This is a genomic window from Planococcus sp. RAB007_Raresut (assembly GCF_057369535.1).
The window spans coordinates 168,800-225,822 of sequence record NZ_JBXYIF010000002.1 but is presented as its reverse complement, the minus strand read 5'-3'; the positions used below and the strand labels follow the sequence as shown (position 1 = coordinate 225,822).

Sequence of the window (57,023 nt, the reverse complement as noted above, 5' to 3'; positions counted from 1 at the left end):
GAACTGGCAGCTGGCTGGACCTTGAAAAAGAATATAATATGGTTTTTCGCGCTGTCCGGTTTGCCGGGGGGCGCTTCTTTTTGGTTTGTGCGACTAGGGGTTGGGGGTGGGTTGGGGGTGAGTACTTTTTCCGGTCTCTTCGGATTTACGCCCAACTTTGCTTGGAATACGCCCAACTTTGACTCAAATACGCTCAACTGGCTAAACTGCAGCTAGCGAGTCGATACTTATGGCCAATATCAGCCTCCTGCCGAGTGAAATCGAGCTTTTCGCAGCTTCATTTTCGAGCGATTTATATTTATTCCCAACTTTCATCGATTTATTCCCAACTTTGCCTGGTTTATTCCCAACTTCAATGGTTTTATTCCCAACTAGTCATTTCAAGGATTTGACACAGCCCATTTTGATCATCCAAGCAATAAAATCACCACATAAAATCCAGCCTTTCTCCTCGAACACTTATTAATTTCCCATCTTTTATTCCACGTAATATCCCAACACTTCCGCCTTGATATCGTCGACTTTGATGATGTGTTGGCTGCCCCTGAACCAGTCATCGCCCACTACATAGATTTCATCATCAGCTAATGTGAATTTGGCTAAGTCCATTTGAAAAATCTCTTCCATTCCCGTTGTTGTGCTTTCGGGGGAACTGTTAGCGTCGAACCATTCCAAATATTCTTCAGTCGAACTCGTTCCCACACGGTGCGCCCGTCCATAAAACGTGTCGAGCTTTTGAGCATTAATGAAAATTTGCCCGTCCACGACTTCCACTTCTTCCCCCGGCAAAGCGACGATTCTGCCCACCGTCCGGCTCTTGCCGCTGAAAAATTCCGCTTCATAGACGATTACGTCTCCTCGGGTGGCTTCTTTAGCGGCGTTAGCCGGGTAAGCCTGCGGATTAATCAGCAAAGGATATTCTGAATAGTCGTGATTGCCGCGGTCCATCGCATCATAGCGGAAATCGAAAACTTCCTGTGGCTCCGTAATTTCCGTGAAGCTTTCAATTTCCGCCACCGTATCCAGGTCCGTCAGCGCCGGCAACTCATCCGGCGAACCCGCGGGACCTGATGGATCCGCATTGTTCCCGCTCATATTCAGCACAAGAAAAGCAGTAGCGACCGTCAAAAGCAACAGCAGCACAGCGGCATATTTAAAATCAGCAAAACGGCTCGCCGGACGCTGCTCCGTTTTCATGTCACTCAGAATTTTCCGTTTCAGCGGTTCTTTGAAGCGAGGCGATTCGCCGACAAACTCATCCAGGTCACGTTTGAATTTATTCATCCTGCATCCCCTCCCATTCCTTCAAATCCACTTTTTCGCGCAATAGATCCTTTGCACGGCGCAGCCTCGTTTTGACGGTGTTTTCCGAACAGTTCAGCAGCTCGCTGATTTCCTTCGACGTGAATTCCTGGTAATAGAACAGCAGTATCACTTCCCTGTATTTGATGGGCAGCTCCAGGATTTTATTCGTGAGATTGCTTTGGTCGGTGTGCAGTTCCAAGGACGCCTCGGGAGATTTGCCCGAAGAAATCAAACCGCCGATTGAATTTGAGAATAACGAACGTTTATTTTTCCAGCTGCGCAGATGATTATGGCATTTATTGACGGTAATTTTCGATAAATAGGTTTTCAGGGAAGCGCGGTTTTCGAACTGGGCGGATTTGCGGTAATAGCTGATGAACACTTCCTGCATGATGTCTTCGGCCGTCGCCCAATCCTTCACGTAGAAATAGGCCAGTCGGATCAGGTATTCACCGTGGCTGTCCATGATTTTTTTCATCTCTTCATTGGTCAGTTTCGTGTATTCATGCACCGGCATACGCTCCCATCCCTCCCTGAACACCCAATAGACGCAAGTTTTCTGATAATAGTTTCGTTTTTTTAAGTATAGGTGAAAAAAAGGAATGTGGTTTGGAAATCTAGCGGTCTTGAAGCTTATGCTAGGTGGAAATTACAGTGGCGATAAAGAATTAATCCACTAAAATGATCAAAAGGCTTCACGGATGCGAAGCCTTCTTTTAATGGATTCGAGTTTTTCGCGGCAGCGAAAAACATCCGCTTTTTGCACTTTCTCTTTTCAGCGGCTTTCGCGGCTTTTTGGTCATGTTAACCCTCGTTTCGGTCGCCGTTCGAGAATTTTTTAGTGTAAGCAGTGGAGCTTTTTATATATACAACCGAAATTATTGAATAATCATGATTTAGGCTATCCATTTGATCTCGAATATGAAAGTTGCGGTTTACTAATTTCCATATTTTGGACTTACTGTCCGCAAATGCTGAAATACTGTCCGGAAGAGCTCAAATACTGTCCGGAAATCCAAAATACTGTCCGGAACGGCTGAAATACTGTCCGGAGCTATTAAACCATCCTGATTTCCCCTCACAGACGGGAATTCTGTCAGAATTTATTATTTCCTTTTTATTCCTTCTACTTTACTCCTCGTCTACTTTGTAAAAAGCCACACAAGTCGTATACTTTCTTCTTTATTATCAAAAAAGCCGGCACAGAAGAGTAAACCTTCTGAACCGGCTGATGAAGTTTATATGTTATGCGATCTTTTCTAACTCTCTCTTCTTCTTCACACTAACCAACGCTCCGACTGCAACAATCGCAAGCAATACTCCCCAGAAGATGAGTTTCCATTCTGCCGAGTGGACGAAATCGTATGGCAGGATGCCAAGATTTTTATGTCCCAGAGTCAGGACAGTCAATTTCACGCCGACCCAGCCGACAATGACGAACGCAGTTGTTTCCAGTTGCGGATAGTTCGCCAGCAATTTAACGAATTTATGTGCCGCGAAACGCATGATGACGAGACCGACCAAACCACCGGCAAGCATGACGCCGAACTGGCCGCCGTTGATGCCGCCGATTTCCATTTTGCCCAAGTGAGGCAATGTCATCGCCAAAGCGACTGCAGCAAGCATGGAGTCGATAGCGAAAGCGATGTCCGCCAGCTCAACTTTGAAAACGGTCATCCAGAAACCTGCACCTTTTGTTGCTTCAGGCTCCAGCGAATGTTCCTTGTGTTTTCGCTGGTCGTAAATGTGCTTGAAGGCGATGAACAACAGGTAAGCCGCTCCAAGTGCCTGAATCTGCCAAACATCGACCAGCAACGTGATCAGGAACAACGCTGCGAAACGGAACACGAACGCTCCCAGCAATCCGTAGAACAACGCTTTTTTCTGCTGCTCTTTCGGCAAGTGCTTAACCATGACCGCCATAACCACCGCATTGTCTGCGGCAAGTAACCCTTCAAGTGCTACAAGAACCAGCAGCACCCATACATATTCCAATATTATTGCTTCCATCTTCCAAACCCCCAGCTAATTTTTGCAACAAAAAAGACCCTGCCTAATTAAAGGCAAAGGTCTTGCTAAGCAAAATTAACTGCTGTCACAGCCGGTGGCTTTTAACCACGTAATGACGACTGTGAAATAGGTTTCCCTATAGCTACTCCCCTTTGACGAATGTCAAAAGTCTATTGAGTTGTAACGTCAGTATAGCACCTTTCAATAAAAAACAATACATTATTTTTGTCTGAGTTGTGGCAAATTTAAAATAAACAGATTTTTTATTGCCGTAAACCATTACGTTCTACTGTATGGTTTGACTCCCGATGTGATAGGATATTCTTAATTTAAATTGGAGGTGCGTGCATTGGGAAGGACTTAATGAAGATTGGTGAAATAGCAAAACTGAGTGGTGTGTCTGTAAGAACCATTGATTATTATACAACTGCGGGTTTATTGGCATTTGAACGCTCTGAAGCCAATTACCGGCTTTACCCGACCAATGTTCTGCACACGCTCGAACGGATTCAGGTATTGAAGAAACAGCGCATGTCGATCGCGGAGATCCGGGAAATTATTTGTGCAGGTGATACTCCGGAAACGGATGAACTGATTGATGAAGTGATCAATGAGTTCGATCAGCTGCAGCAAAAAATCGTCCGGCTGGAAAAACAGCTGAAGGATGCACCGTATTATGCGAAGACACAAACGGGCAAAGCACTGGAGAGAAAGATGGCTGCCATCACTGCTCTCTTGGTTTTGCTCCAATAAACCCCGGAGGTGAATCCCTTTTACAGGGACATAAGTGGAGATAATTACGATAGTGAATGTAGGATTATTGGTACTATTGCTCGGCCTGACAGCTTTTTTTGTCGGATCAGAGTTTGCGGTGGTCAAAATCAGGATGTCACGGCTCGACCAGCTGATTGCAGAAGGCAATAAAAAAGCGGTTACCGCTAAAAAAGTGGCCGGCAACCTCGACTATTACCTGTCAGCCTGCCAGCTCGGCATCACGGTGACGGCCCTCGGTCTTGGTGCACTTGGTAAACCGACCGTCGAACGTTTGATGTATCCGGTTTTCGAATTCTTCGATGCATCGGATGCGGTAGCGGCAACGGCTTCCTACGCGATTGCGTTCCTTCTTGTTACGTATCTTCACGTCGTTGTGGGTGAAATGGCCCCAAAAACACTGGCAATCGAATTTGCCGAAAAGATGTCATTATTGCTTGCCCCGCCTCTTTATTGGTTCGGTAAAGTAATGAAACCTTTCATCTGGACATTGAATGGCGCCGCGCGGCTGTTGCTCCGCACATTTGGTGTGCAGCCGGGCCACGAGCAGGCCTACTCGGAAGATGAATTGAGAATTGTCATGGCGCAAAGCTTTGAAGGCGGCGCGATCAATGAAACAGAGCTATCCTATATGGAAAATGTCTTTACGTTCGACGAGCGGGCCGCAAAAGAAATTATGGTTCCGCGGACGGAGCTTGTGACCCTCGATAAAGATATGCCTTTAAAAGAGATTGTTGAGATTCTCGATGAAAATAATTACACGCGCTACCCGGTTACAGAAGACGGCGACAAAGACCGCATCATCGGTTTTGTCAGCGCCAAAAAGATGCTGCCGCATATTGTTGCGGGACGTCCTTGGGAGCTCCAGAACTTCGTGCGGGAAATGCCGACCATTTTTGAAATGACTGGTCTACAGGATGCTTTGCTGAAAATGCAGCAATCCCGCGTCCATATCGCTTTGGTGGCCGATGAATACGGCGGTACTGCCGGTATGCTTACGATGGAAGATATTTTGGAAGAAATCGTTGGTGAAATCCGCGATGAGTTTGATGATGACGAAGTGCCGGATATCAGCCTCGTGAACGATAACGATTACCTGATCAATGGACGTGTGCTGCTGAAAGACCTCGAAGACCGTTTCGGCCTAAGCTTTGAAGAAAGCGAAGATATCGATACAATCGGCGGCTGGGTTCATTATAAACGCGCCGGCGAAGTCCTTACCGGCGATACTGTAACGCAAGGTAAGACTTCGTGGACAGTCATGGAAATGGATCATCAGCAGATCAAACAAGTCCTATTCCATCAGGAAGCTGCAGAACAATAAAAGCTTATTCATTATTACTCGGAGGTGAATCCCTCTTTAAGAGGGAACCATATTGGACGTACAGATAACCATTAATTTATTGCTCGTCGCGCTGATGATCATCGCGACCGCATTCTTTGTCGGAGCTGAATTTGCCATTTTGAAAGTGCGCATGTCCAGAATCGATCAATTGATTTCAGAAGGAAATAAAAAGGCATTGCGCGCCAAAGAAGTCGCTAATAACCTTGATTATTACCTGTCAGCCTGTCAGCTCGGCATCACCGTAACCGCATTGATCCTCGGGGCGTTGGGGGAGCCGACCGTTGAACGGCTGCTGCACCCTGTATTCGAATATTTTGCACTGTCTGAAGCAGTTGCCACTGCTCTTTCCTATGCAATTGCACTCGGAATTGTGACATTCCTTCATGTTGTCATCGGGGAATTGGCACCGAAAACATTGGCGATCCAATATGCGGAGCGCATGACGCTGCTGCTTGCACCACCGCTTTATTGGTTCGGTAAAATCATGAACCCGTTCATCTGGGTGATGAACGGATCGGCCCGCCTATTGTTGAAAATGTTCAAAGTGGAACCGGCTGGCCATGAGGAAGCCCATTCCGAAGAAGAGTTGAAGCTGATCATGGCGGAAAGTTTCCAAAGCGGTGAGATCAACCAGACAGAATTGACGTATCTTAAAAACATTTTCGCGTTCGATGACCGTATTGTGAAAAATATTATGATTCCGCGCGAACAAATCGTAGCTGTCGATAAAGGAATTTCCGGTGAAGATTTCTTCTCCATTATGGAAGAAGTCGAATTTACGCGCTATCCAGTCATGGAAGGCGGCAATATCGACCGTTTATACGGCTATGTCAACACGAAGGAATTGCTGACAAGCATGGCGGCCGGACGCCAGCCGGAACCCGAGTCCTTCGTACACAAAATGCCAAGTTTCACAGAAACCACGCCTATCCAGAAAGTGCTGACGAAAATGCAGCAAAGCCGTACGCATATGGCGATTGTGACCGGGGCCGACGGCAAAACAACTGCCGGTCTAGTGACGATGGAGGATATTCTCGAGGAAATCGTTGGAGAGATCAGCGACGAATCGATCGATCCGGAACTGGCTTAAGGATTTTGGAAGTTGGTACTTAAATAAAAGATAGAAAGCTTGCAGGGCGAACCACGAGTTTGGTTCGCCCTGCTTTTTTATGGTTTTTCGTTTTTCGCGGAGTGGAAAACATCCAAGCTAATAATTCTTTTTTCTGCTGCTTTCATATTCCTTTAGAAACTTTTCATCTTTTTTCTTATCTATGAAACTCCAGATTAAAAAGATTAAGATTGATATACCTATGACTAATAATGAAGAGTTGAATACAAAATCAAAATCCATCTCCTTGACGATTTGGTCAACCCCCGCCCTGTTTAAATGGCTTATCCAACTGCTTTGATAATCAAAAAAGATGAATGATAAAATCAACCCCAATACGAGACCGCCCAGTATAGAAAAGAACGCTTTCTTCATTTCATGAACACCTCCTGTCAGTAATGAGTAATGTATAAGCTATAAAAAAATGCATTGCAGGAAAGCCGCTGTTCCTGCAATGCATTTTTTATCCTTTTAGACATTTTTCCGGGTCTCTCTATTGCTTACTTTATTCGTGACAAACACCACAAGTACAATTAATAGAACTGAAAAAACGATTGCCCACGGATTTCCTTCTCCGAATAATGCAGTCAGAACCACTTCAAAGCCTGGAATACCCAGTGCCCCTAAAAGCATGGGAAGCACAAAAATTCCGCTGAACAAACCTGAAATAAAAACAAGGATAGAATCTTTTTTCTTCATCGATACACCTCCGATACAATAAGGGTATCATTAATTTACTTACTATTCAAAAAATGGAAGTAATGAGCACCTCAATCTCTTTCCGCTATCCTCTTCAACTCAATCGCCCGCTCCGCAATAAACCGGGTCATATATTTTTCCAGGAACAGCTTATCCGCGATTTTTCCTAGAATCCCCAGCGGTGACCGGTAAACAAACCGATCTTTCATTACCGTGCCGCTCCCTCTTCCAATAAATTCGTGCGTATGCGTAAACGAGTGAAAGGCTCCTTTCACCATGGCATCTGTGAACGTATGCGGCTTTTCCATTTCGATAATTTTGCCCGTCAGTTTCTGCTTTACTCCAAGATGGGTGGCTTGCCAGGTAACCGAATCCCCTTTTTCCATCAAGCCGGTCGTCACTCCCGCCACAGCCCGCTCTTTTGTCTTGCCAGTTGTTTCTGTATGCACATCAACGTTTCTGGCAAGATCGAAGCAAACTTCAACTGGTGCTTCTATGTAGATTTCGTGGTTTATGGTTGGCATATTGCATACGCTCCTTTCAGTGCTACACTTAGATGACAGTATTTAATATTCATTAAAGTCTAACGCAACGTATTTCTTTTTAAAACGTTGAATATTTAAAAGGAGATTAACAATGAATAAAAAAGATCGATATCGCAAAAAGCATAGTTGGATTAAAAGCTTATTTATAACTTTTTGTGTTTTTGCCGCAATTATAGGTTATGGGATCTATTGGACTTTCTTTGATATGAACAGACTTCCCGTAGGAGAATATCTTACTGAAGAAACTTCACCGGACGGCAAATACACATTAAGAGCCTATATAACAAATGGCGGAGCTACCACTTCATACACTGTTCGCGGTGAACTCGTATTTAATGAAAAAGATGGAAAAACCAAAAACATCTATTGGAACTACCGTGAAGACTCTGCCGATATTGTATGGTTAGACTACAATACGGTAGAAATCAATGGTCATTCTTTGGATGTGCCAAATGATAAGTTCGATTTCAGAAATCAATAACGAATTTAAAGGATATGAAAACGCCGATTTAATTCCTCAATTTATATTAAAATCGGTTATAAATTCGAGTTCCCCAAATTGAAGGAATGTGTTTACCCAATCCTCCCCATCAAAACCGTATCATAATACTTCCCGTCACTTAAAAACTTGTCTTCCCTAAGAATCCCTTCAACCTCAAAGCCACATTTTTCATACAGGAGGATCGCTTTTTTATTGATTTCAAGAACCTTCAGCGTCATTTTTCTAACGTGATTGCTGTGTGCCCAATCGATGGATTCCTTCAATAGATTCTTTCCTATGCCGTAACCCCAATAAGCTTGCAATACGCCAACACCGAACTCCACTTGATGGGCGGTTCTTTTGAGGGAATTGCCCTCGCATCTTGAAAACCCGACAATCCGGCCTTCCGCTTCAGCCACCAGAAATAAGTTGCTGCTGCTTGCGGCATCTTTTTCGATGATCCGTATGAATCCCGCTTCGTCTATATATGCCTCGCCCGGCTCTCTATCCAGATTTTCAGTTTCACCGTCTACCTGCAATCTGACTTCGGATAAGCTCTTCGCATCCGCTTCTTCCGCTGATCTTATAGAATACTGCAGCTCGTTGACAATAAATTCTTTCTCTTCAATTCTCATTTCCTATCCTCCGAATATTGATTTCATTTTGAATTCTGGCCTTGAATCACAGTTGAAATTACCCAGTAAGCTTCGTCTTCCGTCAATTCATCCGTCAGCATAAACTCGAATGTATACGAGCCTTGCTCTGCATTAAAGAAAGCACTCAAATACTCATTGTCCCCACTGGTGGTCTGCTGGTATAGAACGGACTCCCCGTTGACCGTCCTAAGTTCATGGCTGCCATCACCACTGATTATTTCATTTTTATCGAAAGTAATTTTGAATAAGATCGGATCTCCCTCGTAAATACCGTAGATGACTTCCGATCCAACCGATTCCTCGTGATTTGAAATGATTTCATCGCTCTTCAATGAACCCTTTTCACGCGAGTACGTTACCAGGAGACTCTTCGAACTGGCCATTGGAACGGATATGATTTCTGCAGACACAATCGGGTACTCCTCAAATTCAGGAATATAAATTTCCGCATCAAGCCCCTGCTCTGCCTGCTCTTCAATATTTCCGATTGATTGGGATGCTTCTGATGAACAGGCAGCAAGCATCAGAAATGGCAATAAAAACAATAAGTAAGTTTGTTTTTTCAATGGATCGACCTCCAGTTTATGATTCTGTCCAATATAGCCTTAACTTTTCTCTTAACTACATAATTCGATATTTCTCTTTCATTCACCTTTGAAGGCGATAAAAAAAGCCTTCTCCTTTTAAGAGAAAACCTCATTATCTCCACCTAGTTAATCCATCCCTCAAGCATCTCTTCCGACAGCTCACCTTCATGAACCTTTTCGATCACACCATTTTCATCAACCAAGAACGAAGCTGGCAAATTTCCTACACGGTACGCTTCTTTTATTGAGCCGTCTTGATCGATCATCACAGGAAATGTCAGCTGGTATTGGTCGATGAATTGGCCCGCTATGAAATCGGACTGGCCCAGGTTGATGGAAATGACTTTGAACCCATCATCCTTATATTTTGAGTGCGCGCTTTCAAGTGCAGGCATTTCCCGTTTGCAGGGTTCACACCAGGAGCCCCAGAAATTGATGAGCGTTTTCCCATCTAGTTCGTTGGATAAAACGAGCATATCATCAGCCACTGTTTCACCGGCAAAGTTGGGTGCCTGTTTCCCCTGCGAAGTCATGGCTGTTTCCGGTTCTTCTTTCATACTCTCATACGCCGCGTAAAACACCATCGCCGCAAGCAGCCCTAATACCGAAACCCTGTAGATCATGCGCTTCTTTTTCTTATTCATCTGTAATTCGCCTCTGTTCATCTATTTGTAAAATTCTATGGAAATTATGGGAATATTCGTTAACTCTCTCGTGCTAGAATAGCATAGAGGTGTTGACTTTGGAAAATATCACTATTTGGGTCGCGCTGGCCGGCGGATTTCTGGCATTCATATCCCCTTGCTGCCTTCCTTTATATCCTTCTTTTGTTTCTTATATAACCGGTGTTTCCGTAAATGAATTAAAGGAAAATAAACAAGCTTCCTTCAGAAAAAAGGTCTTAATCCATTCCATTTTCTTTTCTCTCGGATTTTCCGTCATTTATTACGTTCTCGGCTTTTCGCTGAGCACAATCGGCGGCTTGTTCACCAAAAATGAAACGCTCATCCAGATGCTTGGCGGAATCTTCCTGGTGTTCATGGGTTTATTTTTAATGGGCATCATCAAGCCTGAATTCATGTTTAAGGAAAAGCGCATAAAACACGAAAAGAAACCGGCCAGTTATTTGAATTCCTTTGTGGTCGGATTTGTCTTCTCGGCTGGCTGGACGCCGTGCATCGGACCGATTTTCGGCGCAATCCTCACATACGGCAGCCTGGTTAATCCCGCGCATACGCTGGCAGTCGTTACCGCTTATTCACTCGGCTTCTGCATTCCATTCATCATCATGGCGTTTTTCATCGGCAAGACGCGTTTCATCCTGAAATATTCATCTGCTCTGATGAAATTCGGCGGTGCGATCATCGTGGTGATGGGCGTTATGATTTACTTCGACAAAATGTATTATTTGAACATCTGGACTGCAGATCTGCAGTATTTCCTTGAGTCATTGCTGACTTGATGGAATGAAGGCTGGATAGAACCTTTGCGAACGCAAAGGTTCCTTTCAAAGACTGGAGTTTTTCGCGGCTGCGAAAAACATCCGCTCTTGCTTTTTCTTTTTTCGGCGGCTTGATGAGATTTCGGGGTGTTTTATCCCCCGATTCGGTCGTTGGAGTAGGGGTTTTGATTTTTAAGAGGCTTATGGAGTTCCCTTCATATCAAAAGAGTTGGAACAAGGGCCGATTTAGCTTGAATTTCTGCCAATAAGTTGTGAATTTAAATTCTCAATTCCCATATTTTGGACTTACTGGCCGTTACACTTAAAATACTGTCCATTATTGATGAAATACTGTCCGTTATAGAGCAAATACTGTCCATTAGGAGTCAAATACTGTCCATTAGCTTTAATGCAACATTCTTTCAAATCTAACCCACCCACTCTACCCAAAAAACAGCCCGCCAGGAACCTAAAGTTCCTGGCGGGCTTTCACTTTCATTTATTTTATTGATCCAAGCCAAAATGCGCCGTCAGCGAAACCTTGCGACCCGCTTCATGCCACTTGCGGTATTCAGCAAACACCGCCTGGATGTCGTTGTGAAAACGCTGCTCGACCAGATACGTGACTGCGAGAAAGCTGCGCCAGTAATCGAACATGATGCTCGATAAGCTGCCCTGATAGGAACTGCTGCCGAAATCGTCGATGGACCGGCCACCGTATTGCGGCGTGAAGGCCTCGACCAATTCCCGCTCCACCGCCGTGATGTCATCGAATTCGGCTTCGCTCAACAATAGCTTCCGCGGCAGGTATTCACATATTCCCTCTTCGAACCAGATACTGTCATCCCGCTCTTCGTCGAATTCATCCGGAAATAAATCCGAGTGATGGGTCAACTCATGACCGACTATCGTAAACAGGTGGTTTTCCGAATAGTTCTCATAAAACGCCCGAATGTGAGGCAGCTCTTTTCCGTCCAATTGCTGGATGAAAATTTTGCGCCACGCGTCCAAATCAGGTGAGATGTAGATGACGTCTTTATTGGTATAGGCCGGTATCAGAATGTCCGACAGCACGGAAGTTGCCAGCTCGGCGGATGTCCAGACAATGCCTTTCGGCTTGTCCGTTAAAGCAAAGTCTTGTGACAAAGTCTGTTCGTAGCCCGCCAGCCGGTCGCTGAATCGCTCGATGATCGGCTCAAATTTCTCGTAGTCTGCAATCTTCTCAAAAGCGTAAATGTGTTTCAACTTGAATCCTTCCTTTCATTACGGTGCGTCTGCCGGCTCGATCCAGCTGTCCAAAAACTCGCTCTGGTCCCCGTCAAAATAATCTTCGAAGAACGTTCTGAAGTCTTCGCTGTCCACCGTTTTAAATTGGAATGCCGTGTAATAATCCGATAAGAATTCCAGCGCGCTTTCGCGACCGCCATTGGCATCGAAAAACTCCTTCAGCATCAAGGGCCCTTTGCCGTAGACCGTCGAGTAATACGCAGGCTCTTCAAATTCATCCAGCGGAAGAGTGACGTATTTCTCAGGCGGATGGCTGGCCTGGCTCATCGAGGCATCCCAAAAGCCGCTGTCCGCATCGCCGTTGCGTTCGCTGATGAACAGTGCCGTTACGAATTCCGCCACACTTTCATCCAGCCAGGCATCTTCGTACGGATCGTTGGTCACCAGGAAATAAAACCATTGATGCGCAATCTCGTGGACAAGTATGAGCTCCATCGCATCCTGTTCCGTCGCCACTTCGATGACATTGGGATATTCCATATAGCCGTCGTTCGCTATGATATCCAGTTCACCGAATGGATTGTCGCCGATTTCCTTTTCGAAATAGCTGTAGGTTTCCTCCGCCAACACAATCGTTTCTTCAAGCAATTCAACATCTGCCGGCATAAACACCCGCAGGTTTGTGTCGCCTGCTTGCCCTGTTCCCGTTTGCCATTCTTCCGGATCCATAAAAGCGATGTAGAAATCCTTGTAATTGTCGCCTTGTAGTTCGCCCGACGCAGCCGCTTCTATTTCTCCGTCGTCCGCCGAACTGGCCACCAGGTATTCTTCAGGCAATTGGTAACTGACGGTGTAATTTCCGTAGCCGGTGTCGTAGGATTCCCCTTTTGGATCGTAGTCTTCAATGTCCCAGCCGTTATCGTAAACGGCAAGCATCGGGTACCAATGCGCAAGATAGAAATTCTCGTCAACCCGGGCAAGGCGCATACCGTCTTCCGGCACTTTCAGGCTGTAGTCGACCGTCACTTCCACAGCATCGCCCGTTTCCAGCTCGGCAGGCAATTGAAGCATCAATTCATTATTGTCCAGCGTGAAATCAGCCGGCTCCCCGTCGACCAATACATCAAAAAGCTCGACTTCTGCCTGTCGGTCCCGGTAAGAATGGGTTTCCACCGCGTTCATGGCATTCGGCACGAGATAGAAGCCCACTTCTTCCCAGGCATCATCGGAGTCGTTCGTCACTTCGATCACAGACGACACCGTGAACAGCCCGTCTTCGTCCATTTCAATATCCAAATCGTAATCAGCATTCGTGCCCTCGGGTTTGCCGTCCGAAACCGGCATTTCAGGTTGGCCCGAAAAGAAAGCGACCATTAATATCGCCACGCTGATCAATGCAATGACGCCAGCTGCCACCCATCCTTTTTTCTTCATAAGCCATCCCCCGTTGTAGATTCTTCATTTATTCAAATAAAACCAGCTGCATGCCAGAAATAAAATCTCCTTATTTATCCATTTATAAGTCTATCATCTAAGGATGCTCAGGTCATTTGCAATCTGGTGAATAAGTAAAATTGACAAAGCGGGACCGCTTGCATAGAATAAGGACAAGCTTTTGTATGATCATGGGAGAAGGCGCCGGGAGCGGCGTCGCCTGAGTACAGCCGAGCTGAGCATAGCAGAGTAAATCGTCGAACAGGAAAAGTAGCGCACAGCAGCCTCTCAAAGAGAGCCGGTGGCAGGTGGAAACCGGCGGGGCGAATGCGTGAATGGGCCTGTGAGTGGTGTCCTGAAAATCGAGTAGGGATATCCGTTTTCCCCGCGTTACTGGGGATCAAGTGAAAGCCATATCGGCTTTAACACGAGGTGGCACCGCGGTCAATCCGTCCTCTGCAAGGAACAGTCCTGTTCTTTGCAGAGGGCTTTTTTTATTGGCCCGCGCTGTCGAACTGAGACCAGAGGAGATGAGCAGAGATGGAGATTAGAAAAATTGAAGGAGATTTACTGACGCCGATCGCCGTATTCAATCGGCTGAAGGGGCCGAGAAAGTGTTTGTTGGAAAGTTCGCTTAAAACGTCGCTTACCGGCCGCTATTCGTTTATCGGCGCAGATCCGGTCAAGTCATTTATCGGTGGGAAAGAGCAGCTGAAGGAAATCAACCACAGAACCGGCGAAGAAATAATTCACCAAGGGAAGCCGCTGGAAATATTGAAGAGTTTGGTGCCGATCAATCGGGAGTCGATTGAAGGACTGCCGTTTACCGGCGGCGTGCTTGGATATATCGGATATGATGCCATTGCGGCTTATGAGCCTGTTGAGGCAGCACGCGTGAACAGCCTGCAGATGCCGGATATCCATTTGCATGATTACCAGACCGTCGTGATATTCGATCATGTAAAGCATGACGTAACGATAGTGTCCACTGAAGGCGAAATTGAAGAAGTAACAGCCCAATTATATGAGCCAGAACAGTCCGCTGATCCCGAATCACAGCAGCCGCTTACTTTCCGGTCGACAACGGATGCCGACAGTTTCAAACAGAAAGTGAACCTGGCCAAAAAACATATCGAAAACGGCGATGTGTTCCAAATTGTGTTATCGCAGCGTCTGTCCGCTGACTACAAAGGAGACTCTTTCAACCTCTACCGGAAATTGCGCAAGCAAAACCCGTCTCCATATCAGTTTTATATCGACTTCACCGATTACGCTGTGGTCGGAGCCTCACCTGAGAGTTTATTGACCCTGCGGGGTGGCCATATGGTGACCAATCCCATTGCCGGCACACGGAAACGCGGACGGACCGAGGAGGAAGACGCGCGTTTGGCCGAGGATTTGGAGCAGGATGAAAAAGAACGAGCCGAGCATCAGATGCTGGTCGATCTCAGCCGCAATGACGTCGGTCGCGTGGCCGCCATCGGTTCAGTGAAAATACCGAAATACATGAAAATCGAACGCTACCAGCACGTCATGCACCTGGTATCGGAAGTCACCGGCGAACTTGGTGAAGATATGCATCCGCTTGATGCACTTGTTTCCTGTCTGCCGGCAGGCACCGTGTCTGGCGCACCGAAAGTCCGCGCCATGCAATTGATCCAGCAATTTGAAGAAGAACGGAGAGGTGTCTACGGCGGAGCGGTCGGTTATCTCGGCAATAACGGCAACCTTGATATGGCGCTCGCTATCCGGACGTTCGTCGTCAAAGACGGCCAGGTCCATGTACAGGCAGGAGCCGGCATTGTTTACGACTCGATTCCGCAGGCGGAATTTGAAGAGACGCTGCACAAAGCCCGTTCGCTGACGGAGGTGTTCGGATGATTCTCCTGATCGATCATTTCGATTCATTTACTTATAATATTTATCAGGCCGTTTCTCTATTGGGCCGTGAAGTTGAAGTTGTGCGCTACGGTGTACTGACAGCTGAGGAAATTCTTGAGCGCGAACCTGAAGCCATCATCCTCTCCCCAGGACCAGGGCATCCCGATGCAGCACCGGAATCGATCCGGCTGATCCAGCTTGCCGGCGACTCGGTTCCGCTGCTTGGCATATGTCTCGGCCACCAGCTGATTGGCGCTGCTTTTGGCGGAACAATTACACACGCCCCGGTCATCCGCCACGGAAAAGTATCTGCGATTTCACACAGCAATCAAGGCATGTTTTCAGAAATGGCAATTCCGCTTCCTGCCATGCGCTACCATTCGCTGGTGGTCGAGGCGGAATCACTTCCTTCCTGTCTGGAGGTTCAAGCTGTTTCGGAAGATGACGGAATGATCATGGCCATAAAACATACCGACTATCCGATTTACGGCATCCAGTTTCATCCGGAGTCGATTGGGACGCCAGAAGGAGATAAATTGATGGAAGGATTTTTAAATAGGATATGAAAATAAAAAGCGGAATTCCTGCGCCATGTGAATGGGTGGGAATTCCGTTTTTAAAATTGGATTTATTTCATATCAGCTTTTATTTTTTCCGGAATCATAACGACGGCAGTCGCGAGATCAACCGGCGAAAAATCAGGGTCAATACATTCCTGCCAGTAAGTCATATGCTTTTCGTCAATCCAGTGAGTCGACGTTTCCACTTCCTGGCCGCCCTCGCCTTGGATCGAATACCAATAGAGATACTCACTGCCGTCGAGCGTTTCACGGAAAATCGTCTCGACATACATTTTCTCTCCCTCCAAGGTGACCAAAACATCTTTCATATTGCCATTCAGAAATGCCAGCCATTCATCGACCACAGCTGACTTTCCATCTTTAACGCGAAACCTTGTTAATTCTACGTTCATTGGTGATTCTCCAATCCTATTTATTTAAATACAGCATCGATCTTGTCTCTATCGTAATCGAGGATCCAATCGTTATATTGTTCGTATAAAAAACGGATATTTTCTTTATCCGCAGCGATGATATCGCATCCCCGGTCATCGTAGAGATGGTAAATGAGTTGCTGGGTTATATTAATCAAATAAATCTGGGCGGAACTTCCCTGATAACTAGTAATGGTCGACGGGTGATCGAAATCCTGGTAACAGATGGCCTGCAATAATTGCGGGTAGCGAATATCCTTTTTGCGGCAGGCGTAGCTGAATCGGCGAGTCGTGATATTATCATCGAATTCCGACAGTTGGATATCTTCCAGCTGTAACTTATATAAGGCCTGCGGTTGCTTAATGTATTTCTGATATACATTCAAAGGCTTTTTGCGAATAAAGGAATTGTTTCGCCATGTAATCAGGTCAGTCACTAAAAGGATTTCATCTTCTTCATTGAAAGCCGCATCGAATAAAGCTTTGGAACGCTCGAAAGCCTGCGCTAAAAAGTTAGGCTCCTCATAAGAGCGTTTAGGATCCGCTATTTCAAAACGAATCCCCGGTTCCCACGCATAAAACAGGGCTGGCACAAGTTCGATGCCATTAAAATATTGATCCATAAAAGATTGCAGTTTGTCAGGCATTGGATTCCTCCGTTTTTCTCAAGGTTACACTTAGTGTTACTCCACTTTTAAAACACTTAAATGATCTGTAGTCGCAATCAGATCAATTTTCTTGTCGTCCTTCTGGTAAATCGGCGTCAGATCGCCTTCAACTTTCTCCCAGCCATTCAACTTCAACGCCCATTGATAGCTCCAAGGAATGCCGTTGTCGCCGGAAGCTTTTGGCCAATCGTAATTCTTTCCGAATTCATTTTCTTCAACCAGTGTGGCGCTTTGCGGTATCGGAAAATCCAGTAACTCCGCGTCTGCTTTGTAACTCGAAATAAGTACAAAAAAGGAAATGCCACCTATCAGAACTAATAAGCTTAATGCGATTGGCCAAATGAATTTTTTCATTGATAATTCTCCTCGTGATCTAAATTTTCCTCAATTTAAATCTAACTTCTATTGTTTCACTAAATATTTCAAATTCTTATTTCTTCAAATATACAGATTGTGAAAAAATAAAACCAGTTGAGTTTGAAAAATATTTTTTCTCTATAAAAAACAAAAAAATCCCGCGAAGGAATAGTTTCTCCTCCACGGGATTTTCTTTGAATCACATTTGAGCGCCATGATCACGCGCAATATCGTCTTCCAGTTGTTCAATTTCCAGAGTCCAACTGTCGAGCGTGTGCAGCAGGACTTCGCGCACGATTTTTGGATAGTCATCTATACACTCTGCCACTTCCTGCTGCAGTTCCAGCCGGTCCGCTTTCAATTCCGCCACAGCAATTTTCTTTTGCTTCACTGTAAGATAGTCATAAACCTTTCTTATGTTGCCCACCACCTCATAAAATCCTTGTAACGCAATCCGAATCTATCAACCAGCACCGCTTCGAGTTCGGCTAAATAACCGTCCACCGCTTCCAGTAAATCTTCCGCGGCGATCAAATCTAAATGTTCAAATTCCTGCCAGATTGAAAACAACTGCCACTGGCCAGCACTTTTCTTGTTGAAAGCCAATATCGGACCTTCTCTTTCATCATGCTCCATCGTGAAAAAGTGAAAGTCTTTATTCGCGCCGGGATCCTTCGTCCTCCAACGTTTCAAAGCGACACCAAGTTCAAGCAGTGTAAGAGACGGCTCCCAGAAGAAGCGTCTATCCCCTAACGTGATAGTCAGTTCTCCATCAACATCGATCAATAGTTTACCATTTTTCTGCTTCAGCAGTTTCGGATCCAATTCCAATAAAGGATCCAGCATAAAATTAATCGTCAATTTCCCCATTCAATCACCTCTTCGAATTTACCATGTTTATACTGATATCCATTTACGCTGATATAACACAATCGTCATCAGCACGATGAATTCAGAAATCGGGATCGCCAGCCAGGCACCTGTCACGCCGAAGAACACAGGAAGAATGCTGAGTAAAATCAGCAATATTACAATTTCCCGGGCAGCAGTAATCCACGTCGCCATCCGGATTTGACCGGTCGACTGGTAATACGTCATCATGACGAAATTGGTTCCCATGAATAAATAGGCGATGAAGAATAATTGAATGCCTGGTACTGCCAAATCCATCACGGAATCCGGGAAATCACCAAATACGTTTGCGATTGCCCTTGAAAAGAACTGGCCGATGATGAAAAATGCAGTTCCTGCAGCGACCGCAGTCCCGATTGCGTATTGAAGTGTCTTCCGGATTTTCATCTTTTCACCGGCGCCACTGTAATAACTTACTAACGGCTGGATTGCGGACCCCATACCGAGAAATGCGAGAAGCATAACACTGTGCACATAGTTAAGAATGGCAAATGCCGAAACACCGGCCGTGCCTGCAAGCCGTTCAAATACATTATTATGGGAAATAGTGAAAACTGACATACCAATTTCCGCGAGAAAACTTGGAAAACCGATGACCAGAATCAGCAGCAGTAACTTCCGGCTGAATCTGAATCGGACAAAACGAAGATTGTTCGTCTTTTTGAGAAAATGTGTACTGAGCACAAGCATGCCGATAAAAGCGGCAAGCAATGTCGCTGCTGCTGCACCCATGACACCTAAGTCCAGTACAAACAAAAAGATGTAGTTCAGGCCAATATTCAGCAGCGAGGTTGTGACAAGTGATACCATCGCAAGGTTCGGACTGCCATCATTTCGTACCATGATACTTAACGCATTCTCCATCGTGAAGATGAACCCGAACAGCAGCATCAGATACAAGTAATCTGCTACGTATGGGTAAGTTTCAGCATTTGCCCCCAGCAGATAGGCTAACTGGGTCCGGAATGGAAATGCGATCAATCCGATTATCAAAGTAACGATAAAAATCGACAGCATAGCATGCGAAAAGACTGTTTTCGCTTCTTCCGGCCGCTTGGCCCCCATAAGTGAGGAAAACCGGGTCGCTGCCCCAATGCCGATCCATAACGACATTGCCACAAATAATGTGTAAACGGGTATGGCAATACCCACGCCACCCAGTGCCACCGGGCCGAGGCGATTTCCGACCATGATTCCATCAGCCACAATATTGACTGCCATCAGCAGCATACCAATTGTTGACGGCACCAAATAGCGGATAAATGATTTTCCGACTGACTCTGTATCCAGCCGTTGTGTTGGCTGTATTTTTTCCATATGAATAATCCTCCTGTAAATCAGCGAAAACAATAAAACTAATTTTGTTTATATAGTTTTATTATGCCGTGAAAAAACTGGCTTCATTAGCCAGCATGTCAGTTTTCTTTTATTAACCCGTACAATAGGACGTCACTCATTGCTTGCACGCCTTCTTGCATCGAAATACTCTGGTCATTGAAAAATTTCTGGTCCAGCGTAATATTGATTACGTTCAAAATCATTTTCATCAATAAATCCATGTTCTGTTCCTTGATGAGACCGGCTTCCATGCCTTCCTTCAGCAGTTCCTCCAGATCCACCCATCGATTCAGCTCCCGGTCCACGCGTTCCCATTGTTCCGGATAATACCTTTTGAGTTGCTCCAGGATGCGTAAATCATAAAACTCATTGTACTTTGGAATGATTAGAATGACTTGCCGGATTTTTTCTTTTAAAGCGAGGCTCTTATCTTCCCGAATCAGCCGGGCCTCCTCTTCGTGCGCTGAAAAAGTCATATCTATAATCGTTTCCAATATCTCCAGTTTGGAAGAAAAATTTTCGTATAGGGTCCGTTTGCTGATTCCAAGCCTTTTCGCCAAATCGTCCATTGTAAATTTAATGCCGTTTAAGCGAGTTTCTTCGATAAATCCTTGTATGATTCTATTTTTCACATTTGAACCCCCTCTTAAAAACTAATAATACACTTTTAGTTTTTTTAGTTCAAACTTTTACTTCTGCATATCTTCTTCACTCTTAGTGGTATTATTTACTAAAATGAAAATTTCCAATAACCCGTCGAGGAGCGATAAAAATGTCAGAACGATTTTGGAATTTTGAAGTAATGGATCCCTATGAACTGGTAACTCTGACTCCGGCGATGATCGATAAAGCGGAGCAAAAATTCAGCGTCACTTTCCCCGCACGTTATCTCGAACTGCTTCGGGAACAAAACGGCGGTTCGCTGTACCTGAACAAGTTCCCAATCGCAGATTTTGAAGAAGGCTCAATTGACGTCGATTATTTATGGGGAATCGGGAAAAACGGCAAACAAGGGGTTTATGTAACTTCCTACTTGATTAAAGAATGGGGCTTGCCGAAGGACCTGGTTTTACTGAATGGTGACGGCAATTCCTGGATCGGGCTGGATTATAGGCAGAATCCGCAGGAACCGGGAGTGGTTTACCTGGAAAGCGACAGCGACGTCGAGATAACCCTGGCCCCCAGTTTTGAAGAGTTCGTTTCCAGGCTCTACCGGGAAGAAGGTTCAGACGACCTCAACATGTCCTTGTTCGAAGACGATAAAACCGAGTTTACCCAAGAGGAAGCTGAACAAGCTTTTGCTGATAATATTGTATTGCCGATCAGCCTCGCGCTTCTTCACCTTACAAAAGTCGAAACGGATATCGATTGGTTTTTGAATCAAGCCGAACAGCTATTAAATAATAAAAATTCAACCATCGTAATGGAAGCTGAAGGTACTTTGATGCAAATCCTGCTGAATCAACCAGAACAGTTTACACCGCTTCAACTGCGCCAAATCAAAGAAATGCTGGCACCGCTGAAAAAAGAATGGAAATGGCATAGCGACATCGTGAATTATGCGCAAAAGATCGAAGCTAAAATAAAGCAGATGTCCGTCTGACGCCTGAAAAATCACAGTTAGCCTTCATGTCTGGAGGCTAAATAGAAATATTGATAAATGATACATTTGGCCGCTGACCCAGCGGCTTTTTTTATTTCAAAATTCCCTGCACAGAATTTTTAGAATTATTTAACATTTACTCTAGTAATTCCTTGACTCTATCTCTATAATAAAAATCATACCAACTGGTAGTGACGTCACGATGAATTTAAGGGGGATTTCAATGTTCGATACAGACAGCCCTGTTCCCTACCATTTTCAGATACGGGATTTGCTGAAGCAGGAAATTGCAGACGGGGCGTATCAGGAAAAGGTGCCGAGCGAACGGGAGTTGATGGAACGCTTCGCCGTCAGCCGGACGACGATCCGGGAAGCCATTAACCATTTAGTGAATGACGGGATATTGGAGAAGATCCATGGCAAAGGCACATTCATCAAACGCAATAAACAAGTGCACGAATGGCTGCATGCGATACACAGTTTGACGGATACGGTGAAAGGGATGGGCATGAAGCCCGGTTCAAAGCTCCTGTTCAGCGGCGTTGTTGATCCGCCGGAGCTGGTTGCTTCTTATATGAAGAAAGACCAGCTGCATCTGATTAAAAGGCTACGCACGGCTGATGGTGAGCCGATTGCGATTGAAAGCCATTATTATGACCCGAAACTGGGCGCCGCACTCGAAAAATACGACCTGCATAACATCACTATTTACGAAGTTTTGGAAAATGACTTGAATGTCACGATGCATGAAGCTGAACAAGCAATAACATGTAAGCCCTTACAAAATGACGATGCCGATCAGCTTGAACTGGCTGCTGGCGTCAATGGCCTTTTCGTTGACCGCCTGATCAATGATCCTTCAGGACAGCCGATTGAGTATTACACAAGCGTCGTAAAACCCGAAATGTATGTGTTCCGGCTCAAAATGACAAGGCAAGGACGGTGATCGGGTTGGCTTCAACGAGTTACTTTTCACCGCGCATCATCCACGGCGCAGGCAGCATCAATAATCTGGATGAAGCAATTCATGCCATTCAGGCCACTTCCCTTTTTGTTTTGCTCAGCGGCCGAACCAAAAAAGTTCTGGAAAAACAATTTGAGCAACTCGCTTCAAAAGGGATTTCTCTCCACTTTTACACTGATTTCCAAAGCGAACCGACGACTGATCATCTGGATGGGGCGTTGGAGAATTTTAAGCAGTCGAAAGCACAAGGCATTCTCGCAATCGGTGGCGGTACGGCGCTGGATCTGGCGAAAGCCTTATCCGTACTGGCTGCAAACGAAACTCTGATGTTAGGTGATATCGCCCAACAAGGCCATCTCAGGAAGATTCCGTTGATTGCGGTGCCGACAACAGCGGGAACCGGCAGCGAAGTGACAAAAGTGACCGTCATTACGGACACCAAACTCAAGCGAAAACTGAATCCGGGGCATCCGGCTTTAATTCCGGATATCGTTCTTCTGGATCCAAAATTGACGTTGAGCATGACACCCAAAATTACGGCTGAAACAGGGCTCGATGCGCTGGCACATGCCATTGAAGCATATGTCTCGACTCTTGCATCACCCATCAGCGATGTCTTTGCACTCGAAGCCATTCGCTCGATCGGCAAATCCATTCGTATTGCGTACCACGAACCGCAGAATTTGCAGGTGCGCGACGACATGCTTAGGGGTAGCATGTTTGCAGGTCTCGCCTTTTCCAACAGCTCCACCAATCTTGCACACGCAACGGCGCGTCCGCTTGGCACCCGCTTTTCACTGCCGCACGGTTTGAGTGTCGCGCTGATGCATCCATACGTCATTTCGTTTGGGCAGGATGCGGCGCATGACCGCTATGCCTCAATCGCGGAAACGCTCGGTGTGGAGAGTGTTCTTGAATTTATTGAAGAGCTGAATGTTTTATTCGACTTAAAAAAAGAAGTTAAGAAGCAGCTGAATTTGGATGAGCTTAAAGCTTCCATCCCACTTTTGGCGGAAGATGCTCTGGCTGGCAATGGAATTGTTACAAACCGCAAGCTGCCAACACGGGAAGATATTACGGACATTTATCAAAATCTAGTGACTGACTTAATGGGGGAATGAAAAATGGGAGAAATTACAGGCGGCGAAGTATTGGCAAGAATGCTGCAAATTGAAGGGGTAAAAAATGTATTTGGTATTATCGATGGCACGTATTTCGGCTTCTATTCCAAGCTTGAGCCACATGGCATCGAACTTGTTACACCGCGCCACGAAACGAGTGCTGCACATATGGCGGGTGCTTATGCCCGCGCTACCGGAAAACTCGGCGTCTGCATGGCGAGCAACGGGCCGGGTGTTGCGAATATCCTGCCAGGTCTTGTTGTTGAAGAAGCGGAAGGCAATCACGTCCTTGTCATCACGAGTTCTCGACGTACGGGCATCATGTACCCGGACCGCGTTGGTACGTATCAATGCTTCAACCAATCCGGCGTGATTTCGCAACTCGCGAAATGGAGCGAAGCTGTCCCTTCCTTTGACCGGATTCCCGAAATGATGCGGCGCGCGCTGCGTAAATGCTACGAAGGCCGTCCGGGTGTGGTGCACCTGGATATCCCGGAAAACATCATCAACGGAAAATTCAAAGATGAACCGTCTTTCTGGCAGCCGCATCAATACCGTTCGATGAGCCAGCCGGAACCTTCCGATGCGCAAATCGACCAGACTGTGGACATGCTGCTGAAAGCCAAGTTCCCAATTATTCATGCGGGATACGGCGTCATCCATGCACAAGCATCGGAACCGCTCGAAAAAGTCGCCAAATTGCTCAATACGCTTGTGACGACAAGCTGGGCGGGACGCGGTGCCATTCCTGAAAGCAGCCCGCATACCATTCCGATGTTCCACATCGAAACGAATAATAATCTCCGCAATGAAGCCGATCTGGTGCTGGTACTTGGTTCCCGTGTCGGCGAAACGGATTGGTGGGGCAAAGCGCCTTACTGGAATAAAGACCAAAAAGTGATTCAGGTTGACCTGGATCCAGGGATTCTCGGCGGCAACAAACCAGTCGAACTGGCCATCCACGGTGACATCGACAGCTTTTTGAAGAAGCTCCACGATAAACTTTTGGCGAAACGGAACCAATTGAACCCTGCTGCAATGAGTAAATATGTCGAGCGATTCAACCAGGAACGCGAAAAAGACCGGAAAAAGCTGGATGAAAAATTATCGGATACCTCGGTGCCGATGAATTCCGCAATCATTCCGACCACCGTCCAAAAAGTATTTCCGAAAGATACGCCTCTCGTCTTTGACGGCGGCAACACTGTCATTTGGGCAAACTTCTATACGCAGATCGAGAAACCCGGTTCCGTCTTTTCGACATTCAAATTCGGTATGCTCGGCGCTGGAACCGCTCAGGCACTTGGTGTGGCAGTTGCAAATCCAGGAAAACCGGTCGTCTGTATGATCGGCGACGGCGCAATGGGCTTCCATCCGCAGGAAATCGAGACGGCTGTGCGCAATAACCTGCAAGTGATTTACATCGTCTTCTGCGACAAGCAATGGGGCATGGTGAAGATGAATCAGCATTTCGCCTTGAAACCGGTGAAAACTCTTATCAAAAAATCACTCAGCGCGGAAGAAAGCATCAAATCGGATCTTGGCGAAATCGAATTCGATAAGCTTGCACAGAGCATGGGTGCTTATGGTGCACGCGTCAGCGATCCGAACGATTTGCAGTTTGCGCTTGAACAAGCTTATGCAACCGGCAAATGCGCGGTGATCCATTGCGACGTCAACCCTGTCCAGCATATGTGGGCGCCTGGCCTGAAATATTTCAAAGACTTACACGCCGAACCTAAGGGGAAATAAACCATGGGCATCGATGATATTCAACTCAATTTCAATCCGACGACTTTGCTGTTGATGAATATTTTAATCGGTTTCATCATGTTCGGTGTGGCACTCGATTTGAAACCCGCCGATTTTAAACGGACGCTGCGCTCACCTAAGCCCTTCATCATCGGGCTGAGCGCACAGTTTGTCATCATGCCGGCGCTGACATTTCTGCTTGTGCTGATACTGCAGCCGCAGCCGAGCATTGCGCTCGGGATGTTCTTGGTCGCGGCGGCTCCCGGCGGAAACCTGTCGAATTTCCTGACGCATCTCGCAAAAGGCAATACGCCGCTGTCCATCAGCATGTCCGCGGTATCAACCGCCTTCTCTCTGATCATGACGCCTTTGAACACGATGCTGTGGGGTTCATTATACGGACCGACCCGCGAAATTCTGCGGTCCTTCATGATCCAGCCGGTCGACCTGATCCAGACAATCGTGATTCTGCTCGGCATTCCGCTGGCACTGGGCATGTATGTGAACTATAAAGCGCCCCGCTGGTCGTCTAAAGCCAGCCTCATCATGAAGCGTTTTTCAATCGTGTTCTTCTTATTGTTTGTGGCGGGTGCGCTCGCAGCGAACTTCAATTACTTCCTGGAATTTGTCGGCATGGTCGTTGTCGCCGTATTCCTTCATAATTTGATCGCCATTCTAACCGGCTATTTTTCCGCCCGCGCATTCAAATTGCCCGAACAGGACCGGCGGGCGATTGCCATTGAAATCGGCATTCAAAATTCTGGTCTGGCTTTAATTCTCGTATTTAATTTCTTTGACGGCCTTGGCGGTATGGCCATCGTCGCAGCCTGGTGGTCAGTCTGGCATATTGTGTCAGGTTTGACGCTCGCAATCTTCTGGTCGAAACGGCCAGCACCGAAAGTGGAGAGTGTAACGGTATGAAAATCTTGATCACAGGAGCTGCCGGCTATATCGGCAGCCAGCTTGTACAGAAATTGGAGAAAGAAATTTCGGCAGAAGGAAAATCGTGGCACATCGTCGCGACGGATATCCGGGATACGCCACATTATAAAACTGGCGCGCACACGGATTATCACAAGATGGATGTCCGCGATTCCGGATTGGCGGAATTTGTGAAAAGCCAGCAAATCGATACTGTCGTTCACCTCGCGACCATCGTGACGCCCGGCAAGAAGAGCAACCGGGAATTCGAATATTCCGTGGATGTATTGGGTACTAAAAACGTAGTGGATGCCTGCGTGAAAGCCCGCGTCAAACGGATTATCGTGACTTCAAGCGGTGCGGCTTACGGCTATCACGCCGACAATCCCGAGTGGCTGACGGAAACGGATCCGCTTCGGGGCAACGAGGAATTCGCCTACTCGCATCATAAGCGGCTTGTGGAGGAAATGATGGCGGAGTATCGCGTTGAACATCCCGAACTCGAACAAATCATTTTCCGCATCGGCACGATTCTCGGGCAGAATGTGAACAATCAAATCACAGCCCTGTTCGAAAAACCGGTTGTCCTCGGCATCCGCGGATCGGAAAGCCCATTTGTTTTCATCTGGGACCAGGACGTCGTCGCCTGTCTGATCCAGGCAATTTCGAATGACACCACTGGCGAGTTTAATGTGGCCGGCGACGGTGCCGTGACGATTACCGATCTCGGGCGTCTGCTCGGGAAGAAAGTGATGCATTTGCCGGCAGTCGTCGTGAAAAACGGATTATTTGTGCTGAAACGCTTGAACATGACGCAATACGGCGAAGAACAAATCAATTTCCTGCGCTACCGGCCGGTACTGGATAATACGCGGCTGAAGCAGGACTTCGGCTTTACGCCTACTTACACGTCGCGACAAGTGTTCGAGCGGTATATTGCGAAAGATTGGCCGAGTGAATAAGGATCCTGAGGAAAAGCTGTGCTTTTCCTCAGGATTTTTTTGTTTGTTTGCGCTGAGCAGAATTTATTTGCGGTAACGCTGTGACCGGCTGATTTCACGAAAAATTTTATTTCCATAAATACATTTCCATGTAACTTCCCTTCGACTTCCCATCCTTCTTCATGTAAACTTAATGAGAACATATGTTTTATTTTTATATAAAAGGGGGATTCCGGATGAAGGGTAATGGGGTTACGGATACGTGGGAACTGGATTCCCTGTTAAAGGGGTCAGGGGAACTGACTGAATTGATCGCGCAAACGAAAGTGGGTATCGCAGAATGCCTGGAACGAGTCGAGACGCTGGATTTGTCCGATGCTCAAAACAATGAAGAACCGGTCGCCGTCATTCTCCGGGACATCGGTTGCATCCAGAATGCACTGTCCCAGATGAGCTCGTTCATTACTTGCCTGCTTGCTGAAAATCCGGCAAATCAAACAGGCATCTCCCTGCAAGGAAGCGTTTCTTCAGTGAAGGCCGACTTCAGTTCACTGGTTAAAAAACTTCAGCACCAGCTTTCTGAACTGGATTCGGCAACCTGGAATTTATTGCTGCAAACCGACAGCTTGAAGGACTACCGATTTATATTAAATGAATGGCGGACGGATGCGGATGCCGCTCTGTCGAATAAAGAAGAAGCTTTAATTTCCGATTTGATGGTCGACGGCTACCATGCCTGGAACGATCTATACCGCTCCATCCTCAATAATTTGCGCGTCATCGTCGAGATGGATGGCGCCGAAAAGATGTTTTCCGTCGGACAGGCAGTGAATTTACGGTCGCATCCAGATCCTGCGGTCAGGAAAAACGCTTTTATTGCTTTGGAAAATTTGTGGACGGGGCAACAGGAAACGATGGGGCGGATTCTCAATCACATTACCGGGTTCCGCTTGCAGGTCGACCGGAAGCGCGGAGCTTCGAGCAGTTTGGAGCAGCCGCTCAAAGATAACCGGATGAGCGAAAAGACGCTGCAATCTATGTGGCGGGTTGTCGAACGGCATAAGCCTGCGTTTGTCGATTATCTGGACCATAAAGCGCAATCAGCCGGGAACGATCAAATGCCTTCCTATGATTTTTGGGCGCCTTTCGCAGAAAAAGACATCTCCCTCGATTACCGGCAAGGCGCCGAATTCATCCTCCAGCAATTCCAGAAATTCGGACCGGAGCTGGCGGACTTCACCCGCACTGCATTTGAAAACGGCTGGGTCGAAGCAGCTGATCGCATTGGAAAATCGGCCAATGCTTTTTGCGCAGGCTTCCCGCTGTCGGGTGAATCCCGTGTATTTCTGACTTTTGACGGCTCGATGACCACGCTTCTGACGCTTGCCCATGAACTGGGCCACGCTTTCCATAATCACGCATTGAAAGATGTGGCTCCGCTGAACCGCCGCTACAGCATGAGTACAGCAGAAACCGCGTCAACATTTGCTGAAATGATTGTGCTCGATGCGGCGATTGAGCAAACGGACGATTCGGACGAAAAACTGATGCTGCTGGATGAAAAAATAAAGCGCAGTGTCATGAACTTCATGAACCTCCATTCCCGCTTCCTGTTTGAAGAACGGCTCTATGAAGCGCGTGAAAAAGGAATGGTATCAGCTGACCGGCTGAATGAGATGATGGAAGTCGCCTATACCGAGGCTTATGCCGGTTCCATGAGCCATGTGCCGGTCCATTCCTGGATTTCGACGCCGCATTTCTATATCACTTCTTCTCCGTTCTATAATTTCCCTTATACATTCGGCTACCTGTTTGCCGTCAGTATTTATGCAAAAGCCAAAGAACAAGGCGAAGGATTTGAAGAGAATTATCTTGCATTGCTGCGAGACACGGGCAGTATGGCGGTCGAAGATTTGGGAATGAAGCACCTGGGAGAAGATATTACGCAGGAGAGTTTCTGGGAAAAAGGGATGGCTCTTTGCCTGAAGGATGTGGAGGAGTTTATACGGCTTTCGGCGAGGAGTTTGGTGGAGCAGTGATGTAATGGATTTGAATAAATTAAAAGAAGGACTCCATTTCGGAATCCTTCTTTTTTCCGTTAATATGTTTCAATGAAAGCGCATCTGCCTAAAGTGATTGTAAGTTACCGGAAAAACATTCAAACTGGTAGTAAGAAAACACTTTTAGGGCCAGTCATCATGACAGTTCCTGAGAAATATGATTTATGAGGTGCTAATCCATGACAGCTGAAATTATTGTTCCAGTCAGTCTCCTTCTTCTCTTTATTGCGCTTGGCATATACCTGCTGCAAGGCAAAGGCGGCTGGCTGATTGCCGGCTATAATACAATGTCTAAAGAAGAAAAAGAAAAATATGACGAAGCGGCGCTATGCAAAGCGACTGGCAAATTGATTCTCGCCATCGCGGTTACCATTGCGATGATTACCGCAGGCGGTCTGTTGGAAAAGAACGCGTTGATGGTCAGCGGTGTGGTGCTGATGCTGCTCTTTATCATTATTGGGATGATTTATATCAATACAGGCGAACGTTTTAAGAAAAGATGTAACTGATTTTATTCCATCAAGCTGCGAGTTACGGCGCAAAACCAAAGTAGAAAAAGACATGCAGATAAAAACCTGTTACAGAAAAAGTGAGACTAAAAACAATGAATAACGTTATTATGATTCCTTTGGCCGTTCGGGTGATCGCCAGTTTCTGTGTGCCTTTGTAGATGTGGATCCCTAATGCAATCACGAACGGCACAACCATCAGAAAATAGAAAGCCATAATGCCAATCGCAAAAGCATCTGTGTAGTTATTGGCAAAATTCAAATCGCCTTTAAACGAATTGATCATCCAAGTGTAAAGAAGCAGGAAAGCAAGCTGTATACCAACTGCATATGCGAATAAAGGCAGACGGAACTTCCCGAGATTCTTGAGATTCCAAATGATGAAGCAGTAAATGATGGCTACAAGAATTCCTGTAATAAGATTGGTTGGATAAAAGATAGAAGCACTCCTTTGTGAAATGATTTTCACGCACTCGCTTGTTGCTCTCTATCTTACCATCTATATCCAAATGTTGCCAAATTTATTACATACTTTAAAGACACCTGTTATCTATAATTAAATCAAAAAAATATACAGGTTGAGCTTTTTTACTTCTTCTGCACAATCAGTACATATAAAGATTCTGAAGGAAATACTTTTTCGACGATGCGGAAGCCTGCATCCTTCATTTCCTGTTCCATCCCTGCCAAAGAAATTCTCGGCGCTTTATGGGATGATTCTACTTTGGGCTCGAGTTCGATACAGATTAAATGGCCACTATCTTTCAACACGTTTTTTATTTGCGTTAACGTTTGATCCAATGGCTTGATCTCGTGCAATACCAATGAGGCGATCACTAAATCGACCCTTTCATCAGGCAAGGGAATATTCGAACCATCTGTATGAACCGGAACGATGTTTTCGATTTCCGCGTGCAGAGCTTTCGCTTTTATAACGTCCAGCATTTCAGCATCCATATCAAGAGCGTATACATCCCCCGTCACTGCTTTCGCCGCAGGAATGGTAAAGTAACCGGTGCCCGCTCCGAAATCCAAAACACTATCCGTTTCCTTAATCGGTATCAGGCTCAATAATTTTTCTGGAGACAAGTCATCCTTCCGCGCGGGATTCTCCAGATAAGACATTTTCCCGTGTGACCCATGCTTACTATTCGAGTTGCAATGTTGCTCGTGCATTTCGTTTCCTCCTCTTACTGATCTTTTCAGCTGAATTTCTCTTCAATCATCGTGGCATTGATACTGATGGCGGCCATGCTTCCTTCCGCAGCCGCAAAAATCAACTGGGATGCGCCGGCCAACGAAACATCTCCGCAGGCATAAACGCCTTCAATATTCGTCCGTTTCATCTCGTCGTTCTCCACACCTCCGCGGTCATTTAGTTTACAGCCCAGGGACGATGCAATATCCGAAGCCAATACCCATTCCGGCGTTATAAACCCGCCGTCCCGCGAAATTGCTCCTCCGTCTTCGAAAAGAACTTCCGCCAATTTGCCGTTCTCTCCGTTTAAAGCGCGGATTTTTTCTTCACGAACACGAATGCCCCTGCTTTCCAGCAGACTTTTCTCTGCTTCAAGCAACTGCCGCCCATTTGTGCAATAAATTAAATCATCTGTCCAGTTCGACGCCACTTTCACCATATGCGATGCCGCTTCGTTATCTGAAATGACAACTAATGCCTTGTCCCGCATTTCCCAGCCATCACAGAACGGGCAGCTGAACAGGCTTTTTCCGTAAAACTCTTCAACTCGTTTCACATCGGGCAAAATCTCTTTGAAACCCATTGCCAGGATGATGCGTTTTGCCTGGAATACTGCCCCGTCTTCTGCTTCAAGATGGAACAGCCCGCCTTCCTTGTAAACACGCGCGACACGTTGTTTCTGAATTTCCACGTCTGGGTACTTCATCAATTCTTCATGGCCGATCCGTTTAAATTCCTGCGGATCGACGCCATCCCGCGTGATGAATCCATGCGATTCCGAAACGACCGAATTGCGTGGTTTATTGTCATCGAACAGGACCGTTTTCCGCCGCGATCTCCCCAGCACGAGCGAAGCGTTCAGCCCCGCCGGCCCTCCCCCGATTACAGCACAATCGAGTAACATTCCAATCACTCCTTCTAATTTCAATTAACTTTCAATTTCTGCCTGTTTTTCTTCCGCCACCCTGACAATATCGATCAGCAGCTTGTTTTCGAGCTCGTGCTTCATATTGTCCTCCGCCTGCCGCATCACATTTTCAATCAGGCAGCCTTCGTGATGGATCGAGCATTCGAATAAATTCGTGTCCCCTTCAATCGATTTGATGACATCGAGGAATGAGATTTCCTTATGCTTGCGTGAGATTTTGTAGCCACCCTTTACGCCGGGCGTCGATTCGATCAGCCCGGATTTCGTCAGCTTGGTCAAAATTTTCGACAGATAGGTCGGTGACAGCTTCTGCATCGCAGCCAGCTCCTGAACCCCTATCGGCTCCCCGTCAGACTGGCGCATGATATGGACCATCGTGTGCAAAGCGTAGTTCGTCGCGTTCGAATATTTCATGATGACCTCCTGTAAGATTTATTCGCAGATATTAAAGACTCTATTTGTCTTTAATTAACTTAAAGTTATCACCCTCTTAACAGGAAGTCAACTCGCGGGATTTTATCCCACAAAAAAAGAAGCAGCTCGTCACCAAGCCGCCCCTTCCCCTTTAACATCTCACATATCTCCGCTTGAAGCCCAAGCGATCTTTTTCCATCGCTTTTTCGATGGTCGCGGCTGCATTCAGGAAACTGCTTTTCTTTCCTTCGCGCTTCATTTCAACGGGACCGATCTGTCGTGCTGTTTTCAGCGCTTCTTCAGTCGAGGGTTTGTACGACACCCCAACCGTTTCGATAAAATTATTCATGGCGGATTTTGTGCGTTCCGGAGCATCCTGAATCGTGTCTTCCACGAGTTTCAGCATGCCGGACAGCTTGCTCTCCGAAAACTCCTCGTCTTTGCGGCTGCCGAGCAGCCAGCAATAACAGCTCCAGCCGGCGGACATCCGCAGCTCTTCGCCGCTCGCAATCCATTTGTCTGCCACTTCCTGCGCGATATCCGATTCCGACAATGTCACAGCCACCACGTAATCAGACAGCATAAAGAAATACGCCGAATCCAGCCAGCGGTCGTAATCTTCTGCCGTCATCGCTTTCGGATCTGCGATGACGCCCGCAAAATACATCGCGTCGTAATTGCCGGTCGCATACAATTTCTCCGCCAGCTCCTGATCGATTTTTATTTTTTTCGCCATCGGTTTCATGGCACCGGTTGCGACACCGAAAAGCGGTTCATGTGCACCATTCGAAAGATACCTCTTCTTCATATTCGCTTTGCTCAGTGCCTCGAGTTCCTGCATGACCGTTTCAAAATCCATTGCTGCGCACTTCCTTTCTTCTATGGATACATTTTTAATTCATGCAATACAATGAAACCAGTAAACCCCACCCTAACATCAGTGTTACTGGAAGTCGCGCCGCAGCTTGATTGCCTGGCGTTTTTTCAGACCATCCGCCAACAGGTAAAAGCCGATGATTGAAAAGGTGATGAAAAACAGGGCAACAAGCGGAATCCATTCGGCCGAATTGACATCGCGCCTTAAATTGCTCAGGAGCACCGGCCAGGAATTGGACACGTCAACCGAGCGGTAACTGCGGTCGAGCTGTGAGAAGAACTCCTGATTGATGTAAATTCCGATGACGCCAAGCTGGGCAAGAAGGAACATCGCTCTGCCTGACTCCGTCGCGCCCGAAGAAATCACTTCCTGTTTCAATGGTGGCCAGTAATAACTTTTGAAAAGCGTCCATCTGTGTCCACCGCTCGCGATAGCAGCTTCCATATAAGTCTGCCTTTTTTGTGTTTGCAGCGAATCATAGAAAATCAGTGCAAGCCGGCCCACTTCCACTACCGATATAATCGCCATTACCCAAAATGCCCTGTAATCCGAAAACATGACGCCCGGAATCGCCAGGAGAATCAAGATGATGAAAATTGTCGGCATAAAAGAAAATACAGCGTTCCAGATGTTCATGATGAGCCGGATGCCGGAAATATAAAATGCTCCTACGGAAACAAGCAGCGCCAGAACTAAACGGAAACCGACGATGACCACCAGGATATAGAAGGTTTCTCTCGCGCCGACCATCACTTTCGACCATAAATCCACACCTTTTCTGTCCGTGCCGATCAGAAATTCGTCTGACGGGGCATAAGGTGGCACCAACAGACCGCCACCATCATCTTTATCCAACAGATTCTGTTCAAGCGACGGGTCCACAAACGGCAAATACGGACCTAAAATCACAATGGCCAATAGAATTCCGGTCATGATGAGGCCTAACCATAGATTACGGTTCATAACTTCTCCCCCTGTACCGGAACGAATGATCGCGCTATGCCGGATACAACATTAGCCAATAGGATAAAGACGGTGAACAGGAAAACATAGCCGATTTGCTTGATGACGTCCGCCGACAATAAAGCACCCACATAAAACGTCGTAGCGCTGCCCAGTGTATCGTACATATAAAAAGCGGCGCCTCTGTATTCAGTGAAGACTTCCACGATAAATAAATTCGACAAGGTATAGAGCACCATTGTGTTGGAGTAAGCGAAAATCTTCAATATGCCATTTTTCAGCATATGCGTATAGAGCACTTTCATTTCAGCGATCCCTTTTGACCGGGCTGTCCGCACGTAATCCTCGCCCTGTTCCGCCTGGAGTGCGTTGAATGTGATCGTTGAAATGAACATGACGGGGTAGATGGACAGGTAAAGAATATTCATCAGGACATTGTCGAGCTGGTCATGGCCGAACAAGTTGATATCCACCAGCCCTTTTGACTGCAAATACAAAACAGCGAGCTGAATTACAATAATTACGGCAATATCAGGCACCGCCAGAATGCCGGCAGTCGTGAATTGACCGATGACTCTTCCTTTTCCTTTTCGGAACCTGTAATCGATGACGCCCTTGGCAATGCCGATGAAAAAGCCGATAAGAATGGCCGGCAGGAAAATTTTCAGGCTCCGCAGAAATACCGTCCCAATTTGCTCGCTTATCGGATTCCCCATCTGATCCAGCCCCAGGCCACCCTGCTCAATTATGTATGAAAAGAAAAATTTGATATTAGCCCAGTGATTCGTAAATTGATAGTCATAGACTGCGCCCCCAAATGAGCCGCCCCGCCCCTCGGTGAAAACCGTATCCGTGGGCAGCAGGATGATCAGCAGCAAAATGGTAAAAGACAGCATCCAGACAAGTACGGGAAAAAGAATTCGGGTAATCACTTAATCGCTCCTTATTTAATACTTCACAAATGTGGTCACACTTCGATCGGTTATGTAATTTTTACGGCTTAATTCTTCGGCCCATTTTTTAGGGGTTAATTGATAGGAGCCATAGATGTCCTGGTAGGTAAAACTCCCAATATTCACATAAATCGACTCCAGGTTTTCCCACATTCTTTGTATGTATTTCTCCAGCGCATGCTGATTCGGGACGCTGTAAATTTCAAGGACATCACCCGTTTCCATGTATTTTTCCAGATAGGTTAAAAATAACGGGCTTTCGAGTCCTGTGGCTTCATACAGATAAGGCATTGAAAATAAACCCTCGATTTCTTTTACCCAAAGTGGATCCAATTTTTGAACGGAAAAGAAAACGGCTTCTTCCTCACTTGCGTAAGCCGTACGGTTATTATGTTCTTTTATTTCATCCGGCATCATAAAAGGCTTCGAGGAAGCGAGAAAGGTGATTTCCGACATTTTGATCTCTCCTGAATAAGTATGTTCTTACGTTAGGGTTTATGCTTTACTCTTCTAGTATGCGTTTCAGCTCGTCTGCTTGTTCAGGAGCTAATATATAAACGTCTTTGTTGCCAGCTTCGTTATTCTTCAGCTCTTCACGAGTTAAAAGGGCGCTGCCGTCTTCCCTATACCAGATGTAACGCTGTATTAATGAAACGCCTTCCTCCGGTATATCCAAAGTGAAGAAAGTATCCGCTAAACCGGTTAAATCCGCAGGCTGTTCCATTTCTTTTTCTGTATTTATGATGTCCCTCAAATCCGTTATCGATTCTGCATCCGTGATGTCAGTATGGAACTTTATCCCGCTCGTCTCATCCTCTTGATAAGGAACCCCTACCCGTATCACTTCTCCATCAGACGAACAGCCTGCAAGTGTTATGGCAGTAATGGTTATTGCAATTAACCACTTCAATCGCTTCACATGACCCGCTCCTTTCGAATTTGATGGTTTTTGATTTCGCAAAATTTTCTATCTATATTTTACCATATATATCGATACTCACTGATGAGCAATTTTAAATTTGTGTAAAAGCGGATGGGAGACCGGTTAAAGTGACTTGTTTTGCTGAACGCCGATATAATCTTCTGAGCGCCGATTTATTTCTCTGAGCGCCGATATAATCTTCTGAGCGCCGATTTATTTCTCTGAGCGCCGATATAATCTCCTGAACGCCGATTTACAAGCGATTACGCAATATCAGCTCTTCGAAAAGACTGTTTCCGCCGTTAACCAGCCTTCATTTTCATCAATTCTCTCTCAAAACCCCAATTCAACAGAAAAACGCATGCTTTTCGCAGGCGAAAAGCGAAAAAAACCGAAAGGCGTCGTCGGCCTCTCGGTTTTCGTATGATTCTTCTATAATCGCGGGTCGACCGGATCGGATTCCATCGCCAATGCGCCGAGCGTGCATTCATGGACGCGTTCGATCGATTCCCCGTTCACGAAGCGCGCAATGCCTTCGAGGCCCAGCGCAAATTCCCTCAAAGCAAGTTTCTGCTTCTTGCCGGTGTTGCGGTTTTTCAGCCGCTCCAGGTTTTTCGGCTCCAGGTAATCCATGCCGTATATGATGCGCAGATACCTTTGTCCCCTCACTTTGATGGCCGGCTGCAGCAATTTGCCTTTACTCCGGACGATGTAGAATTCCGGTTTGATGATGATGCCTTCGTGCCCGTCTTCCGTAATTGATTTCCACCACTCGATCACTTCGGCTTCACTGGCCTCGTCCGTGATGACTTTGTATTCCGTTTCGACGAACAGGCGGGACGCATCCGCAAGTTTCCGGTTCATCTCCATATGCCACGTATGCGGCTTGTCGAAAAACGTGCGGTCGCTGTGGGCGAGCACATGAAACGGCGCAATCTGGATGCTCCTGTCCCCTTCGTTGTCCCAGCAATATTTTTGGAACACTTCCAAAAAGTCGTTGGCGTTTTCCAGCTTGCTGTCGTATTCGTCCAGCCACGCCTGCAAATCGCCATTCGTCGGCAGCGCTGCCTGCAATTTTTCTTTCAGCAGCGTCCGGTCGAGCACGGCGTTTTCTGCGACGTGCGCGTATTGACTGCTGATCAATTCTTTCGCTTTCAGGTTCCATGGCATGATTTCGGCGTCCAGCAGCACATAATCCGTTTGATACTCGTCGAAATAATTTATTCGCGTCAATTCTTGGTTCAATTCGGAAAGCAAGCGCATTTCGGTGTCGCGGTCGAAAAAGCGTTTGCCGGTCCGTGTGTAGATGGAGCCGAGCGATTCGATGCCGGTGTGCTTCAAGGACGATTCCTTGTCTTTGAATAAAAACAGGATGCCCCGGCTGCCCATGTGCTTTTTCTCGGCGATCATCGTGTGGACGCCGTTGCTTCTGTAATAATCGATCGCCTCTTTCGGGTGTTCCAGGTAATCCGGCAGCGCAGACGGTTTCGGCGTCGGGCTCATCGTCGGCGGGATGTAGACCAATTGCTCGATTGGCACTGTGTAATGTGAAACGGCATCAATGGCGGGTTTCACAAGTTCCTGCGGAATCCGCACTTCACCGGCGGAGTCAGTCAGCACCGAAAAGCCGTTGATGAACTTGCCGATGTTCGGCGGATTCAAGCGGTTCTTCTCCCATTCCACCAGCGGATTGTCGGCGGTCCCGGAATGATCCGCTTTCGCTTTGACGGATACGAAATCCCGTTCCGGATAGCGGTAAGCCGTCAATTCGCCGCCGAACACGACTCCCTGATCAATGTTAATCGTGTTATTGATTAATAACGGCTTCGGTTTCGGGTCATGCCCCCAGACGATCAACAGGCGATTTTGATGTCCGACTGTCCAATCGTTCCGAACAGACTTGCCGTTTTCATCGAAGCCGCCCGTATCGCCGTACCGGCAGAAATCACTGATGGCTCCTGATTGTTTACCGATGAATTCATCACGGATGCCGGCATGTGCACAAACGAGCGTCGGTACGCCGTTCTTTTTGAAGACGTAATGGGAAGGTGCAGCCAGAAGAAAGTCTTTCAGCTGTTGCTTTAATTGGCGGGCGGCGTCAGAGCCTTCCTGCTCCTCGAAAATCCGGAACTCTTCTTCCACTTTTTCATCGCCGTGGCTCAGCACTACTTCGCGGCCGTCCAGCCAGCGGGCGATTTTCCAGCCATGGTTGCTGTCGATCATCAGTGCACGCCCGCCCTCGACATGCTTCAGGAAAAACTGCATCGTCTGGAGCGAAGCCGGTCCCCTGCTCATCACATCGCCGACCGAAACAAATTTGCGGCCTTCGGGATGTTCATATAAGCCTTCTTCATTCTCTGCATATCCGAGTTTCACAAGTAATTGGATCAGTTCATCGAAACAGCCGTGAACGTCGCCAATGATGTCGATGCCCCGGTCCAATTCTATTTCAATCGGGTTGCCGTGCCTGAACACTTCCACTTCTTCCGTTTCTTTTACGGTATAAACAGAAGCAAAGCCTTCTTTCTTAATAAACCGTTTTTCATTGCGGAAAATCTGGAATTGCTGTTTGATGCGGCGCTTGCCCCGTGGATTATCACGGTTTTCGTCGCGGTCGGTCAATACCCGCTCCGATACGTCAAAAACGATTGCCTGAATCGGCACATGATTCTTTTTCGCTAGCGCTATGTATCGTTTCCGGTCATCTGAACGGAGGTGTGTTGCGTCAACAAGCACCAGCTTGCTCAACCGCATGCGGGCTTCGATGACCCGGTCCATCATCGCAAATGCTTCTGCGGAAATTCCCTGGTACTCATCCATCAGCCCCGCCGCTTCATCCTGCGGCCGGTCACGCCAATCGATGAACTCTTTATCCCCGACTAAAATTCTGAAATCATCGGAACTCACCACTTCCGATGCTAAAATCTGTCCTTCTTCTATCAACCGTCTCACCAACGTCGATTTCCCGCTGTTGGACGGTCCGATCAATAATACGATACCTGCGTGCGGCAAGCCGATTTTCATCAATTATTCACCTTCCTTTGGAACACACACATCTGGGTCGGGAACCCTTGCTCCTGATGCTCTTCGCCGATCCCGGCAAATTCGATGTCATAGTCTCCAGCGTGATTTCGCTTTTCGCACCAGTCGCGGAACTCCTGCCGCGTCCATTCGAAGCGGTGGTCATCATGGCGGAAATGGTCGTCCATATCGTAGACTTCATTGTATTCACGGTTTGGCGTCGTCACGATCAGCGATTTCGGCGCATAGTCGTGCAGGATCCCGTCGAATATCTTCGGCAGCCGCTCTTCATCGATATGCTCGATGACTTCACAAAGAATCATCAGATCTTTCCCTTTTAGGCGTTCATCAAAATAAAACAGGGAACCCCATAGCGTCTTCGGCTCGACGAAATCCGTCTTGTCGTTCACTTTCTCGAAACGCCGCAGCGCTTTCATCGTCTCGACTTGAGACGGTTCGACCGCAAGAATCTCTTCCACTCCGTCAATAAAACCGAGTTTAACGGCAAGCTTGCCTTCCCCCGACCCGAAATCGACGATGCTTTTTGGCTTTAATCCGGCGGCTGTTTTTGCGATTTTTGCGTAGCGCAGTTCATTCAGCGATGTTTTCTTCAACGGCGCAGGTGCAGCAGCCACTGCCGGTTCTGCTTCACCGTTTTCCACAAGTTCATAGACTTCCTTGAAGCGGAGCGCGCGCCGGTAAATCGTTTCCCGCAGCGGATGCTGATCGAGCCAGCCTTCTCCGTAACGGCCGATTTTCTCAATTTCCTTTTCATCAATAAAATAATGTTTGTAGTCATCGATGACCGGAATCAGCACAAATAGATGGCGCAGCGCATCCTTCAGAGTCTGTTCCCCGCTCAAGCGGATCGTGCGCACAGTGCTCTGCTCTTTTAAATCGAAGGAATAATCGATTTCCGGACGCGTAATATCCACCTGATAGCCCATCGGTTCGAATAGATTCTTCAACTGCGCATCCGGCAGCTTCGTATTGACGGGGCCGAGTTCGAATGTGAACGGAAACGGATGCGCGACCCATTCCGCATACTCCTCTTTCGGCTGCCCGTTCAGCGCGGTGCCGAGAGCCGAGCGGATCAGCGACAGGAAAATGCTCGAAACGGCGAATTCCCGGTCGTTGATGTAATGCGTGATATCGTACGAATTCCCCGAATTCTGGATCAGTTCAACCGGATCCGGCGTCACGAAAATCGTCATTTCAAGTTCAGTGTCCGTGAATTTGCCGTAAAACATGCGCACCAAATGGCCTTTCTGGTTTCTCTCATATAAATTGCCCGGATTTTTTGCCAATAAATAAGAAACCGCCTTGACATTGTCACCCTTGGCCTGAATCGTCAATTGCATTGTAAACGCCCCTTTGCCTGCTCAAATTGCTCAATAATAACCTTAATATATCATAGAAAATGGAAATTTATTCATGTCTCATTAATTTTTAATTCGATTTCTAAATCCCTACATTTTCAAGCCAAAAAATACTCTTCCTTATTGTCGATGCGGTAAATTTTCACTTCTCCCCAGGTGTCTGAGCGGCTGATGAAATTATGTGATTCACTCGGCGGGAGCCCTCTCGATACGCCATTAATCTTGCCGACGGGCTGCGCGGTTTCTTCGCCAATCCGGCAGGCATAGGCCCATTTCGTATCTTCCAGCACAAAATAGACGAAATCGCCGCGGATGCTGACAGAAAAGGTGCCTTTGTTCAGCAGATCCGGTTCGTTATGGATGGTAATCGATTTCGATTCAGGAACGATCTCGACCAGCGGCTTCAGCAGCGGCACCAGCCAGATTGCGGAATTCTCACCTTTGACGAGCGCCAGTATTTCCAGAATATTAGGCTTTTCCGGCAAATCCGTTTCGTATTTGAAAATCGGCAGACCGTCCCATCCGAATAAAACCAGCTTTTCACCCGGCAGGCCCTTCCTGAATCCGCCGTAATAATAGCTGATCCAGAATCCTTCGGGTCCCACCACAATGTCTTCGATTGCATCGCCCGCATAAAACGAAGCTGTAATTTCACCAGCAGGGTTCAAGACGAAAATGTTCCTTTCAAACCTGCCGCTTCTGCGCTGAACGAGAACAATCCGGTCCTGATCGATCCAGCGGATGAAAGGATTGGAATCGGTAATTGGCGAAGGGATCCATTCACTGTTGATGACGATCCAGTTTCTTCCCTTTATTGATAGATAGAGTACGAGTCCATTTTGGTCCTGCCAGTCTGCATCTCGAATCGAATATTCCTTGAAGCGTGAGTCACCGCTTGTAAAAACAACTTGTTCAATCAATTGAATCGGTGTCTTAAGCATTTCCAGCACATCCTGACTTTTGCTTGGTGCTTATTTTATTCGCTGCAGACCATTCAGAAACCTTGCATCTTCTGGAATTTATTCGCGTGAGTTTCATCAGACTCCAAAAATTAGTAAATTATTCTGAAAACCTCTTGCACCTTCCGTTACGGAAGGTTCTATAATGGAAATAAATACATAATGAAAACGGGGATGTCCATGTACTCAATCGGGAAGCTAGCCAAAATGAGCCATGTTTCAATAAGAACTTTACGCTATTACAACGAAATCGGATTATTGCTGCCAGCGCATCGAAATGAGGCGGGACACCGCTTTTATTCCGATGAAGATATTTCAAAGCTCCATTACATACTGATGCTCAAGGATTTAGGATTCCCACTTGAGACGATCATGCAGTTTCTTTCCAATCGTGAATTCGATCTGTACGGTGTCCTTTCCATGCGGAAGAAAATGATTTTGGCTGAACAGGAAGAGTTGAAAAAGAGGGAATCGGCTGTAAATACTTTGCTTGCCATTGTCGAGACACAGGAAGTTACGGATTGGGAAACGATTTTCAACACATTCAATGCTTTTCCGGCTGATGAAAGTCTGCTGAAAGTTCTATGGGAAAAGCATTTCACTGAAGAAGAGCAGCGCATTCTAAACGGCTTTTCCAGTCCGGAAGAAAACCGCGAAGGCGAAAGGGTCTGGCTCGACCTCGCTCAGGAAGTACGGGAAAATCTGCATAAAGGGCCGACCAGTCCGGAAGCTCAGAGCCTGGCAAAAAGGTGGATGGAACTGGTGGATGAGATGTATCAAGGAAACGCGGAACTGGCGCAGAAGGTTTGGAAGCTAAATAAGGAAAGGGAACCGCACTTGCGGTTCTTCATATTCGAGCAGGAGATTATTACATTTATCGATCAGGCCATCCGGCATTATTTCGAAGCGCGGGAGTCACAACTATGAAGAAATTCATCGTATTCGACATCCTTTGCTATGTGGTACTCCCGTACTTCATCTGGAATTACGGTCGGGAACCGCTGGGCGATTATTATGCCATGCTGCTGTCGACCGTTCCCGGGTTTATCTACACGATTTACCGATTTGCCATAGAACGTCAATTTAATATTGCCGGACTTTCCATCTTGCTGTCGCTTTTCCTGAGTACCCTGATCAATTTACTTTCTTCAAACGCGGAAAGTATGCTGTGGAATCAAGTCTATCTAGGTTATGCATACGGTATGGTCTTTCTGGTTTCTATTTTACTCAGGAAACCATTGGCCCTTCACTTTGCAGTCGATTTTGTTTACCTGCAGGGCGTTGCAAAAAAAGACAGCATTGCCGAATTTTCCAGAAAAGGAATCTTTATGTGGTTCCAGCTGCTGACTTTGCTCCTTTTTACCAACAGCGTTTTTCAGAATTCGTTGAAAGCCTGGCTGATTCAAAGTTATGGGGTGGATGGCTACGGCGAGATGCTCATCTATATGAAAATCAGCGGATGGACATTCAATGTGCTGATAATGGCAGGCTTTTTCTTCGTGGGTTCCAAGGTCAACTTGCAGACTCAGCAAATTAAAGAAGAATCCGTACTTTCAGAGGAGCATCCTTCTGAATTGGAGGATGAGAAGAGTTTTTCTTAAGTTAAACTTGAAAAATCGATAATATACACCTTTCTGCCTTAAACAAACAACATTCAGCTCCTTGCTTGTTGCCAGCCAGCCTGCCCAATCGATGTTTCCATCTGATGATGCAGGTCGGTGATCAAGGTTTCGGGATATTGTTTTATTTCTATTGAACTTATTGCTATTCTATCGCCCACATTCCTCACTATAAGCTTTTCGTTTCCACAGTAAAAGGCGGCCGGAATCAAAAATTCCGGCTGCCTTTCTTATCATTACTTTTCCGATATGTCTTCGAGCGCATCCTTCGATTTCACATCTTCCTTTTTGATGATGGACACCGAGCCGTCTCCTTCAAGTACGATCGCTTCCACATTTTCAAAAGAACTCATGCCTTGTTGCCGCACTTTGCCCCTCAAATCCTGCTTCCGGATCCGGTTCCTTTGCATCTGCTCTTCATTGAAATGGCCTTCGTAATATAAAAAAACCGGTGAAGCTTTTATGAAATCCGAAAATCTTTTGGATCCCGCGGCCGTTTTCGATACAAGGTATTGCAATAAAGTCAGCATCACCAGTACGGCTGCACCATCGGCAAAAGAGACTTTATCGCTTGTGATGATGCTCGATAAAGTCGCACCATACGTCACAGTTATGATGAAATCAAATATATTCACATTCGTAATAGACCGTTTTCCAGACATCCGCAACAGGAAAATGAGGAAGGGATAAGCTAACGCAGACATGATCACAATGCGCAAAACGCTGTTCCATCCATCAAATAATAACGTATCCAATATCTGTCCACTTCCTCTCCGTTCTTTTCACAAGGCAGGGCTTTACTCAATTTTTACCCTTTGGTGTCGTGGATGAAACGGAAGTGGGAGCAGACCACAAACACTGCTATTTTAAATATGTACAAGAACCTTTCTGCGCTCCATCCTTCTTTATTTCAACTACGAATTCGTATTGCTTAAAGTATGTATGTTTTCATACCCCTTTGTTCATCAAATCGATTACAACAATTCCCCAATACCAAAAGCTCGCAACAAAAAAGACCGTTCCAAATACCGTAACCATTTTCGGCAGCTTTCTGTTTGTGTATATGAGGAACAATCCAATAGAAATGTGAATAATAATAAACAAGAAAAGACTAATGATCCTTCGCCTCCTGCCTTCTATTCCTGATCTTCGTATTTGCCCGCAGCTTTTTTAATGCCGATAATTGCAGCGTAGGTAATGACCATTCCCAATGAGACACCAATTGTAGTTTGTATTATTGAATCATCATCCCCGAAAATTACAAGAACTATAAAACAGCCGAAGATTGCGCCTAAAATTAGACCAGCTAATGACTTCAAATCTTTTTTCATATCCTCACCCCTTCCATTTACTGTAACATAATGGATTTGCAGCGGTCGAACGGCCTTTTGCCCTTTCGCCAACAGCACTCCAGCTAATAAAGGAATATTAAACAGAGTGGTTTTTCGCTTTTCGCCTGCGAAAAGCATCCATTTGTCTTTTGGGCTTGGGGTTGGTCACCTGGATTTGGGCGGAAATTTTTTTATTCCCAACTTTGGTCGGTTTATTCCCAACTTTGCCTCTTTTATTCCCAACTTCAGTCGATTTACTCCCAACTTTGCTGCTTTTATTCCCAACTCGCTTTTTCCGCTATTCGGCACCTCTTATTTTTATCCGAAATGAATGAAAAATACTATCTTACGCGTACTGTGGACGCCCGAATTTAAGCCAGATTTTTTTATGCCCAACTTTCATCGAAATATGCCCAACTTTCATCGAAATATGCCCAACTTTCACCGAAATACGCCCAACTTTACACCATTTATGCCCAACTCGCTTTTCCCATACCATCCCCCAGCTCTTCTCCCAAATAACAAAAAGCGCCCGCCGGATCTACCCGGCAGGCGCTTGAAACTTCCATATTTTATTGCCTTCGAAATAAACTACTTCCCAAACTTCACTCTCTGCAGACGCAATGAGTTCAGGACGACTGATACGGAACTGAAAGCCATCGCGGCTCCCGCTACCCATGGTGCCAGCAAGCCAATGGCGGCAATCGGGATGCCCACTGTGTTGTAAGCGAATGCCCAGAAGAGGTTCTGTTTGATGTTGCGCATCGTTTTGCGGCTCATGATGATGGCGTCCGCGATGCTGTTCAAGTCGCCGCGGATCAAAGTGATGTCCGCCGCTTCCATCGCCACGTCTGTGCCTGTACCGATGGCCATGCCGATGTCAGCCGTCGCAAGTGCCGGCGCGTCATTGATGCCGTCGCCGACCATCGCCACTTTCTTGCCTTGCTGCTGCAGTTTCTTCACTTCGTCCGCTTTGCCTTCAGGCAGCACTTCCGAAATCACCGCGTCGACGCCGACTTCTTTGCCGATCGCCTGTGCAGTCCGCTCGTTGTCGCCCGTCATCATGATAACATGGATCCCCATTTTCTGAAGGCGCGCAATCGCGCCGCGCGAAGTGTCTTTGATCGTATCCGCGACAGCCACCAATCCGGCGTACTGTCCGTTAACAGCAGCGAGCATCGCCGTCTTGCCATCGCTTTCCAACGCTTCCATGTCAGGCAGAACCGCCGATACGTCGATGCCGTATTGCTGCATGAGCTTACGTGTTCCGACCAGGACGCCTTGTCCTGATACGGTAGCCTGAACGCCGTAACCCGGAATCGCTTCGAAAAATTGCACTTTGCCAAGTTCGACGCCTTTTTCCTGGATTCCCTGCACAATCGCTTGCGCCAGCGGATGTTCGGATTGTTTCTCAGCTGCGCCAATCAATGAAAGAACGTGTTGTTCGTCTTGTCCGTCAGCCAGCTTAACATCCGTCAACACCGGTTTCCCGTGTGTGACGGTACCCGTTTTATCGACAACCACTGTATCAATGCTTTGAGTCTGCTCCAAATGTTCGCCGCCTTTGAACAGCACGCCCATTTCCGCTGACCGGCCGGAGCCCGCCATAATGGAAGTCGGTGTTGCAAGGCCCAGCGCACATGGGCAGGCAATGACCAATACCGCAATCAGCACTTCAAGCGCCGGTGTGAAATTGCCCGGGTCGACAAGGAAATACCACACAAGGAACGTCACTAACGCGATGCCGACAACGATCGGAACAAAGATGCCCGAAATTTTATCCGCCATTCGCTGGATTGGAGCTTTTGTTCCCTGCGCGTCTTCCACCACTTTGATGATTTGGGCGAGCGCAGTATCGCGTCCCACTTTCGTCGCTTTCATTTGGATCGAACCATTGCTGTTGATCGTTGAACCGTAGAGCAGATCGCCTGCCGCTTTATCGACCGGCAAACTTTCGCCCGTCAGCATCGATTCATCGACTGCCGTGGTTCCTTCGAGCACTTCGCCGTCCACCGGAATCTTTTCGCCGGGTTTAACGAAGATAGTGTCGCCAATCACAACTTCTTCAAGTGGCACTACCGTTTCGATACCGTCCCGCAGCACGACAGCCGTTTTCGCCTGAAGGCCCATCAATTTCTTGATCGCTTCAGATGAACGGCCTTTCGCTTTCGCTTCGAATAATTTACCCAATACGATTAAAGTAATCAAAACCGCACTGGTTTCAAAATACAGATGCGCCGCATGAGGTGAACCGGCGTGAATAATCGCCTGGTAGACGCTGTAGAAGTAAGCGGCCGATGTACCCATCGCGACCAGCACATCCATATTGGCGCTGCCGTTGCGGAGCGCTTTATATGCTCCAACATAGAACTGTTTCCCGATAATGAACTGCACCGGAGTGGCCAGCAGCATCTGAACCCACGGATTCATCAAAATTTCCGGAACGTATAAAAATGAAGTAAAGAAAAAGTGGCCGACCATCGTCCATAGTAAAGGCAGAGACAGAATGGCTGACGCAATGAACTTCCATTTCTGCTCTTGGATGGCTTTTTCACGGTAATCCACTTTTTCCGTGTCTTCCTGGTGTTGATGAGCGCCGTAACCCAATTTCTCCACTTTCGCGATGATGTCGCCAACCGTCACTTCGGACGGATTGAATTCAATCGTCGCTTTTTCAAGCGCCAGATTGACGTTCGCCGCTGTCACACCACCCAGTTTGTTCAACCCTTTTTCAACGCGGGTCGAGCAAGCCGCACAGGTCATCCCGGTAATATCAAATTCCGCTTTCTGTTTGACGACGCCATAGCCGAGTGCATCGATTTTCTTTTCAAAATCCGCTTCACTGAGCTTAGTGGAGTCGTACTGGATCGATGACTTTTCAAGCGCCAGATTGACGCTTGCCTGTTCAACACCATCCATTTTGTTCAACCCTTTTTCAATGCGGGTTGCACAGGCAGCACAGGTCATCCCTGTGATTTGAAAGTTCGCTTCTTTGGTTGTTTCTTTTGTTGCTGTCGCCATGATGTTCTCCTCCTCCCTATACTATGTGGGGGTATATTTCACTTAAAAGAGAAGAGTGCTGAGTAAGCACCCTTATACTACGTCATATCCCTGGTCTTCGATTGTTTCCTTGATTTCGCCAAGTGATGTTTTGCTGTCATCGTAATTTACGGCAACCTGGCCGTTCTCAAGATCCACTTTTACTGTCGAAACGCCTTGAAGTTCCCCTACACTCGATTCAACTGCACTCACGCAATGCGCGCAAGACATACCTTCTACTTTTAATGTTTCATTCATTGTAATTCCTCCTCTAATTCTATTTTCTTAAGCTTAGTATACCATCTAAGGGTATATCAAGCTTTTTGTTTCATCTTTTACTTCGTCATCGTTTTCATGACGTCCATTAACTCGTTGATCGCTTCTTCGCCTTGATTGTCCTTGATGGCTTTTGCCACGCAATGATGTGTATGATCTTCCAATAAAGCCAGCGACACTTTGTTCATGGCTGATTGGATCGCGCTGACCTGGTGAAGGATATCCACGCAATAACGGTCGTTCTCGACCATCTGGTGGACGCCGCGAACCTGCCCTTCAATCCGTTTCAACCGGTTCAAAAGCTGCTGTTTGTTTGGCTGCACTGTTGATTTCATCGTTTTTTCCATATCTGAACCTCCCGATTCAATATACCCTATACCCGTATATTACTAATATTTTGACAGTTTGTCAAAGCTGTTGATTCCGAAGATGTTTGACTTGTGATTGCATGTTTTATATCTCCTCCGCTAATTAGTTTTGAATAGTTCAAAAGCGGAATATACAGCAAGGGGGTATATAATAAGTCAAAAATTGGGCGGCTCTTGAACTCCGCCGCCAAAACATATACGTGTCTTTACATGGTAAATACATCACGTTGCTTACTATTTTAAAAAACAATTTCAAATCGAATATATTATTTAGCAGGAAATAGAGAATGTCTTTCCATCCAATAGAGAATGTTTTTAAAAGACTCCTCATTTCCCAAGCACTTACCAGCTGTATTCCAGCGATTAAAAGCTGTTGCTTTCGCCATTATTTGGCACAATCAGATTGGAAGACATGCCTTTTTCTTCCCCAAACTTCTGCAGATCTTTTCTTGACAGATTCCAGTGGTTAACAGCTTCCATGTGTACAGAGATGATTTTTGCATCAGGTGCCGCTTTATGAACTTCGTAGACATCATCTTCTTTCATGACCAGCGAACCGCCTTGAAGGAATTGGTTGTCTCCTGCATTGACCACGATGACTTCCGGATTGTGGGCAGCGATTGTTTTGTGCACTTCATCATACCAAACAGTATCTCCAGCTACATAAAGTGTTTTTTCATCTGCGTGCTTGAAGACAACGCCGCATACATGGCCGGCCATCTTCAGAATTTCGCCTCTGCCGTGTTCGCCTTTTGTTTTGATCAGCTGGATACTTTCGAATACTGTGTCTTCCTGGAGAACTTCAATATTCGTGAAGCCTGCGCCTTCAATCTCTGCTTTGTCTTCATCATTTTGCGTGAACAATTTAATGTCTTTCGGCAATGCTTCTTTTGCTGCATCATCCCAGTGATCCAGATGTGTGTGAGTGACGATAACAGCATCTATACCAGCGATGATTTCTTCCACCGAAAGAGGCAGGCTCTCAAGTGGATTGTTTTGATCTTGTCTGGCTGAATTCGGGAAAGGCGGTAAAGTTCCTTTCTCCGCTAAAAATGGATCAACTAAAAACTTCTTTCCTGCAAAATCTATAATCAGGGTAGCATTTCGTATTTGTTGAATATGCATGGTTCCATCTCCTTTTTGTTTGATTGGTCCCTAGTGTATACTAAATGCTGGCTATATGAACATGGACTAAATAAGGTCTTTTTGCCGTTTGACTTTATTAACGAAAGGATCTGAATGATATTGGACAACACCGATTTGCACATCCTGGACGAACTTTCGAAAAACAGCCGCATCACAATGAAAGAATTGAGCGAAAAAGTCCATTTGAGCGCTCCTGCCACTTCGGCGCGGGTGGAAAAATTGGAAGCTGCCGGAATCATTGAAGGCTACACTATTAAGATCAATCAGGAAAAGATGGGATATGCTGTTCATGCTATCATCAATATCTTTACTGCCAGCACTTATCACCGTCCTTATCTGTCGTTTCTGGAAGAACAAGAACAGTATGTGATCAATAACTTTAAAATTAGCGGAGACAGCTGTTATCTGCTTGAATGCAAATTCCCTTCCAATGAATCATTAAATGAATTTCTGGATAAATTGGATCAGCATGTAAATTATAAATTATCGATAGTCATCGATAAATAATCCGTCGAAAGATGAAGGCACGGTCTAACGCAAAACAATAATAGATGTGGGGATTTTGCGTTAGCCGTTCAAACAGATTTAATGTTTCAACCGTAATGTCATCGCATTGATGGCGACGATAACCGTCGATACAGACATTAAAACCGCTCCGACTGCAGGAGCCAACGTAATGCCGATTGAAGCTAAGACACCTGCAGCCACGGGAATGGCAATAAAATTATAACCGGCTCCCCAAACGAGGTTCTGTTTCATCTTGCTGGTTGTTTTATTGGCCAATTCGATGAAAGATGCAATATCTCCCGGATCCGATTGGGTCAAAATCACATCAGCAGAATCGATTGCTACCTGAGTTCCCGCTCCAACTGCTACACCTACGTCTGCCATCGCAAGAGAAGGGGCATCATTTACGCCATCGCCGACCATAATGACAGTTTTGCCTTGGTTTTTCAGTAATTCGACTAAATCATATTTATCCTGCGGCGACTGATTGGCTTTGTATTCAATGCCCAATTCTTCAGCCACCCCTTGAGCGGCTGTTTCATTGTCGCCGGTAGCCATGATCGCTTTAATATTATATTGTTTCAGTGCCTCTATCAGGTTTTTACTGGCTTTTTTCAATTCATCCCCTAATGCGACTGTACCGATAGGTTCTCCATCTTCAACCAATATACTCAGGGTAGCCCCTTTTGGAACATGAACCGCCAAATCTTCTCCAAATGCCTTTTGGCTGATCAATTCATATTTGCGGCCATCAGCGCTGCCTTCCACGCCGGCACCTGACACAATCTCAATCGAATCAAACCGGACAGGCTGAACTCCCTGCTTCTCAGCATAGTGGATGATGGACTGGGCGATTGGGTGGCTGGACCCTCCTTCAATCCCTGCCATAAATGCAGCGATTTCAGCTTCGGTATATTTTTCCCCAAGCGTTTCCATGCTCAAAACTTTAAATTCTCCAGTAGTTAATGTGCCTGTTTTATCCAGTATCATCACATCTGCCTTGTTTGCCAGTTCCAACGCTTCCCGGTCCTTCACCAACAATCCTCTGCCCGCACCCAGACTGGTGCTTCGCGCAATAACCAATGGAATAGCAAGACCAAGGGCATGCGGACAAGCGATGACCAGCGTCGTGACCGTAAAGAGGACCGCTGTTTGGATATCGGCTATATACAGCCAGACGGCAAAGGCGATGACGGCCGCAGCAATGGCGATATAAAACAGCCAGCCGGCGACTTTCTGAGCCGTATTTTCAGCTCGTGAAGGCTGATTTTGAGCCTCGCTGATCAACGTTTGAACTTGTGAAATAAATGACGCTTCTCCTGTTCCCTCCACTTCCAGATAGAGGACACCTTCGCCGTTAGTAGAACCGCCGATCACTTTGTCGCCGGCACCTTTTTCAACCGGTTTGGATTCTCCAGTCAATAAGGCTTCATTAATCCGTGAGTTCCCCCGCGTGATGATGCCATCAGCAGGAACGTTTTCTCCAGCCTGCACACGGACAATGTCTCCAACTTTCAATTCAGCTACGGGACGTGTATCGATCGAATCGTCTTCCAATACTACATGTGCATCTTTCGGCATTAATTCGGCAAGCGATTGTTGCGCGTCTCCTGCTTCCCCGACAGCTTTCATTTCAATCCAGTGTCCAAGCAGCATGATCAGAAGCAAGGAAGCAAACTCAAAGAAAAAGTCCATGACGTGTTCTCCGAGCACATAGCGTGCCGCTACGGCATAAATACTGTAAAAATAAGAAACGGATATCCCTAATGAAATCAGCGCCATCATTCCTGGAGCTTTTTGCCTGAATTCGTCTATCGCTCCTTGATAGAAAGGTTTGCCGCCATAAAACAATAAGATGGTCGCCAATACAGCGACTGCTATGTCCGAGTATGGAAAGCTGAACTGAAAAGGAAGACTGACGTCCATCATCGGCGATAATAACAGAATGACAATTCCGATGGGCAAGGACTTCAGAAAAATCTCCTTGAAGTTCCCATGGTGATGGTGTGTGTGTTCACCGTGACCATGTTCCGCACGAGCACCATGACCGCTGTGATTGTGGTGAGCATGGGAATCGTGTTTGTCAGAGGGATTGCTGTCGTCGTGAATTCCTTCTTCTATTTGGTTTTCATGATAAGCATGTCCGACGTGTTCAGAATGATCCGTGTTGTTGTGATTCGTATGTTCATGGTGATCATTGTGGTGTTTATTTTCATTTTTCTCCATTTAATACTCCTCCTTAAAAGCAATTTATTTTACAATATTTCATCCCTGCTCCTTTGGCCTTTTTGCAGATCGGATTTTCCACTCTTTAATGTCCAGATGAACAATTATTACATCTGCATTGTCCAGGCACACAATTACATGGAATTTCTTCCACTGCCTCTTTTTTCTTCATTTCTATCACTTTTTCTATCTTATCTATATCCTTAAAACTTAACGTTGCGTTCGACAGGAGATTCACTATGGCGTTGCCAACGTCCTTATTGCATATATGTTCAAAAGTCTCATCCAGCGTACTATTGATAAAGTCACTTTCATTTACAGCAGAGGAATATAAAAACTTTCTGCCTTCCTCTTCAGTATGAAGAATCCCTTTTTTCACTAAACGCCCGATAAATGTTTTAGTGGTTGCCGGTTTCCAATCTTTTTTTTGCTGCAATACATCAATGATTTCTTTGCTGGTCACTTTATCCTGTGCCCATACCACACGCATAACTTCCCATTCAGCATCAGAAATTTTAGATTCCATTTCATTGACCATAAAATACCCTCCCCTTCTTTGTTTACAAATGTAATCGAACTTTATGATTGAAGTTTACAATTGTAATCTTAAGTTGTCAACCTATTTATCCTTATCGTGTGTGTTTTTATTTCCCATCAATAAAAAACTGGCACATCTAACGCTTCCGAAGCGCTCGATGTGCCAGTTTGTTTTCTGGTGTCTATATAACTTAATCATTCCATATACCGATGTTTCCGCAGACTGTTCAAATTCGCAATTTCCTGTGACAGCTTCTCACCGATATTCGTTTCCCTCACCTTTTTACGCTCCAATTCCTCATCCACCAGCCGCTTCACGGAAAGGACATCGGTTCCATTGCTCAACACTTCTTCTTTTGAGTTGAACTTTTGGTGGGCAACAAGCTGCATGCCATAGGAATTGTAAAGAAGCGTATAGCCGGCAATGCCTGTCGTCGATTGATAGGCTTTCGAGAAGCCACCGTCGATGACGATCATTTTGCCATTGGCTTTGATCGGGTCTTCCCCGTCGATTTCCTTCACCGGTGTATGGCCATTGATGATGCGGCCATGTTCCGGATCGAGATCGAATTCAGCGAGCATCCTGCCGCACATCTCTTCATCTTCCCGCAAATAATAATAAGGGTTTTTACGTTCCTTGTGCGTTTCTTTTTCTTTGATGAAATAACGTTCAAATGTCGTCATTTCACGCTTGCCGAATAATGAAGAATTCTCGCCGGTCCACAGATACCATACCATATCAGTCGCAAAATCATCCGTTTCGTCAGGGTTGGCGAAAGCATGGCGCAGATATTGTTCAAAGACGTCCAGCAAGTCGCGTCCAGCATAGCTTTTTCCTTCGATTTCCATCTTCTTCATATCGCCGTTTTCCTCCAGCGGGATGCAGCCGTGAATCAGCAGATTGCCGTTGTACTGCAAATAAAGGCTTCCTTTTTTCATCAGGAAATTCATATGGCGCGCCAGTTTTTCGGAATGCTGGATCGAAAACAGCAATTTGTCCATCACTTGCTGCTCTTCATCCAGCAACCGGTCCGGCTGCTCGGGATCGATTGTCGCAAAGCAGGTGTTCTCGAGCGCATAAGTAATGCCGTGGATCGTCGCTGTTTTATTTTTATAATCGACTTTCTCCAGCAGCAGCCTGTCTTCCATCTCGAAGCAAGGACGGCGCTTGATGATCGGGCTTTCCAGTTTGAACTGGATCATCGAAATGGCCTGATGGATTTTGGTGATTTGGAGCTGCTCCTGCTCCGTCAGTGTTTCATCTGAAATCCGTTTCGGCCGGAAGACGGGGTTGTCGTCATAATACTTCTCCGCCAGGTTCAGCAGCGGACGCAGATTGATGCCGTAAACATCTTCGATGATGTCCAAATTATTGTAGCGGGCACAGATTCGGATAATATTCGCCAGGCATACTTTCGAGCCGGCAAATGCGCCGATCCACAAGGCGTCATGATTGCCCCATTGAATATCGACGGAATGGTAGTCAATCAATGTATCGACGATTTTATGCGGATCCGGTCCCCGGTCGTAAATGTCGCCGACCACGTGCAGATGATCGACCACCAGGCGCTGTGTCGTATAAGCGAGCCCAATGATCAGCTTATCTGCCTGTCCAAGCGCAATGACCTGATCGACCATTTTTGCGTAATACTCCTTTTTATTCGTGAACTCATCCGTCTTGTACAGCAATTCTTCGATGATGTAGATGAATTGCTTCGGCAGCGCACGGCGCAATTTCGAACGTGTATATTTCGATGAAGCATATGCCACCAGCTTCAGCATGCGCTCGATAATTTCTATGTACCATTCCCGCAGCTCCTGTTTGCTGCTGAAATTGCTTTTGATCAATTGCAGTTTCTCTTCAGGATAATAAACCAGTGTGGCAAATTCGTTCAATTCCTTTTCCTGCAACTCGTCCTTGAAAAGGTCCTTGATCTTCACTTTCACATTGCCGGAACCGTTGCGCAGCACATGCTGGAACGCCTGGTACTCGCCGTGCAGATCGCTGACAAAATGCTCCGTCCCTTTGGGAAGATTCAGGATCGCCTCCAGATTGATGATTTCATTTGCCACTTTTTCCTCGCTGTCGTATTTCTGCGCCAATAAATCCAGGTATTTTGAATCCATCATCGGAATATCCCCTTTCGAAATCCATTCGCTGTTTATTTAAAAAGAAAGCCTCACCTGTTTCAATGCTGGCCATCCAAAAAAGAAATCTCTTCTCTATCCAGTCTATAGCAGTTCGAGGGAAGGCTCTAGTATAAAGTGCGCCCTTTGCCTTGACCGTTAAAACACATTTCCTATAGGGTTAAAGATAGAGAAATCGAAAAGTTCTGCTAAAGAGCCTTTGAGAATGAGGAGGAAATCAATACATGCCCGAAACGAAAAGAATCTCCACTCATGAGTCATTGAAAGCAGTTTCCTATAAACTGTTTGAAGTGATCAGCGAAGAGCTGGAGGTAAATACTGCTTATGTTACCCAGCGAGGACCCAAAGCGATGGAAGTCATCAGCTCGTTCAATAGAGATCATTATATTATTCCAGAAGGCTATCAAGTCGATTATGACGGAACTTACTGCCGCCTGATCATCCAAAGCGACGAAGAAGCGATGCATACGAATAACCTCGGTTCATTCACCCTGACAAAAGATCTGGAAGTGACCGAGCAGCTTGAAGTCAAAGGATTTTTAGGGGTGACCCTGCGTGATTTTTATGGAAACGTATTCGGCACCTTATGTGTCATGGACAAAGAGGAAAAAGATTTCAGCAAGGATGATATCCATTTTCTGAAGAAGATGGCCGAAGTGCTTTCCTATATCATCCACCTGGATAACACGATTGCTGATATCGAATTGTTGAGCGTCCCGATCATCCCGATCAAAAAAGGGCTCGCGATTCTTTCGCTGCAAGGCAATATCAACGAAGATCGCTCCCAAAAGATTCTGGAAGATACGTTAAGCTACGCGGCCAAAAACGGCAGCCATTCTTTCATCATCGACCTGTCGCAAATCGTCCTGCTCGAAAACCGCTTTCCGGATATTCTGAAGAACCTGGTGCTCGGTTTGAATATCATGGGCATCAAAGTCATGATGACGGGACTGCCGCCGTGGCTTGTGAAAATGCAGGAAGTCCGCGACCATCTGACGGACCTGCAAACGGAATATGTCATGGATATCGAATCGGCGTTGAATAAAATCGGATATACGCTGGAGAAATAAGATCTGGGGAAATCATTTGAAAAAGAAGCGGAATTGCTCAATCTGAGCAATTCCGCTTCTTTGATTGTGAAAAATATAAACTGCAGCTGTTTAGCAGCCTGCTGGAGCACCAATCATCACCAGACCGGATTGCTCACCTTGTTCTTCAAAATCCAACGTTAAGCTCTCCGCTGCATCTTTCGCTTCCGGTGCAATAGCCATACGGATTCCGTTAACATCCGTCATTTCATCCGCTGCTTCCGGCGCATCCAGTGACAGGCCGATTTGCGGTCCGCAGCAGCCTGCTACAGCATAGATGCGCAGACTTTCCGCATTCTGCTCTTCCAGAATGGATTCAATATATTGTTTTGCTTCATTGGTGATCATCATTGGTCTCATCTCTCCTTTTGGTGATTAAGTGAAAATTTATAAACTGAATTCCTTCAATTGGTCATAGCCGATTTTCTCTTCATGCAGCCAAGGAATGACGGCGCATTTCGCCGCAAGTCCGCTGTTCACTTTAGCAATCCATTCAGTCTCCGAACTTGCGCGTCCACGGAGGACAGGATCTGTTGTATCCGTTGCAGCCAGGCTTTGGTTGATAACCCACCATTTCGGGTCGATGCCGGCCCGCTTCAAATCCTCCTGAAGGCGCGCGGCTTCAAGAACCGGTGTTGCTTCAGCCAACGTCACGATGACGACGCCGGTTTCTTCCGGATTACGCAAACGCGGCAAAAGCTTTTTGACATTTTCCGGCACGTCGCCTGCCGAACGGCTCATCTCTTTATGATAGGCCTCCGTTGAATCCAGCAATAGGAGCGTATGGCCTGTCGGCGCTGTATCGATGACGATGATTTCATCCTCTGACTTTTCCACGACAGTTGCAAATGCCTGGAACAATGCGATCTCTTCGGTGCACGGCGATTCGAGGTCTTCCTGCAAATAAGCCAGCTCTTCTTCCGACAATCCGCTCCCAGCATTTTCAAGAACCGCTTTTTTATAGCGTTTCACTTCAACTTCCGGGTTGATGCTGCTGATGGACAAATTGCCCTGTTCGCCACTTCCCTCGAATGTGTACGCAAGATGTGCAGCAGGGTCGGTCGTCGTCAAATGGACGCGATGGCCCTTTTCGGACAAGCCCACTGCAATAGCGGAAGCAATCGACGTTTTGCCGACGCCGCCTTTACCCATTGTAAAAATGACGCGTGTGTTTTTTTCGGAAAAATCGTTGATAAGCTGATTCAGACCTGGCAGTTCTTCCATCTTCACCACTGTTTCTTCTGCCACTGATGCTGAAATGGCTGAGGAACTGAATAAATAACGGAGATTTCCGATGCCTGTCAGCGAATACGAAACGAATGGCAATGAATACGCCATAATCTGCTTTAAAGCTTGAGGTGTTTTATTCAGAGCGGCTCGCTGGCGATTATAAAACGCGGTGGACACTTTGTCTTCTGCCCGGTGCGTCTGCAGCAGTCCATTAACAATGAGCAATTGGTTATCGATGCCGATCGCTTTCAGTTCCGCAGAAGC

The 57,023-nt window shown here is 46.4% G+C and carries 60 protein-coding genes and 1 other annotated feature (1 of these 61 cut by a window edge); of the genes, 19 read left to right on the top strand and 41 right to left on the bottom strand.

Annotated features, from left to right (window positions below; translation table 11 throughout):
* Positions 1–477 precede the first annotated feature (477 nt).
* The 3 genes from AC2Q9J_RS05065 to AC2Q9J_RS05055 form a co-directional block, all read right to left on the bottom strand.
* Positions 478–1,284, bottom strand: a complete 807-nt coding sequence (locus tag AC2Q9J_RS05065) for a S26 family signal peptidase (RefSeq protein WP_499037765.1) — start codon at positions 1,282–1,284, stop codon at positions 478–480.
* Complete coding sequence (locus AC2Q9J_RS05060) at positions 1,277–1,822, bottom strand: RNA polymerase sigma factor (RefSeq protein ID WP_499037763.1); 546 nt, start codon at positions 1,820–1,822, stop codon at positions 1,277–1,279. The genes AC2Q9J_RS05065 and AC2Q9J_RS05060 overlap by 8 nt, the downstream gene beginning before the upstream one ends.
* 728 nt (positions 1,823–2,550) lie before the next feature.
* Positions 2,551–3,315, bottom strand: coding sequence for a TerC family protein (locus tag AC2Q9J_RS05055; protein WP_499037761.1), 765 nt, complete (start codon positions 3,313–3,315; stop codon positions 2,551–2,553).
* Positions 3,316–3,678: 363 nt separating this feature from the next.
* Between AC2Q9J_RS05055 and AC2Q9J_RS05050 the strand changes: the two genes are divergently transcribed.
* Genes AC2Q9J_RS05050 through AC2Q9J_RS05040 form a run of 3 tightly spaced genes read left to right on the top strand, consistent with a single transcriptional unit; the run spans position 3,679 to position 6,521 of the window.
* Positions 3,679–4,068: a MerR family transcriptional regulator gene (locus tag AC2Q9J_RS05050; RefSeq protein ID WP_112221826.1), complete on the top strand. Its 390-nt coding sequence runs from the start codon at positions 3,679–3,681 to the stop codon at positions 4,066–4,068.
* 34 nt (positions 4,069–4,102) lie between these two features.
* Positions 4,103–5,410, top strand: coding sequence for a hemolysin family protein (locus AC2Q9J_RS05045; RefSeq protein WP_499037759.1), 1,308 nt, complete (start codon positions 4,103–4,105; stop codon positions 5,408–5,410).
* A 52-nt stretch (positions 5,411–5,462) separates the two neighbouring features.
* The gene (locus AC2Q9J_RS05040; protein WP_499037757.1) at positions 5,463–6,521 is read left to right on the top strand and encodes a hemolysin family protein; all 1,059 of its coding nucleotides are present in this window, start codon (positions 5,463–5,465) and stop codon (positions 6,519–6,521) included.
* Positions 6,522–6,638: 117 nt separating this feature from the next.
* Here AC2Q9J_RS05040 and AC2Q9J_RS05035 read toward each other — a convergent pair whose 3' ends face one another.
* The 3 genes from AC2Q9J_RS05035 to AC2Q9J_RS05025 form a co-directional block, all read right to left on the bottom strand.
* Positions 6,639–6,914, bottom strand: a complete 276-nt coding sequence (locus AC2Q9J_RS05035; RefSeq protein ID WP_499037755.1) for a hypothetical protein — start codon at positions 6,912–6,914, stop codon at positions 6,639–6,641.
* Between the two features lie 96 nt (positions 6,915–7,010).
* A complete protein-coding gene (locus tag AC2Q9J_RS05030) occupies positions 7,011–7,238 on the bottom strand; it encodes a hypothetical protein (RefSeq protein WP_499037753.1) in 228 nt (75 codons plus the stop codon).
* Between the two features lie 71 nt (positions 7,239–7,309).
* Positions 7,310–7,762 (bottom strand): SRPBCC family protein, encoded by a 453-nt coding sequence (locus AC2Q9J_RS05025; protein ID WP_499037751.1) that lies wholly within the window; start codon positions 7,760–7,762, stop codon positions 7,310–7,312.
* Positions 7,763–7,874: 112 nt separating this feature from the next.
* On the opposite strand from AC2Q9J_RS05025, the gene AC2Q9J_RS05020 reads away from it, so the two are divergent.
* Complete coding sequence (locus AC2Q9J_RS05020; RefSeq protein WP_499037749.1) at positions 7,875–8,264, top strand: DUF5412 domain-containing protein; 390 nt, start codon at positions 7,875–7,877, stop codon at positions 8,262–8,264.
* Between the two features lie 92 nt (positions 8,265–8,356).
* Here AC2Q9J_RS05020 and AC2Q9J_RS05015 read toward each other — a convergent pair whose 3' ends face one another.
* From AC2Q9J_RS05015 to AC2Q9J_RS05005, 3 genes are all read right to left on the bottom strand, one after another.
* On the bottom strand, positions 8,357–8,899 hold the full coding sequence (locus AC2Q9J_RS05015; protein WP_499037747.1) for a GNAT family N-acetyltransferase: 543 nt from the start codon (positions 8,897–8,899) through the stop codon (positions 8,357–8,359).
* Between the two features lie 23 nt (positions 8,900–8,922).
* The gene (locus AC2Q9J_RS05010; RefSeq protein ID WP_499037745.1) at positions 8,923–9,486 is read right to left on the bottom strand and encodes a hypothetical protein; all 564 of its coding nucleotides are present in this window, start codon (positions 9,484–9,486) and stop codon (positions 8,923–8,925) included.
* Positions 9,487–9,629: 143 nt separating this feature from the next.
* A complete protein-coding gene (locus AC2Q9J_RS05005) occupies positions 9,630–10,151 on the bottom strand; it encodes a redoxin domain-containing protein (protein WP_499037743.1) in 522 nt (173 codons plus the stop codon).
* Positions 10,152–10,249: 98 nt separating this feature from the next.
* On the opposite strand from AC2Q9J_RS05005, the gene AC2Q9J_RS05000 reads away from it, so the two are divergent.
* Positions 10,250–10,969: a cytochrome c biogenesis CcdA family protein gene (locus AC2Q9J_RS05000; RefSeq protein WP_499037741.1), complete on the top strand. Its 720-nt coding sequence runs from the start codon at positions 10,250–10,252 to the stop codon at positions 10,967–10,969.
* Between the two features lie 483 nt (positions 10,970–11,452).
* Here the strand turns inward: AC2Q9J_RS05000 and AC2Q9J_RS04995 are convergent, their stop codons facing one another.
* Positions 11,453–12,193 carry a hypothetical protein gene (locus AC2Q9J_RS04995; RefSeq protein WP_499037740.1) on the bottom strand — a complete coding sequence of 247 codons (741 nt, stop codon included), beginning with the start codon at positions 12,191–12,193 and terminating at the stop codon, positions 11,453–11,455.
* An 18-nt stretch (positions 12,194–12,211) separates the two neighbouring features.
* On the bottom strand, positions 12,212–13,609 hold the full coding sequence (locus AC2Q9J_RS04990) for a M1 family metallopeptidase (RefSeq protein ID WP_499037738.1): 1,398 nt from the start codon (positions 13,607–13,609) through the stop codon (positions 12,212–12,214).
* 248 nt (positions 13,610–13,857) lie between these two features.
* Positions 13,858–14,069, top strand: a binding site (T-box leader).
* Between the two features lie 80 nt (positions 14,070–14,149).
* Between AC2Q9J_RS04990 and trpE the strand changes: the two genes are divergently transcribed.
* Together trpE and AC2Q9J_RS04980 are read left to right on the top strand one after the other, a co-directional pair.
* Entirely contained in the window at positions 14,150–15,490 is a 1,341-nt protein-coding gene (gene trpE / locus AC2Q9J_RS04985; RefSeq protein WP_499037736.1) for an anthranilate synthase component I, read from the top strand.
* Entirely contained in the window at positions 15,487–16,056 is a 570-nt protein-coding gene (locus AC2Q9J_RS04980) for an anthranilate synthase component II (RefSeq protein WP_499037734.1), read from the top strand. The genes trpE and AC2Q9J_RS04980 overlap by 4 nt, the downstream gene beginning before the upstream one ends.
* A gap of 62 nt (positions 16,057–16,118) precedes the next feature.
* Here the strand turns inward: AC2Q9J_RS04980 and AC2Q9J_RS04975 are convergent, their stop codons facing one another.
* From AC2Q9J_RS04975 to AC2Q9J_RS04945, 7 genes are all read right to left on the bottom strand, one after another.
* On the bottom strand, positions 16,119–16,463 hold the full coding sequence (locus AC2Q9J_RS04975) for a DUF6176 family protein (RefSeq protein ID WP_499037732.1): 345 nt from the start codon (positions 16,461–16,463) through the stop codon (positions 16,119–16,121).
* Positions 16,464–16,483: 20 nt separating this feature from the next.
* Entirely contained in the window at positions 16,484–17,131 is a 648-nt protein-coding gene (locus tag AC2Q9J_RS04970) for a DUF3885 domain-containing protein (RefSeq protein WP_499037730.1), read from the bottom strand.
* A gap of 36 nt (positions 17,132–17,167) precedes the next feature.
* On the bottom strand, positions 17,168–17,506 hold the full coding sequence (locus AC2Q9J_RS04965; protein WP_499037728.1) for a hypothetical protein: 339 nt from the start codon (positions 17,504–17,506) through the stop codon (positions 17,168–17,170).
* Positions 17,507–17,708: 202 nt separating this feature from the next.
* Positions 17,709–17,939: a hypothetical protein gene (locus tag AC2Q9J_RS04960; protein ID WP_499037725.1), complete on the bottom strand. Its 231-nt coding sequence runs from the start codon at positions 17,937–17,939 to the stop codon at positions 17,709–17,711.
* Positions 17,924–18,379, bottom strand: coding sequence for a DUF7878 domain-containing protein (locus tag AC2Q9J_RS04955; RefSeq protein WP_499037723.1), 456 nt, complete (start codon positions 18,377–18,379; stop codon positions 17,924–17,926). The genes AC2Q9J_RS04960 and AC2Q9J_RS04955 overlap by 16 nt, the downstream gene beginning before the upstream one ends.
* Positions 18,380–18,406: 27 nt before the next feature.
* Positions 18,407–19,738, bottom strand: coding sequence for an MATE family efflux transporter (locus AC2Q9J_RS04950; protein WP_499037721.1), 1,332 nt, complete (start codon positions 19,736–19,738; stop codon positions 18,407–18,409).
* Between the two features lie 98 nt (positions 19,739–19,836).
* Positions 19,837–20,391 carry a TetR/AcrR family transcriptional regulator gene (locus tag AC2Q9J_RS04945; RefSeq protein WP_499037719.1) on the bottom strand — a complete coding sequence of 185 codons (555 nt, stop codon included), beginning with the start codon at positions 20,389–20,391 and terminating at the stop codon, positions 19,837–19,839.
* A 140-nt stretch (positions 20,392–20,531) separates the two neighbouring features.
* On the opposite strand from AC2Q9J_RS04945, the gene AC2Q9J_RS04940 reads away from it, so the two are divergent.
* From AC2Q9J_RS04940 to AC2Q9J_RS04905, 8 genes are all read left to right on the top strand, one after another.
* Entirely contained in the window at positions 20,532–21,362 is an 831-nt protein-coding gene (locus tag AC2Q9J_RS04940) for an SMI1/KNR4 family protein (protein ID WP_499037717.1), read from the top strand.
* Between the two features lie 223 nt (positions 21,363–21,585).
* Positions 21,586–22,308 (top strand): GntR family transcriptional regulator, encoded by a 723-nt coding sequence (locus AC2Q9J_RS04935; protein WP_499037715.1) that lies wholly within the window; start codon positions 21,586–21,588, stop codon positions 22,306–22,308.
* A 5-nt stretch (positions 22,309–22,313) separates the two neighbouring features.
* On the top strand, positions 22,314–23,447 hold the full coding sequence (locus AC2Q9J_RS04930) for an iron-containing alcohol dehydrogenase (RefSeq protein WP_499037713.1): 1,134 nt from the start codon (positions 22,314–22,316) through the stop codon (positions 23,445–23,447).
* A gap of 3 nt (positions 23,448–23,450) precedes the next feature.
* Complete coding sequence (locus AC2Q9J_RS04925; protein ID WP_499037711.1) at positions 23,451–25,199, top strand: thiamine pyrophosphate-binding protein; 1,749 nt, start codon at positions 23,451–23,453, stop codon at positions 25,197–25,199.
* 3 nt (positions 25,200–25,202) lie between these two features.
* On the top strand, positions 25,203–26,120 hold the full coding sequence (locus AC2Q9J_RS04920) for a bile acid:sodium symporter family protein (RefSeq protein WP_499037709.1): 918 nt from the start codon (positions 25,203–25,205) through the stop codon (positions 26,118–26,120).
* Positions 26,117–27,082, top strand: coding sequence for an SDR family oxidoreductase (locus tag AC2Q9J_RS04915; RefSeq protein WP_499037707.1), 966 nt, complete (start codon positions 26,117–26,119; stop codon positions 27,080–27,082). Before AC2Q9J_RS04920 ends, AC2Q9J_RS04915 begins: the two co-directional genes overlap by 4 nt.
* A gap of 215 nt (positions 27,083–27,297) precedes the next feature.
* Positions 27,298–29,100: a M3 family oligoendopeptidase gene (locus tag AC2Q9J_RS04910; RefSeq protein ID WP_499037706.1), complete on the top strand. Its 1,803-nt coding sequence runs from the start codon at positions 27,298–27,300 to the stop codon at positions 29,098–29,100.
* A 200-nt stretch (positions 29,101–29,300) separates the two neighbouring features.
* Positions 29,301–29,630, top strand: a complete 330-nt coding sequence (locus tag AC2Q9J_RS04905; RefSeq protein ID WP_499037704.1) for a DUF3784 domain-containing protein — start codon at positions 29,301–29,303, stop codon at positions 29,628–29,630.
* A 22-nt stretch (positions 29,631–29,652) separates the two neighbouring features.
* On the opposite strand, the gene AC2Q9J_RS04900 is transcribed toward AC2Q9J_RS04905, so the two are convergent.
* From AC2Q9J_RS04900 to AC2Q9J_RS04845, 12 genes are all read right to left on the bottom strand, one after another.
* Positions 29,653–30,099: a hypothetical protein gene (locus AC2Q9J_RS04900; RefSeq protein WP_499037702.1), complete on the bottom strand. Its 447-nt coding sequence runs from the start codon at positions 30,097–30,099 to the stop codon at positions 29,653–29,655.
* A gap of 119 nt (positions 30,100–30,218) precedes the next feature.
* Positions 30,219–30,806 (bottom strand): class I SAM-dependent methyltransferase, encoded by a 588-nt coding sequence (locus AC2Q9J_RS04895; protein ID WP_499037700.1) that lies wholly within the window; start codon positions 30,804–30,806, stop codon positions 30,219–30,221.
* Between the two features lie 26 nt (positions 30,807–30,832).
* The gene (locus tag AC2Q9J_RS04890; protein ID WP_499037698.1) at positions 30,833–31,732 is read right to left on the bottom strand and encodes an NAD(P)/FAD-dependent oxidoreductase; all 900 of its coding nucleotides are present in this window, start codon (positions 31,730–31,732) and stop codon (positions 30,833–30,835) included.
* A gap of 24 nt (positions 31,733–31,756) precedes the next feature.
* On the bottom strand, positions 31,757–32,170 hold the full coding sequence (locus AC2Q9J_RS04885) for an Rrf2 family transcriptional regulator (protein WP_499037696.1): 414 nt from the start codon (positions 32,168–32,170) through the stop codon (positions 31,757–31,759).
* A 151-nt stretch (positions 32,171–32,321) separates the two neighbouring features.
* On the bottom strand, positions 32,322–33,029 hold the full coding sequence (locus tag AC2Q9J_RS04880) for a DNA alkylation repair protein (RefSeq protein WP_499037694.1): 708 nt from the start codon (positions 33,027–33,029) through the stop codon (positions 32,322–32,324).
* Between the two features lie 84 nt (positions 33,030–33,113).
* Positions 33,114–34,010 carry a hypothetical protein gene (locus AC2Q9J_RS04875; protein ID WP_499037692.1) on the bottom strand — a complete coding sequence of 299 codons (897 nt, stop codon included), beginning with the start codon at positions 34,008–34,010 and terminating at the stop codon, positions 33,114–33,116.
* Entirely contained in the window at positions 34,007–34,942 is a 936-nt protein-coding gene (locus tag AC2Q9J_RS04870; protein ID WP_499037690.1) for an ABC transporter permease subunit, read from the bottom strand. Before AC2Q9J_RS04870 ends, AC2Q9J_RS04875 begins: the two co-directional genes overlap by 4 nt.
* Positions 34,943–34,957: 15 nt before the next feature.
* Positions 34,958–35,419 carry a hypothetical protein gene (locus AC2Q9J_RS04865; RefSeq protein ID WP_499037689.1) on the bottom strand — a complete coding sequence of 154 codons (462 nt, stop codon included), beginning with the start codon at positions 35,417–35,419 and terminating at the stop codon, positions 34,958–34,960.
* Between the two features lie 46 nt (positions 35,420–35,465).
* Entirely contained in the window at positions 35,466–35,882 is a 417-nt protein-coding gene (locus AC2Q9J_RS04860; RefSeq protein WP_499037687.1) for a hypothetical protein, read from the bottom strand.
* Positions 35,883–36,317: 435 nt separating this feature from the next.
* Positions 36,318–38,909, bottom strand: a complete 2,592-nt coding sequence (locus AC2Q9J_RS04855) for a polynucleotide kinase-phosphatase (protein WP_499037685.1) — start codon at positions 38,907–38,909, stop codon at positions 36,318–36,320.
* Positions 38,909–40,267 carry a 3' terminal RNA ribose 2'-O-methyltransferase Hen1 gene (locus AC2Q9J_RS04850; RefSeq protein ID WP_499037683.1) on the bottom strand — a complete coding sequence of 453 codons (1,359 nt, stop codon included), beginning with the start codon at positions 40,265–40,267 and terminating at the stop codon, positions 38,909–38,911. Before AC2Q9J_RS04850 ends, AC2Q9J_RS04855 begins: the two co-directional genes overlap by 1 nt.
* Positions 40,268–40,383: 116 nt before the next feature.
* Positions 40,384–41,226, bottom strand: coding sequence for a hypothetical protein (locus tag AC2Q9J_RS04845; RefSeq protein ID WP_499037681.1), 843 nt, complete (start codon positions 41,224–41,226; stop codon positions 40,384–40,386).
* A 180-nt stretch (positions 41,227–41,406) separates the two neighbouring features.
* Here AC2Q9J_RS04845 and AC2Q9J_RS04840 point away from each other — a divergent pair, with 180 nt between their 5' ends.
* A complete protein-coding gene (locus tag AC2Q9J_RS04840) occupies positions 41,407–42,171 on the top strand; it encodes a MerR family transcriptional regulator (RefSeq protein WP_499037679.1) in 765 nt (254 codons plus the stop codon).
* The gene (locus tag AC2Q9J_RS04835) at positions 42,168–42,845 is read left to right on the top strand and encodes a VC0807 family protein (protein WP_499037677.1); all 678 of its coding nucleotides are present in this window, start codon (positions 42,168–42,170) and stop codon (positions 42,843–42,845) included. The genes AC2Q9J_RS04840 and AC2Q9J_RS04835 overlap by 4 nt, the downstream gene beginning before the upstream one ends.
* A gap of 254 nt (positions 42,846–43,099) precedes the next feature.
* Here AC2Q9J_RS04835 and AC2Q9J_RS04830 read toward each other — a convergent pair whose 3' ends face one another.
* From AC2Q9J_RS04830 to AC2Q9J_RS04805, 6 genes are all read right to left on the bottom strand, one after another.
* Positions 43,100–43,618: a DUF421 domain-containing protein gene (locus AC2Q9J_RS04830; RefSeq protein WP_499037675.1), complete on the bottom strand. Its 519-nt coding sequence runs from the start codon at positions 43,616–43,618 to the stop codon at positions 43,100–43,102.
* 381 nt (positions 43,619–43,999) lie between these two features.
* Entirely contained in the window at positions 44,000–44,332 is a 333-nt protein-coding gene (locus AC2Q9J_RS04825) for a hypothetical protein (protein ID WP_499037674.1), read from the bottom strand.
* 453 nt (positions 44,333–44,785) lie between these two features.
* Positions 44,786–47,215 carry a heavy metal translocating P-type ATPase gene (locus AC2Q9J_RS04820; RefSeq protein ID WP_499037672.1) on the bottom strand — a complete coding sequence of 810 codons (2,430 nt, stop codon included), beginning with the start codon at positions 47,213–47,215 and terminating at the stop codon, positions 44,786–44,788.
* A 72-nt stretch (positions 47,216–47,287) separates the two neighbouring features.
* Positions 47,288–47,491, bottom strand: a complete 204-nt coding sequence (copZ, locus tag AC2Q9J_RS04815; RefSeq protein WP_499037670.1) for a copper chaperone CopZ — start codon at positions 47,489–47,491, stop codon at positions 47,288–47,290.
* 77 nt (positions 47,492–47,568) lie between these two features.
* Entirely contained in the window at positions 47,569–47,856 is a 288-nt protein-coding gene (locus AC2Q9J_RS04810; RefSeq protein WP_499037668.1) for a metal-sensitive transcriptional regulator, read from the bottom strand.
* 384 nt (positions 47,857–48,240) lie between these two features.
* Positions 48,241–49,002: an MBL fold metallo-hydrolase gene (locus AC2Q9J_RS04805; RefSeq protein WP_499037666.1), complete on the bottom strand. Its 762-nt coding sequence runs from the start codon at positions 49,000–49,002 to the stop codon at positions 48,241–48,243.
* A gap of 117 nt (positions 49,003–49,119) precedes the next feature.
* Between AC2Q9J_RS04805 and AC2Q9J_RS04800 the strand changes: the two genes are divergently transcribed.
* On the top strand, positions 49,120–49,530 hold the full coding sequence (locus AC2Q9J_RS04800; protein ID WP_499038262.1) for an Lrp/AsnC family transcriptional regulator: 411 nt from the start codon (positions 49,120–49,122) through the stop codon (positions 49,528–49,530).
* Positions 49,531–49,608: 78 nt separating this feature from the next.
* Here the strand turns inward: AC2Q9J_RS04800 and AC2Q9J_RS04795 are convergent, their stop codons facing one another.
* The 3 genes from AC2Q9J_RS04795 to AC2Q9J_RS04785 all read right to left on the bottom strand — a co-directional run bounded on the left by AC2Q9J_RS04795 (position 49,609) and on the right by AC2Q9J_RS04785 (position 54,420).
* Positions 49,609–51,756 (bottom strand): heavy metal translocating P-type ATPase, encoded by a 2,148-nt coding sequence (locus AC2Q9J_RS04795; RefSeq protein ID WP_499037665.1) that lies wholly within the window; start codon positions 51,754–51,756, stop codon positions 49,609–49,611.
* An 85-nt stretch (positions 51,757–51,841) separates the two neighbouring features.
* Positions 51,842–52,294: a CopY/TcrY family copper transport repressor gene (locus AC2Q9J_RS04790; protein WP_499037663.1), complete on the bottom strand. Its 453-nt coding sequence runs from the start codon at positions 52,292–52,294 to the stop codon at positions 51,842–51,844.
* A gap of 194 nt (positions 52,295–52,488) precedes the next feature.
* The gene (locus tag AC2Q9J_RS04785; protein ID WP_117313081.1) at positions 52,489–54,420 is read right to left on the bottom strand and encodes a fructose-1,6-bisphosphatase; all 1,932 of its coding nucleotides are present in this window, start codon (positions 54,418–54,420) and stop codon (positions 52,489–52,491) included.
* Between the two features lie 245 nt (positions 54,421–54,665).
* Here AC2Q9J_RS04785 and AC2Q9J_RS04780 point away from each other — a divergent pair, with 245 nt between their 5' ends.
* Positions 54,666–55,511 (top strand): GAF domain-containing protein, encoded by an 846-nt coding sequence (locus AC2Q9J_RS04780; RefSeq protein ID WP_499037661.1) that lies wholly within the window; start codon positions 54,666–54,668, stop codon positions 55,509–55,511.
* A 90-nt stretch (positions 55,512–55,601) separates the two neighbouring features.
* On the opposite strand, the gene AC2Q9J_RS04775 is transcribed toward AC2Q9J_RS04780, so the two are convergent.
* The gene (locus AC2Q9J_RS04775) at positions 55,602–55,880 is read right to left on the bottom strand and encodes a hypothetical protein (protein ID WP_084243592.1); all 279 of its coding nucleotides are present in this window, start codon (positions 55,878–55,880) and stop codon (positions 55,602–55,604) included.
* A 36-nt stretch (positions 55,881–55,916) separates the two neighbouring features.
* Positions 55,917–57,023, bottom strand: partial view of an arsenical pump-driving ATPase gene (gene arsA / locus AC2Q9J_RS04770; protein WP_499037659.1) — the 3' portion only. 666 nt of this gene lie beyond the right edge of the window; only the last 1,107 of its 1,773 coding nucleotides appear in the window; its start codon lies beyond the right edge, outside the window — the gene reads right to left on this strand; it ends in the stop codon at positions 55,917–55,919.

Bases quoted from the DNA above. Each gene is read 5' to 3' on its own strand.
- AC2Q9J_RS05065 (WP_499037765.1), bottom strand. From the start codon at position 1,284: ATGAATAAATTCAAACGTGACCTGGATGAGTTTGTCGGCGAATCGCCT.
- AC2Q9J_RS05060 (WP_499037763.1), bottom strand. From the start codon at position 1,822: ATGCCGGTGCATGAATACACGAAACTGACCAATGAAGAGATGAAAAAA.
- AC2Q9J_RS05055 (WP_499037761.1), bottom strand. From the start codon at position 3,315: ATGGAAGCAATAATATTGGAATATGTATGGGTGCTGCTGGTTCTTGTA.
- AC2Q9J_RS05050 (WP_112221826.1), top strand. From the start codon at position 3,679: ATGAAGATTGGTGAAATAGCAAAACTGAGTGGTGTGTCTGTAAGAACC.
- AC2Q9J_RS05035 (WP_499037755.1), bottom strand. From the start codon at position 6,914: ATGAAGAAAGCGTTCTTTTCTATACTGGGCGGTCTCGTATTGGGGTTG.
- AC2Q9J_RS05030 (WP_499037753.1), bottom strand. From the start codon at position 7,238: ATGAAGAAAAAAGATTCTATCCTTGTTTTTATTTCAGGTTTGTTCAGC.
- AC2Q9J_RS05025 (WP_499037751.1), bottom strand. From the start codon at position 7,762: ATGCCAACCATAAACCACGAAATCTACATAGAAGCACCAGTTGAAGTT.
- AC2Q9J_RS05020 (WP_499037749.1), top strand. From the start codon at position 7,875: ATGAATAAAAAAGATCGATATCGCAAAAAGCATAGTTGGATTAAAAGC.
- AC2Q9J_RS05015 (WP_499037747.1), bottom strand. From the start codon at position 8,899: ATGAGAATTGAAGAGAAAGAATTTATTGTCAACGAGCTGCAGTATTCT.
- AC2Q9J_RS05005 (WP_499037743.1), bottom strand. From the start codon at position 10,151: ATGAATAAGAAAAAGAAGCGCATGATCTACAGGGTTTCGGTATTAGGG.
- AC2Q9J_RS04990 (WP_499037738.1), bottom strand. From the start codon at position 13,609: ATGAAGAAAAAAGGATGGGTGGCAGCTGGCGTCATTGCATTGATCAGC.
- trpE (WP_499037736.1), top strand. From the start codon at position 14,150: ATGGAGATTAGAAAAATTGAAGGAGATTTACTGACGCCGATCGCCGTA.
- AC2Q9J_RS04980 (WP_499037734.1), top strand. From the start codon at position 15,487: ATGATTCTCCTGATCGATCATTTCGATTCATTTACTTATAATATTTAT.
- AC2Q9J_RS04975 (WP_499037732.1), bottom strand. From the start codon at position 16,463: ATGAACGTAGAATTAACAAGGTTTCGCGTTAAAGATGGAAAGTCAGCT.
- AC2Q9J_RS04970 (WP_499037730.1), bottom strand. From the start codon at position 17,131: ATGCCTGACAAACTGCAATCTTTTATGGATCAATATTTTAATGGCATC.
- AC2Q9J_RS04965 (WP_499037728.1), bottom strand. From the start codon at position 17,506: ATGAAAAAATTCATTTGGCCAATCGCATTAAGCTTATTAGTTCTGATA.
- AC2Q9J_RS04955 (WP_499037723.1), bottom strand. From the start codon at position 18,379: ATGGGGAAATTGACGATTAATTTTATGCTGGATCCTTTATTGGAATTG.
- AC2Q9J_RS04950 (WP_499037721.1), bottom strand. From the start codon at position 19,738: ATGGAAAAAATACAGCCAACACAACGGCTGGATACAGAGTCAGTCGGA.
- AC2Q9J_RS04940 (WP_499037717.1), top strand. From the start codon at position 20,532: ATGTCAGAACGATTTTGGAATTTTGAAGTAATGGATCCCTATGAACTG.
- AC2Q9J_RS04935 (WP_499037715.1), top strand. From the start codon at position 21,586: ATGTTCGATACAGACAGCCCTGTTCCCTACCATTTTCAGATACGGGAT.
- AC2Q9J_RS04925 (WP_499037711.1), top strand. From the start codon at position 23,451: ATGGGAGAAATTACAGGCGGCGAAGTATTGGCAAGAATGCTGCAAATT.
- AC2Q9J_RS04920 (WP_499037709.1), top strand. From the start codon at position 25,203: ATGGGCATCGATGATATTCAACTCAATTTCAATCCGACGACTTTGCTG.
- AC2Q9J_RS04915 (WP_499037707.1), top strand. From the start codon at position 26,117: ATGAAAATCTTGATCACAGGAGCTGCCGGCTATATCGGCAGCCAGCTT.
- AC2Q9J_RS04910 (WP_499037706.1), top strand. From the start codon at position 27,298: ATGAAGGGTAATGGGGTTACGGATACGTGGGAACTGGATTCCCTGTTA.
- AC2Q9J_RS04905 (WP_499037704.1), top strand. From the start codon at position 29,301: ATGACAGCTGAAATTATTGTTCCAGTCAGTCTCCTTCTTCTCTTTATT.
- AC2Q9J_RS04895 (WP_499037700.1), bottom strand. From the start codon at position 30,806: ATGCACGAGCAACATTGCAACTCGAATAGTAAGCATGGGTCACACGGG.
- AC2Q9J_RS04890 (WP_499037698.1), bottom strand. From the start codon at position 31,732: ATGTTACTCGATTGTGCTGTAATCGGGGGAGGGCCGGCGGGGCTGAAC.
- AC2Q9J_RS04885 (WP_499037696.1), bottom strand. From the start codon at position 32,170: ATGAAATATTCGAACGCGACGAACTACGCTTTGCACACGATGGTCCAT.
- AC2Q9J_RS04880 (WP_499037694.1), bottom strand. From the start codon at position 33,029: ATGGATTTTGAAACGGTCATGCAGGAACTCGAGGCACTGAGCAAAGCG.
- AC2Q9J_RS04875 (WP_499037692.1), bottom strand. From the start codon at position 34,010: ATGAACCGTAATCTATGGTTAGGCCTCATCATGACCGGAATTCTATTG.
- AC2Q9J_RS04865 (WP_499037689.1), bottom strand. From the start codon at position 35,419: ATGTCGGAAATCACCTTTCTCGCTTCCTCGAAGCCTTTTATGATGCCG.
- AC2Q9J_RS04855 (WP_499037685.1), bottom strand. From the start codon at position 38,909: ATGAAAATCGGCTTGCCGCACGCAGGTATCGTATTATTGATCGGACCG.
- AC2Q9J_RS04850 (WP_499037683.1), bottom strand. From the start codon at position 40,267: ATGCAATTGACGATTCAGGCCAAGGGTGACAATGTCAAGGCGGTTTCT.
- AC2Q9J_RS04845 (WP_499037681.1), bottom strand. From the start codon at position 41,226: ATGCTTAAGACACCGATTCAATTGATTGAACAAGTTGTTTTTACAAGC.
- AC2Q9J_RS04840 (WP_499037679.1), top strand. From the start codon at position 41,407: ATGAAAACGGGGATGTCCATGTACTCAATCGGGAAGCTAGCCAAAATG.
- AC2Q9J_RS04835 (WP_499037677.1), top strand. From the start codon at position 42,168: ATGAAGAAATTCATCGTATTCGACATCCTTTGCTATGTGGTACTCCCG.
- AC2Q9J_RS04825 (WP_499037674.1), bottom strand. From the start codon at position 44,332: ATGCTTTTCGCAGGCGAAAAGCGAAAAACCACTCTGTTTAATATTCCT.
- AC2Q9J_RS04820 (WP_499037672.1), bottom strand. From the start codon at position 47,215: ATGGCGACAGCAACAAAAGAAACAACCAAAGAAGCGAACTTTCAAATC.
- copZ (WP_499037670.1), bottom strand. From the start codon at position 47,491: ATGAATGAAACATTAAAAGTAGAAGGTATGTCTTGCGCGCATTGCGTG.
- AC2Q9J_RS04810 (WP_499037668.1), bottom strand. From the start codon at position 47,856: ATGGAAAAAACGATGAAATCAACAGTGCAGCCAAACAAACAGCAGCTT.
- AC2Q9J_RS04805 (WP_499037666.1), bottom strand. From the start codon at position 49,002: ATGCATATTCAACAAATACGAAATGCTACCCTGATTATAGATTTTGCA.
- AC2Q9J_RS04795 (WP_499037665.1), bottom strand. From the start codon at position 51,756: ATGGAGAAAAATGAAAATAAACACCACAATGATCACCATGAACATACG.
- AC2Q9J_RS04790 (WP_499037663.1), bottom strand. From the start codon at position 52,294: ATGGTCAATGAAATGGAATCTAAAATTTCTGATGCTGAATGGGAAGTT.
- AC2Q9J_RS04785 (WP_117313081.1), bottom strand. From the start codon at position 54,420: ATGGATTCAAAATACCTGGATTTATTGGCGCAGAAATACGACAGCGAG.
- AC2Q9J_RS04780 (WP_499037661.1), top strand. From the start codon at position 54,666: ATGCCCGAAACGAAAAGAATCTCCACTCATGAGTCATTGAAAGCAGTT.
- AC2Q9J_RS04775 (WP_084243592.1), bottom strand. From the start codon at position 55,880: ATGATGATCACCAATGAAGCAAAACAATATATTGAATCCATTCTGGAA.